The sequence below is a fragment of the Cellulosimicrobium sp. BMG9.23 genome, from assembly GCF_059159985.1.
Genome location: NZ_JBZGBZ010000001.1, coordinates 229,237 through 286,907, shown reverse-complemented (window position 1 = coordinate 286,907; position 57,671 = coordinate 229,237). Strand labels below are relative to the sequence as shown.

Below are 57,671 nucleotides of genomic sequence, written 5' to 3'. Positions count from 1 at the left end.
GGTGGGTGTGGCCGACGAAACCGGTCACGCCGGGCGTGTGACGCACCGCGCCCCACGACTCGTCGGTGAGGTCCATGCGGACGAGGACGTAGCCGGGGATGCGGACACGACGCACGATCTTCTTCTGCGCGTTCTTGATCTCGGCCACCTCCTCCATCGGGACCTCGATCTGGAAGATGTAGTCCTCCATGTTCAGGCTCTGGATGCGGTTCTCCAGGTTGGCCTTCACACGGTTCTCGTACCCGGCGTACGAGTGGATGACGTACCAGTCTCCGGGCTGCGTGCGCAGCGCGCGCTTGAACTCCGCGACCGGGTCCTCGATGACGTCGCCGTCCTCGTCGGACGGGCGCTCGTCCTCGTCGGTCGCACTGGGCTCGTCGGCGGCGGCGTCGTCACCTTCGGGCGCACCGGGCTCGTCGTCCTCGTCGATCGTCTCGAGCTCGTCGCTCTCCACGAGCTCGTCGGTCTCCTCGACCTCGGGCGCGTCCGTGGTCTGGTCGACCTCGTCCTGGGCACCCTCGGGCTGCGTCGGGTCGACGTTCTCCGTCTGGTCCAGCGACTCCTGGGACACGAACGAACCTGCTTTCTGCTGACCGGCTTCGATGACTTCTGGAAGGACTGCTGCTGGAAGCGCCGACGGCGCCCCGAGGGGCGCCGGGTGCCGGGAGAACCGGCACGTCGGGTGCGTCGTGGCCTGCTAGTCCCCGAAGACCCACAGGACGGCTTGGCCGATCCCGAGGTCGAGCACCGTCACGAAGGCCATGACGACGACCACGAAGACCAGGACCACCGTGGTGTACGTGATCAGCTCGGACCGCGTCGGCGTGACGACCTTGCGGAGCTCGGCGACCACCTGACGCACGAAGAGGGCGATACGGGCGAAGACGTTGGGCTTCTTGTCCTTGACGGGACGGCCCTTCGTCACCTCGTCGGCGCGTGCGCCGTCCGCACCCACGGCCTCTGACGGCGATTCGCTCACTGATCTACCCCATCGCTGACGTGCGGGACGTGCCCCGGACCTGCTGGTACCTCTCGTGCAGTCCCTTGTCGGACCACGCACGACCCCCGAGGGGGAGGTGCTGTGCAGGGTAGACAGGACTCGAACCTGCAACCTGCGGTTTTGGAGACCGCTGCGCTACCAATTGCGCCACTACCCTTCGCGACCGACACCCTTCTGCCGTCTGCCGAGGCTCGACATCGGACGTCGTGTGGACGTCGAGGCGCGGCTCAGCATGGTGGGCGTCAACCACCGAAGGAATACTGTACGCGACACCGGGCGCCTGGTCGAACCACCCGATCACGCCCGCGCCGCACCGTCCACCGACCGGTGGACGCCAGGTCCGGACGAACGGTCGTCGCGGCACCTCGCCCCTCCCGAGGAGGCTGAGGGCATGGACAGGACACCAGGAGGGACGGCCGCACCGGCGGTCGACGTGCGCGGCCTGCGCAAGCGGTACGGCAGCAAGCAGGCCGTCGACGGGGTCGACCTGCGCGTCGAGCGCGGCGAGATCTTCGCGGTCCTCGGCCCCAACGGCGCCGGGAAGACGACCACGGTCGAGATCCTCGAGGGCTTCCGCCGCCGCGACGCGGGCGAGGTCCGCGTGCTCGGCGAGGACCCGCAGTCGGCGGGCCGGGCGTGGCGGGCACGTCTCGGCGTCGTGCTCCAGGACTCGCGCGACCAGTCCGAGCTGACCGTCGCCGAGCTCGTGCAGCACTTCGCCACGTTCTACGCGAGGCCCCGCGATCCCGACGAGGTGATCGACGCCGTCGGGCTCCGGCCGAAGGCCCGCACCCGCACGCGGCAGCTCTCCGGCGGCCAGCGCCGCCGGCTCGACGTCGCGCTGGGGATCGTGGGGCGGCCCGAGCTGCTGTTCCTCGACGAGCCGACCACCGGGTTCGACCCGCAGGCTCGACGCTCGTTCTGGGACCTCGTCCTGTCGCTGCGCGACGACGGCACGACCATCGTGCTGACGACCCACTACCTCGACGAGGCGGCGCACCTGGCCGACCGGGCCGCCGTCGTGCGCGACGGCCGCGTCGTCGCCCTCGACGCGCCCGACCGCCTCGGCGGCCCGGAGGCCCGCCGGCCCGTGGTCCGCTGGTTCGACGGCGGATGGCGCACCGAGCGCACCGCGTCGCCCACGGCGCTCGTCACGGCGCTCGCGGCCCGTCTCGGCGACGACGAGGGCGAGGTCCCGGGCCTCTCGGTGACCCGCCCGAGCCTCGAGGACGTGTACCTCGAGCTCATCGGCGCACCGGCGGAGGGCGCCGCCCCGGCGACGCCGCACGACGGCCCCGCCACCCCGCACGCCCCGACCCACCGGGCGTCCGCGCCCGTCCCCGAGGAGGCACGACCGTGACCGCTCCGACCACGACCGCGACGCGCGCGGCGGTGCCCGCCCCCGCGCTCCCGGGCGCCGCCCGGCTCGGCCTCGCCCGCACCGGCGCGGAGCTCCGCGCGTTCTTCCGCGAGCGCGACGCGGTGATCTTCATCTTCACGTACCCGGTGATCATGCTGGCGATCTTCGCGTCGGTCTTCGACGGCCAGGACCAGGGCATGGACGGCTACGGCGTCCCGTTCGCGCAGTACTTCCTGCCGGGGATGGTCGCGACGGGCGTCATGCTCACGAGCTTCCAGTCGCTCGCGATCTCGATCGCGGTCGAGCGCGACGACGGCACGCTCAAGCGGCTCCGCTCGACGCCGCTGCCTGCGACGGCGTACTTCTACGGCAAGGTCGGGCTCGTGCTCGCGACGTCGGTCGTGCAGACGGCCCTGCTGCTGGCGCTCGCGGCGTTCGCGTTCGACGTCCCCATGCCGTGGACCATGCCCGACGGCGCGGAGCGGGTCGCGACGTTCCTCTGGGTCTTCGTCCTGGGCTGCGCCGCGGGCGCGGTGTGCGGCGTCGCGTTCTCGTCGCTCCCGCGCTCGGGGAAGTCCGCGACGGCGGTCGTCACGCCGGTCGTCCTCGTGCTGCAGTTCATCTCCGGCGTCTTCTTCGCGTTCTTCGCGCTGCCGTCGTGGATGCAGTCCGTGGCGTCGGTGTTCCCCCTCAAGTGGATGGCGCAGGGCATGCGCTCGGTGTTCCTGCCCGAGCAGGCGGCGTCGCTCGAGCCGTCGGGGTCGTGGCAGCACGGCGCCACGGCTGCTGTACTGGTCGCATGGCTGGTGGTGGGTCTCGTGGTGGGCGCGCGCACGTTCCGGTGGCGTCGTCGTGACGACGGCTGACCCGTCCGGAGCACAGGAGACCGCGACGGCACAGCTCGACGGCGCGTGGGAACGTGACGTGCGCTGGTGGGACGTGGCGTTCTACGTCATCGTCTCGCTCAGCGCCGTCGCGCTGTTCACGACGTCGCTCTCCCGGACGGCGCTCGTCGTCGCGCTCGCGGCGATCGGCGTGATGCTCGTCAGCTACACGGTCTGGGGTCGGCGCGCCGCTCGCACGCGCGACCAGGTCGTGGCCCACGCCTACCTGGTCGTCGCGGTCGCGGCGACGGTCGTCGTCGCGGCGCAGGACACCCTCGGCACGCTGCTGCTGTTCGCGACCTTCACCCAGATCTGGATGATGTCCGAGCGCCTGTGGGCGCAGGTCGTGCTGTGCGTGATCCTCGCCGCGGGCACCGCGATCGCCCTCGCGTGGGACCCGACGACCGGCCGTGTCGACCCCGCCGCGCTCGTGAGCACCGCGCCCCAGATGGGGGTCGCGCTCGCCTTCTCCCTCGGCCTCGGCCTGTGGACCGCGCACACGATGCGGCAGGCGGAGCGGCACGCGCGCCTCGTCGACGAGCTGCGCGCGACCCAGGCGGAGCTCGCGCGATCGCACCACCAGGAGGGCGTCGCGGCCGAGCGGGAGCGCTTCGCGCGCGAGATCCACGACACGCTCGCCCAGGGCTTCACGAGCGTCGTCATGCTGGCCCAGGCCGCGAGCGCCGACCTCGACCGGGACGCGACCGACGCCGCGCGCGACCGGCTCGCGCTCGTCGAGGACACGGCCCGCGAGAACCTCGCCGAGGCCCGCGCTCTCGTCGCGGCGACGGGTCCCGTGCCGCTGGAGGCGGGCGGCACGCTCGCGGACGCGATCGGTCGGCTCGCCGAGCGGTTCGGCGCCGAGTCCGGCGTCGCCGTCCGGACGCACCTCGACGGGGTCGTCGGCCTCTCCAGCGCCGACGAGGTCGTGCTGCTGCGCTCGGCCCAGGAGTCGCTCGCGAACGTCCGCCGCCACGCCGCCGCGCGCTCCGTCCGGGTCGAGCTCACGCAGGACGGCGCCGCCACGCGCCTCGCGGTGCACGACGACGGTCGCGGCCTGCCCGCCGACCTCACCGAGGGCTACGGGCTGCGCGGGATGCGCGAGCGCGTCGCCGCGGGTGGCGGGACCGTCCGGCTCGGGCCGGGCGACACCGGTGGGACCGTCGTCGTGGTCGAGCTCCCGCGCACCGTGCCGCCCCGCGCCGCACGGGCCGTGACCGACGTCCCGACCGCGCGGCACCGCGGTGCGACGGCAGGGCGCACCGGGGTGCCGCACGCGGCGGCCACGGACGCGACGCCGGCGACGGGCGGTGCCGCGTGAACGCCGAGACGCGGGTCGGCCCCGTGAGAGTCCTCGTCGTCGACGACCACCCCGTGGTCCGGTCGGGGCTCGTCGGGATGCTCGCCGCGGAGCCGGACCTCGAGGTCGTCGGCGAGGCGGGCGACGGCGAGCAGGCCGTGGCGCTCGCGGGAGAGCTCGCGCCCGACGTCGTGCTCATGGACCTGCGCATGCCCGTGCTCGACGGCGTCGGGGCGACGGCGGCGATCCTCGCGGCGTCGGGCGGGCCCGGGCGGCGGACCCCGGCGAACGGCGGGCCTGCGGGCGGGGCTGCGCCACGCGTCGTCGTGCTCACGACGTACGAGACGGACACGGACATCCTGCGGGCCGTCGAGGCGGGCGCGACGGGCTACCTCCTCAAGGACACGCCGCGCGACGAGCTCGTCGCGGGCGTGCGCGCCGCGGCGCGCGGCCAGACGGTGCTCGCGCCGAGCGTCGCGACCCGGCTCGTCACCTCCGTCCGCGGCGACCGGCTCACGGACCGCGAGACGGAGGTGCTGCGGCTCGTCGCGCGCGGGCTGTCGAACGCCGCGGTGGGCAAGGAGCTCTTCATCGCCGAGGCGACGGTCAAGACCCACCTGCTGCGCGCGTTCGCGAAGCTCGGCGTGGACGACCGGACGGCCGCGGTGACGGTCGCGATGGAGCGGGGCTACCTGGTGTCGTGACCAGGCGCGCATGACAGACTCCGGCGTGTGCGAGACCTGGCGACGCTCCCCAAGGCCCACCTGCACCTGCACTTCACGGGGTCGATGCGCCTCGAGACCCTGCGCGAGCTCGCCACGGGCTACGGCGTCCGGCTCCCCCACGCGCTCCTCGACGGCGACCCGCTGCGCCTGCCCGCGACCGAGCGCGGGTGGTTCCGCTTCCAGCGCCTCTACGACGCCGCGCGCGCGTGCGTGCGCTCGGAGGCCGACATGCGCCGCATCGTGCTCGAGGCGGCGCAGGACGACGCCGCCGAGGGCTCGGGACGGCTCGAGATCCAGGTCGACCCGACGTCGTACGCGCCGTTCGTCGGCGGGATCACCCCCGCGGTCGAGATCGTGCTCGACGCCGCCCGGTCCGCGAGCGCCGCGACCGGGACGGAGGTCGCGGTGGTCGTCGCGGCGTCGCGCATGCGGCACGCGCTCGACGCGCGCACGCTCGCGCGCCTCGCCGCGCAGTACGCGGGCGAGGGGCCGGGCGAGGTCGTGGGTTTCGGGCTGAGCAACGACGAGCGGCGGGGCGACACGGCGGAGTTCGGGCGAGCGTTCGCGATCGCCCGGCGGGCGGGGCTCGCGTCGGTGCCGCACGGCGGTGAGCTGCTCGGGCCCGCGCACGTGCACGAGGTCGTCGAGGCGCTCGTCCCCGACCGGCTCGGCCACGGGGTCCGGTCCGCGGAGGACCGTCGGGTCCTGGACGACGTCGTGGACCGCGGCATCGCGCTCGAGGTGTGCCCGGCGTCGAACGTCTCGCTGGGCGTGTACGACGACGCGGCCCAGGTACCGCTGGGCACTCTCGTCGACGCGGGCGCGCGCGTCGCGCTCGGGGCGGACGACCCGCTGCTCTTCGGGTCACGGCTCGTCGCCCAGTACGAGATCGCGCGGCACGAGCACGGGTTCTCCGACGGCGAGCTCGCCGATCTGGCGCGCTCGTCGATCCGGGCGAGCCGGGCGTCGCAGGCGACGCGTGCACGCCTTCTCGCGGGCGTGGACGACTGGCTGGCGCCCTCCTGACGGGCCTCGGTGGCGGGCCCGGCCCGGGCGGCGTTCTCATGTGCGTCTCATGAGCCTCTCGGATACTGGGCGCATGACCCGCCGGACCGTCGCCTGGATCGTCGGCGCACTCCTCCTCCTGCTCGCCGGGGGTGCCGCCGCGTCGGCGCTCTCCGCCCGGCCGGACAACAAGGAGGTGGGCCGGGCCGTCGTCGTGACGCCCTCCTCCGCCCCGACCGGCTCGCCCGGTCCCGGGCCGGGCGAGCCGGATCCCGCGCCCCGCGAGACCTCGCCGTCGGAGCCGGGTGGCGGTGTCGCCCCCGTGGCCCCCGCGCCGCCGTCGTCCGACGACGATGACGACGACGACAGTGACGACGACGGCCCGGGGGACGACGGGGACGACGACGCCGAGGGAGACGACTGATGGGGCGTCGCCCCCGACCCGTCGACGCCACCGGCGTCGAGGGCGAACGGCACCGCTTCGGGCTGACCGTCCGGACGCGCATGCTCGCGGCGTTCCTCGCGCTGTCCGCGCTCGCGCTGGTCGTCGCCGGCGGCGCCGCGTGGCTGCTGCAGCGAGGGCAGGTCGACACGCGCCTCGACGAGAGCCTGCGGCGGAGCGCGGTCGAGCTGACGACGCTCGGCGCCTCGGGCGTGAACCCGGTGACGGGCGAGCCGTTCACGTCGTCCGAGGACGTGGTCGTCGCCGCGATCCAGCTCGTGGTCCCCGGACGCAACGAGGGCATCATCGGCCTGCGGGCCGGCCGGGCGCCGCTCGTCTCGCAGCAGGACGTCCAGGTGCACCTCGAGGACGACGCCGAGCTGCTCGCCGCCGTCGCGCCGTTCGTCGACGGCGAGATGAACGTGCTGCGCTCGGTCACGACCGCCACGGCGGACTACCGCGTGCTCGTCGCCCCCGTCGCCGTGGCCGGCACGACCGGAGCTGCCGACGCCACCGGCACCGCCGCCGAGCCCGCCGCCCTCGTGCTCGCCTACGACCGCACGGCCGAGCACGCCGAGCTCACGCGCGTGTTCGGCACCTACGCCCTCGTCGCGCTCGGGGCGCTCGTGCTCACCGGGATCGTGGGCTGGGTCGTCGCCGGTCGGCTCCTGCAACCGATCCGGGTCCTGGCCCGCACCGCACAGGCCATCGGCGACACCGACCTCTCCGCCCGGATCCCCGTCACCGGCAACGACGACCTGTCGCACCTGTCCCGGACGGTCAACGGCATGCTCGACCGCCTCGAGAGGTCGTTCGAGTCCCAGCGCCGGCTGCTCGACGACGTCGGGCACGAGCTGCGCACCCCGCTCACCGTGGTCCGCGGCCACCTCGAGCTCATGGACCCGCACGACCCGCAGGACGCGCGGGAGACGCGCGACCTCACGCTCGACGAGCTCGACCGCATGAACCGTCTCGTCGACGACCTCGTGACCCTCGCGACCGTCGGCCGGCCCGACTTCGTGCGCCCCGCGGCGACGGACGTCGGGCGCCTCACCGACGACGTGCTCGACAAGGTCCGGACCCTCGGCGACCGGTGCTGGCTCGTCGACGCGCGCGCCGACGTCGTCGCCCCCGTCGACGCGCAGCGGATCACCCAGGCGCTCCTGCAGCTTGCTGCGAACGCCGTGAAGTTCTCCGCCCCCGGGTCGGTCGTCGCGATCGGGTCCGCGGTGTCCGACGACGGGACGCGCCTGCGCCTGTGGGTGCGGGACGAAGGGGTCGGCATACCGACGGACCAGGTCGGTCGTATCTTCGAACGGTTCGCCCAGGCGCCGGCGCCCGCCGGCCGCGAGCGCCCCGAGGGAGCCGGGCTCGGGCTCGCGATCGTCAGCGCGATCGCCGAGGGGCACGGCGGGCGCGCGGCCGTCGCGTCCACTCCGGGGGTCGGGTCCACGTTCTCGCTCGACCTCCCGGTGACGCCGCACGGCGGCGTGACGTCTGCTCCCGCGCCCACCCGTGCCACGGCGCCCGACCCGACGGCCGCCACGGCGCCCACCGCACCCACGGCCCCCACGCCGCTGCTGCCCGGCGACGACACCGGGGCACCCACGCACCCCGACGGAAGGACCATCCCGTGAGCCAGATCCTCGTGGCCGAGGACGAGACCCGCATCGCGTCGTTCGTCGCGAAGGGCCTGCGCTCCGCGGGCTACGCGAGCACAACCGTCGCGACCGGGCGCGAGGCGTTCGACCTCGCCAGCACTGGCGACTTCGCGCTCCTCGTGCTCGACCTCGGCCTCCCGGACCAGGACGGCTTCACGGTGCTGCGCCGGCTCCGCGAGACGGGCAACGCGATCCCGGTCATCATCCTCACCGCACGGACCTCGGTGACCGACACCGTCGCGGGGCTCGAGGGCGGCGCCGACGACTACATGGCCAAGCCGTTCCGGTTCGAGGAGCTCCTCGCACGGATCCGGCTGCGCCTGCGGACCGAGCCGGCGGGCGAGGTCACCGTCCTGAGCCACGGGTCGCTCAGCCTCGATCTGCGCACGCGGCGCGCACGGACCGCCGAGCGCGAGGTGGACCTCTCGGCGCGCGAGTTCGCGCTCGCCGAGGCGTTTCTGCGCAACCCCGGGCAGGTGCTCAGCCGCGAGCAGCTCCTGTCGCGCGTGTGGGGCTACGACTTCGACCCCGGCTCGAACGTCGTCGACGTGTACGTGCGCTACCTGCGCAACAAGCTCGGGGCCGAGCACTTCGTCACCGTCCGCGGCATGGGCTACCGGCTCGCCGACGCGTCCCGCTGACCTGCGCGTCCCACCGCCCCACCGTTCGCCGTCCCACCGAGCGTCGCGCCGCGCCGCGAGATAGCGACCACCGGCCGAGAGAGCGACGCCCGGCCGTCCCACGAGGGTGGGACGGCCGGGCGTCGCTCTCTCGGCGGTCGGTCAGTCGGCCGACTGCGGGGTCGGGGGCGTGACTGCCGTGTCCGCGGTCGGGGCGGTGGCCGGCGTGTTCGCCGTGTTCGCCGACGGGGCGGTGTTCGCGGTGTCGGCTGTCGCGGCGGTGCTCGCCGACGGGCCGGTGTTCGCGGTGTCGGCCGTCGGAGCCGTGTTCGCCGACTGAGCGGTGTTCGGGGTGACCGTCGTGACCGACGACCCGTTCTGGACCGCGCTCGGGCTCGGCGTGCTCGTCGTCGTGGTCGACGCGGGCGTCGAGGCAGGGGTCGACGCGTCGACCTCGACGGCGGGCGAGACGACGGCGTCGTCCGGGGCGTCGAACGCGCCCTGCGCGGTGGCGACGGTCGCGCCGAGGCCGACCGCACCGAGAGCGCCCGTCACGATCCATGCGCTGCGAGCCTTCATGATCCTTCTCCTTCGTGTCGTGGTGCGCGCAGCCTGCCGGCTGCGTCTGGACCCGAGTCTTCCGACGGGACGTGAGACGGCGAGGAGCCGTCGATGAGAGACCTCTCAGGGAACGAGAGGTCGGGACCAGAGACCGTGGGCGCCCGGCCGACGAGGTCTTCGGCGACCCCGAGCCAGGACTCGGCGAGCTCGGGCGTGCCCGCCCCCGAGGCGAGGGACAGCACGACGCCCGCGGCCCGGAGCCGCAGCACGGCCGGGTCGACCACGGCGTCGAACGCGGCGAGGCACCTGTCGACGAGGCCGTCGACGCCCGCGTAGTCGGCCGGTGACAGCGAGGGCAGCACGGCGAGGTGCGCGACGACGCACGCCAGGTCGTCCACGCGGTGCCCCGGCCCCAGCGTGTCGACGTCGAGGAGGACGCCGACGCGTCCACCGTCGGGCGCCGCGCCCGGCTCGGCGACACCTGCGGAGGGGGTCGCGCCGTCGAGCAGGATGTTCGCGGCGTGGAAGTCCCCGTGCGTCGCGACGACCGGGCCGAGCCCGCGGTCGTCGGCCCCCCGGACCGCAGCGACGACGCGGCCGGTGCGCGCGGCGTCGAGACCGTGCACGTCGACCGCCGTCCGCGCGTACCTCTGGACGCGTGCCGCCCAGGCCGGGCGGCGCGTGAGCGTGGTCGCGGCGGCGGGCAGCTCGTCGAGCGCCCGCAGCAGGGCGTGCGGGTCGATCGCGGTCGCGCGGCGGTCGGGAGCGGTCGCGGCCAGGTACTGGGCCAGCGACCGCCCGCGCTCCTCCCGGAGCACGACGACGCCGTCGGCCGACCACGACAGGCAGCGCGGCGCGGCGACGACGCCCGGCGGCCGGCCGGACCCGCCGAGCAGCACGTGCCGACGCACGAGGGACCGGACCCGGTCGGGGCGCACGACCTTGACGTAGACCGTGCCGCGCGTGGTGCGAGCCCGCAGGACCGCGCGGCGCAGCGGGCGGTAGGTGACGATCTCGACCGACTCGACATCCGCGGGATGACCGGCGGCGCGCAGGCGTCGGGTGAGCTCGGCCGGGTCGCACGCGGCGGCCAGCCCGGGCAGCGACGGGTCGACCGGGTGCCGCCACACGTGCACGACGCGCGGCCCGTCGGCGAGGCGCACCACACCCAGGCCGACGACGTCGTCCGGCAGCTCGGCCGTCGTCGCGAGCAGGTACTCCCGCGACTCGGCCACGGTCTCCGCGCTGCGCGACACCCCGGGCAGGTCGCGCTGCGCGACGACGTCGTACCCCACCGTGACCTCAGCACCCGGGCGGGCGTGCACCCGGTCGACGCTCCACGCGCCGAGACGCGCGCCGTCCGCGGCGAGGGCGGCGGCGAGGACGTCGGCCGCGCCGGGCGTGGTCAGGACGTCGAGCCACGCACGGTGTGCGAGGGCGGGGTCACAGGTCGCGGTCACGATGCCAGGGAACCCCCCGCGCGTAGGGTCGTGATGAGACCGGGATGAGAGTGCTCTCATCCGCCGGCCGCCCTGGTCCTTGACGCCGGTCGCCCGGGGTGGAACGGTCACCACCATGTCAGGACACGCCTCGGTCCACGGCCCGGGGGGCGGTCTGGTCCGGCTCCGGATCGACGCGGGCTCCGGCGTCGCGCCCTTCGAGCAGATCCGGGCGCAGGTCGTCGAGCACGTCGCCGCCGGCCGGCTCGTCCCGGGCGACCGTCTCCCCACGATCCGCGCGCTCGCGACGGAGCTCGGCGTCGCGCCCGGGACCGTCGCCCGTGCGTACCGCGAGCTCGAGGAGTCGGGCGTGGTGGTCACGCGCGGCTGCGCCGGGACCGTGGTGTCCGACGGCGTCTCCCCTGCCGACGTCGACGCCCGCCGTGCGGCGCGCGACCTCGTGGCGGTCGCCCGCGCGTCAGGGCTGAGCGACGAGACGGTCCTCTCCCTCGTCGTCGCCGCGCTGCAGCACGACCAGGGCCGCGCCGACGGCTGAGCACGCCCCTGCCGCGCTGCGGCGACGCGAGAGGGCGTGGTGCGTCACGAGAGCATCACGATCCGCGGTTCACCCGCGCCGCCGACGGTCCGAGCGGTGCGTCGCGGCGCATGATGGACCTCCGCAGCGTGTGTACGCGCTCGCACCCGCGCACGCGCACGGAGTCGGAAGACCGGAGGGGGACGTCGTGGACGACGGACGATCAGGGTACGAGTCGCCGCGAGCGGCCGCGGCTGCGGGTGCCCGCGCGAGCGGCAGCCCGACCGGGTCGCGACACCGGGCCGGGTGGCTCGGCACCCTGGTGCCGGTCGTCGTCGGGCTGCTCGTGGTGTCCGGCTGCCAGGCCGGGCTGCCCGACCTGGAGCCCGGACGCACGCCGTCGGCCACCGCGGAGAGCGAGCCCGCGCCGTCGGCCACCGCGGACGACGCCACGCCGGACGACGCCACCCCGACGACGACCCCGAGCGAGACGCCCTCGGCCGAGCCGGCCCCCACCGAGCCTCCGGAGCCCGCCCCCGCACCCCCCGAGGAGCCGGCGCCCACCCCGGAGGAGACGACTCCCCCGCCCGCCGCCGAGCCACCGCCGCCGGCGGAGCCTGCCGAGCTCGAGCGAGGCGCGAACGGCGACCGGGTCGTCGCGCTCCAGGCCCGGCTCGCGGAGCTCGGCTACTTCATCGGCGCGCCCGACGGCGACTTCGGACCCGGGACCCAGCAGGCCGTGTGGGCGCTGCAGAAGGCCGCGGGGATCTCGCGCGACGGGGTCGTCGGCCCCGCGACGCAGGCCGCGCTGGACCAGGGCGTGCGACCGCAGGCGCAGTCCGGGTCGGGCAAGGTCATCGAGATCGACCTCGACCGCCAGCTCCTCCTCGCCGTCGAGGACGGGCGGGTCGTGACGGTGATCAACGCGTCGTCGGGCAACGGGGAGCGGTTCGAGGCGAAGGGCCGGTCGTACCGGGCCGGCACCCCGACCGGGACGTTCCAGGTGGGCCGGCAGGTCGACGCGAACTACGAGTCGAGCCTCGAGCTCGGCAGCATGTGGCGGCCCAAGTTCTTCACCGGCGGCATCGCCGTGCACGGCTCGGCGTCGATCCCGCCGTGGCCCGCGTCGCACGGCTGCATCCGCGTCGCGAACAGCGCGATGAACTGGATCTGGGACACCTGGGGCGCCCCGCCCGGGACGACGGTCGTCGTCTACTGAGTCGCACCCACTCGCTGAGTGGACGGGGCGGTCAGAGGGACGCGCCCACCAGGACCGGCTCGGGGACGAGCTCGACCCCGAAGGCGTCGAGCACGCCGTCGCGCACGGCGCGCGCGAGCTCCAGGACGTCCGCGGTGCTCGCCCCACCCCGGTTCGTCAGGGCGAGCGTGTGCCGCGTCGAGAGGGTCACAGGGCTCGCCGCGCCGTGCACGCCGAAGCCCTTGCGGAAGCCCGCGTGCTCGATGAGCCACGCCGCGGAGGTCTTGACGAGCGTCGGGTCGACCTCGCCGAGGCTCGGCCCGGTCGTCCGGCTCGGGGTCGCGGACCGCACCGGGTAGCGCGGCGCCTCCGCCGGCAGCAGGTCCGCCTGGTCGGCCGGCACGACCGGGTTCGTGAAGAACGAGCCCGCGCTCCAGCGGTCGTGGTCGGGAGCGGCGGGGTCGGCGTCGAGCAGCATGCCCTTGCCCCCGCGCAGCGCGAGAACGGCCTCGCGCACGTCCGCCATCGGCGCCCGCTCCCCCACCTCGACGCCGAGGCGGCGCGCGAGCTCCGGGTACGCGACGGGCGCGGACAGCGAGCCGAGGCGCGTCTGGAAGCCCACCTCGAGGACGACCCAGCGGGGCGACGGGTACCAGGGACCGGACACCTCGCCGTCGGCAGCGGCATCGGCTGCCGACGCCACGTGCATCGACCGCTTGAGCACCGACGTGCGGTACCCGAAGCCCAGCTCCCCGAGCGCAAGCGTGCGCACGCGGCCGCGCTCGCGATCCCACACGCGCACGGTCGAGACGACGCCCGCGACCTCCTGGCCGTAGGCCCCGATGTTCTGGACCGGCGCCGCCCCGACGGTGCCGGGGATGCCCGACAGCGCCTCGACGCCGACCCACTCCTCCGCGACGGCTCGCGCCACGAGCGCGTCCCAGTCCTGGCCGGCGGGGGCCGTGAAGCTCGCCCCGCCGCACGAGTCCTGCGCGTCGACCGACACGCCCTGGCGCAGGTCGCGCACGACCACGCCCCCGAACCCCTCGTCCGCGACGAGCAGGTTCGACCCGCCACCGAGCACGAGCAGCGGCTCGCCCGCGTCGTCGGCGGCGCGGACCGTGGCGATCAGCTCGGCCTCGTCGTGCACCTCGACGTAGCGGTCCGCCGGTCCGCCGACGCGCAGCGTCGTCAGCTCGGCGAGCGTCGGGTCGCCGACGGAGTCGGGCCGCAGGCCCGGCTCGGTCGCGGTGGCGGTCGCCGGGTCGACGACGCGCGGTGCGGCAGGTTCGCAGGTCACCCGGACAGCCTAGTTCGGCCGCTCGGCGGTCGACGCGGTTCCCTCAGCGCCGGGGAGGTCGCCGTCCTCGACGGCTCGGCCGCCCGTCGCGCCCGCCGAGCCCGCCGCGCCCGCCGCCGTCGGGAGCGGCCGCGCCGCACCGACCACGAGGAGACCGACGACGACCGGGATCGCGATGACGAGCAGCGCCGACCGGTACCCGACCTCGTGGGCGAGGAACCCGATGAGCGGCGGGCCCATGAAGAACGCCGAGTAGCCGATGGTCGCGACGACGCTCACGCGCACCGCGGCGCGCTGCGGGTCGTCCGACGCCGCGCTCATCCCCACGGGGAACCCGAGTGCCGCGCCCATGCCCCACAGGACGACGCCGCCCAGCGCGAGCCACAAGTTCGGCGCGAGACCGAACAGGAGGAGCCCGACGAGCGCGAACCCGGCCGAGATGCGCAGGACCGCGACCCTGCCGTAGCGGTCGAGCAGACCGGTCCCGAGCAGCCGCATGCCCGTCATCGCGGTGAGGAACACGGCGAGCCCGACCGCGCCCGTCGCGTCGTCGGTACCGAAGCCGTCGACGACGGCGAGGCTCACCCAGTCGTTGGCCGCACCCTCGGTGAGCGCCGCGGCGAGGACGACGAGCCCGATGAGCAGCGTGCGCGGCTCGGTCCAGGCCGACAACGCCGACCGGGCGCCGCGCGACCGGTCGGCGCCGGACCCGTGGACCGAGATCGCGGTGGCAGGGTCCGCCCCGCTGGAGCCGTCCGCGTGCCGCGGACCGCCGTCGTCCACCTTCCCGGCCGGGAGGAAGAGCCGCACGCACCACAGGACGGCGAGCAGGCTCACGGCCACGGCGACGGCGAGGTGCCACTGCACCGGCACGTGCGTGGCCGCGGCCACGGCGCCCAGGCCGGCGCCCGCCATCGTGCCGAACGAGAACCCGGCGTGGAAGCGCGGCATGATCGCGCGGCCGAGGCGCTGCTCGACGGCGGCGCCCTCGAGGTTCATCGCGGCGTCCCACACGCCGGTCCCGACGCCGGTGACGAACAGCCCGACGCGCACGACCCAGTCCGCGCCCTCGGAGACGGCGAACGCGGTCGTCACGAGGCCGGCGGTGTTGATGGTCGCGAAGATCACGACGGCGCGCGCCGCGCCGAGGCGCTGGACCACCAGCCCGGAGAGCGGGAGCGCGAGCAACGAGCCGACGGCCATGAAGAGCAGCAGCAGACCCATCTGGGCCTCGGCGAACCCGAGCTCGTCGCGCACCGCGGGCAGTCGCGACGCCCAGGTCGCGAAGTTGAAGCCGTTGAGGAAGAACACCGCGAAGACGGCCCACGCGGCGAGCGCGACGGCGCGTACGGGCGCGGGGCGGGGCAGTGCGGTCATGCGGAGGTCTCCTCGCGGCGATGGGGGGAGGTGCGGTGGGGACGACGGCGCCCGTGCCGGACGTCGACGTGCCGGCGGCCACGCGTCGGGCGGACGTCGTGCGTCGGGGCCTCGGGCGACGGAGCAGGCAGGACGGGTGCCAGGTCCGGGGTGGGGGCGGCGTCGTCCACCGCACCATCCTCCCCCGTCCGGCGGGCGGCGAGCGCTGCGGGGGTCCGCAGCGGCGCCACCTGACGTGCGAGGAGGACGCTGAGGACCATCGCGCCGACGATGAGGACGAGCGCGTGGCGCGCCCCCATCGCCTCGGCCGCGAGGCCGAGGAGCGGCGGGGCAGCGAGCGACGCCATCGACGAGAACGCCGAGACCACGGAGACGCGCCCCGCGGCGCGGAACGGCTCGTCCGAGGCCGCCGCGATGCCGACCGGCACGGCGAGCGCCGCACCGAAGCCCCAGAGGACGACGCCGACGCCCGCGAGCGTGAGGGTCGGCGCGAACCCGAAGAGGACGAGCCCGACGATCGACGTGACGCCCGAGGCGCGCAGCACGGTGACGCGCCCGAACCGGTCGATGAGCCGCGTGCCGAGGAGGCGCATGACGGTCATCGCGGCGACGAACGTGCCGAAGACCACCGCGCCGACGGCCTCGGTCTGCGCGAAGCCGTCGACGACGGCGAGCGACAGCCAGTCGTTGGCCGACCCCTCGGAGAGCGCGGCGGACAGGATGACGAGGCCGATGAGGAGCGTGCGCGGCTCGCGCCACGCGCCGAGCGCGGCACCGGGTCGGGCACCGCGGCGCGCTGGTCCGCGGCCCGCGCCGCGACGTGCCAGACGAGCGCGCAGCCCGGCGGTCTCGACGTCCACGACGGCGTCGCCGAGCGACTCGAGCGGAGCCGGGGCGTGCTCCGGCTCGTGCAGGGAGGCTCCCCGTGCGCCGCGCGGCCGGCGAGCGACCGCCGTGTCGTGCACGGTCGCCGGGATCGCCACGAGGCGCCACACCAGGGCCACCGCGCCGGTGACCGTGAACTGCGCGAGGACGGGCACCCCGGCGTGCGCGCACGCCGCGCCGATCAGCGAGCCGATCACGGCGCCGACGGAGAACGCCGCGTGGAACTGCGGGAGGATCGTGCGCCCCATGCGCCGCTCGATCCCGGCGCTCTCGACGTTCATGGGCACGTTGCCGAGCGCGAACGCCATGCCGTTGAGGAAGATGCCCGCGGCGAGCAGCGCGACGGAGCCGGTGGCCGGACCCAGGCCGAGCAGCAGGAACGCGCCGCCGAACAGGAACGCGGAAACGGCGAACGCGATCCGGCCGCCGAACCGCGTGACGAACGGTCCGGCGGCGGTGACGGTCGCGAGCGCCCCGACGGCGCCGGCGAGCAGCACGACGCCGAGGTCGGCGGGGGTGAGCGAGAGCGCGTCGCGCACCGAGGGAATGCGCGCGAGCCAGCTCGACATCATGACGCCGTTGAGCGCGAAGATGCCGAGGAGGGCCCAGCGGGCGCGGGCCAGGGACGGAGTGCGCGCACCTCCTCGAATCGATTCGATCCGAGTGAGGACAGAGCGCTTCGAATCGATTCGAGGCATGGTCACCAGTGTGCGGGTACGCTGGCCGCGCGTCAATCGACATTCGGTCCGACCACGCACGTTCGCGCAGGTGCGGGCACGGCGTGGCACGGTGAGGCACGGCACGGGCAGGCAGGAGCGTGATGAGCGGCACCCGCGGTACGACCGGCGGCACGTCCGGCAACGAGCCCGCCGAGGGCACGGCACCGGCGCCCCGCTCGCGACCGACGCTCGCGAAGGTCGCCGAGCTCGCCGGCGTGTCCGTCTCGACGGCGTCCCTCGCGTTCTCCGGCGCGGGGCCCATCACGCCCGAGACCCGCGCGCGCGTCCTCACCGCCGCCGAGGAGCTCGGGTACACCGGGCCCAACCCGCTCGGGCGCCAGCTGCGCTCCGGCCGGTCGGGCGTCGTCGGGGTGGTCGTGGGCGACCAGCTGCGCCGCGCCTTCCGGGACCCCGTCGCGGTCCAGGTCCTCGACGGGCTCGTGTCCACGCTCGGCGAGAACGGTCTGGGCGTCCTCCTCATCCCCGGCATCCCGTCCGACGACCCGGCGCACGCCGTCGACCCGCTCGTCGAGAGCGCCGCGATGGACGTCGCGGTGCTCGTCTGGGGCGTCGGCGCCGAGGACGCGACGCTCACCGCGCTGCGCCGGCGCGGCGTCCCGGTCGTCATCGGCGAAGGCCGCGAGGTCGAGGGCGCGCCGCTCGTGGGGATCGCCGACCGCCGGGGGACGGCCGACGTCGTCCGCCACCTCGTCGACCTCGGCCACGCGCGCGTCGCCGAGGTCTCGCTCCCCCTCGACACCTCCGACCGGAGCGGGCCCATCGATGCGGCACGGCTCGCCGAGGTGGACCGGACCCCGACCGCGAACCGCCTCGCCGGGGTCCGCGACGTGATCGAGCCGGTCGCGAGCTGGGAGACGGAGGCGTCGCTCGTCGAGCACGGACGCTCCGCCGCGATCGCGCTGCTCGGCCGCCCGGACGGCACCGGCGGCGTCGTGCCGCAGGACGCCGCGGGCCGGCCCACCGCCGTCATCGCGCACTCGGACCTGCTCGCCGCGGGCGCGCTGCTGGGAGCCCGCGAGCTCGGTCTGCGCGTGCCCGACGAGGTGTCGATCGCCGGGTTCGACGGCCTCGACCTGCCGTGGCTGGACCCCGACGTGCTGACGAGCGTCGACCAGCCGCTCGCACGCAAGGGCGCGGAGCTCGGGCACGCCGTGATCCGGCTCATCGCGGGCGAGGAGCCCCGGACGGTCACTCTCGACGTCGAGCTCGTCGTCGGGACGACGACCGGGCCCGCGCCGACGGCCTGACGACCGCCGGCACGAGCCCGGTGCGCCGGGTCAGCGCAGCCCGCCCACCTGGAGCGGGTTGGCGCCCGCCGCGGCCATCAGGTACCACGACGTCGCACCGACGTGCTGGACCTGGAAGTACCCGAAGCCGAACCCGGAGTCGATGAGGCTCGACGCCGCGACGACGCCTGACCGCTCGGGCAACGGGGTGCCGCCGACCGTCTGGCCCGTCCCCACGGAGTCCTGCGCGACCCGCACCTCGCGCAGCAGGTCCGCCGCGCGGTCGCGGTCACTCCTCCCGCCTCTCCCCGCCCCGCGCCGGCCCTTGTCGTGGCCGCTGCGCCCGCCCTTGTCGTCGCGGTCCGCGAACGCTCCCGCGAGCTGGGCCGTCCCCTCGAGCCACACCCCCTGCGGGTGCACGGGGAGCCCGTTGTACGACGCCGTCGAGGTGAGGCTCGCGCTCGAGAACGTCACGCCCTCGACGGCCACGCCCGCCGGGAGCTGGGAGACGCCGTCGCCCGCGACGTCGCGCGCCGAGAGCGCCTCCCCCGCCCAGTCGAGCGCCCGCGCGTACCGGCGGTCGCGCAGCGCGAGCCAGCCCCAGGTCTGCGGGTCGAGCGGGAGCGGGTCGCGGTTGATCTCGACGCCGTCGTTCGTGCCGGTGTAGAGGTAGGCGCCGTCGGGCTCCCACATGCGGTCGACGAACGCGCGCGCGTGCTCGCTCGCGCGGTTCCAGCGCCGGTCGCGCGTGGCGGCGGCGAGCTGGCGGAAGAACGCGACGCAGTCGACGTTGTGCTCGGTCGAGCCGTTCGGGACCGGCGCGTTCGCCGCGTCCACGCCGAACGAGAAGCCGCCGAGCGGCCGCGTCGACCAGGTGTTCGCGACGATCCACTCGGCGATCCGCAGCGCGCCGCGCAGGTAGCGGCCGTCACGCGTCGCGGCGTGCAGGTGCAGCAGCGCGATCCCGGGCCACGCCATGTCCCCGACCGCCGTGCCGAGGAACCCGAACTGCCAGCCGATGTTCGCCGTCCCGTCGGGGAGTGCCAGCCCGTGCTCCTGCGGCGTGCCGTCGTAGAACACGTACGGGCCGACGTTGTACGCCTGGCGCAGGCGGCCGTCGTCGTACGCGGGGTCGTTCTCCTGCGCGAAGAGGAAGCCGTCGCCGAGCGCTCGTGCCCGGTCGAGGTGCGCCCGGCCGGCGGTGAGCGACGCGCAGATCGCGAGGGCGTTGTCGTAGACGAATGCCGTCGAGAACAGCCCGAGCTGGTCGGCGTACGACTGCGCGAGGCGTGGGCCGGGGTTCTGCTGCGGGTAGGCGTCCGTCATGACGTCGAGGAAGGCCTGCGCGCGCCGGACGGACTCGCGCTGGTCGCCGCCGTGCGAGCCACCGTGCGGGCCACCGTGCCCGCCGCCCGCCGGCAGGAGCGGTGCGCCGACGGTCGTCGCGGTCGCCGGGGCGGCCAGCAGGGTCGTCAGCGCGGCGGCACCTGCGCCCGAGAGGGCGAGGAAGGCGCGACGGTCGAGCGCGCGACCGGTGCTCGTCCGCCGGGCGGGTGCGGGGCCACGGGTTCCGGGGTCGTGGGGTCCGGGCAGGGTCATGAGCGTCTCCTTCGACGTCGGCGAACCGTGCGCACCACGATAGTGGGAGCGTTCCCACGAGGGGAAGGGCGCGCGTCGTCCTGCGTCGCCGAGCTCGATGACGCAAGACGGCCCCGCGGGACTCAACCTTTCCCCGTTCCCGGGCGTGTCACAGTCATGACCGTGAACGCACTCGCCCTCGCGGAGGACGACCACGCGCCCGACGACGGGCCACCCGACCAGATCACCCTCGTCCGGGTGGCCACCGACCGCGACCAGGAGTTCGCCGACTTCATGGCCGGCGCCGCGCCCCGGCTCGCGCGCACCGCCTGGCTCCTGTGCGGGGACGCGCACCTCGCCGACGAGCTCGTCCAGCAGGCGCTGACCAAGACCTACCTGCGCTGGTCTACGGCGCGCGAGCGCGACCCGTACGCCTACGCCCGGCAGGCGCTCGCGACCTCGCGCGTCGACCAGTGGAGGCGGCGACGGCGCGAGGTCCTCGTCGCTCCTCCCGACGTGCCCGAGCATCCGGCCGGACCGGCGTCCGCGGAGACGCACGCCGAGCGCGACCGGCTCGTCCGCGCGCTCGCGACGCTCACGCTCCGGCAGCGCCGGATCGTCGTGCTGCGCCACCTCGTCGGGATGACGGAGCGGGAGGTCGCGGACGACCTCGGCGTCTCCGTCGGCACCGTGAAGTCGACGGCGTCGCGCGGGCTCGCGCAGCTTCGCTCGGTCCTCGGCGCGGCGGACGCCGTCCGCTCGCGGGCCGACGCACCGACAGCCGTACGAACCCCCTACCGCCCCACGCACGACCGGACCGACAGGAGGCAGTCATGAACGACACCCTTCCGACCGACGACGAGACGTTCGTCCGCGTGCTGCGCGCACAGGTCGAGGCCGTCGCACCCCGCATCGACGTCGACACCGATCGCGTGCTCCCGGCGGCCCGCCGCGGCCGACGACGGCGGCGCGTCCTCGTCACGGGCGCGTGCGCTCTGGTCCTCGTCACCGGTGGGGCGGGGGCGGCCTCCCACTGGACGGAGCCCACCCCCACGCAACCGTCCGAGGTCGTCCCGGCGAACGGCATCACCGCGACCCCGGAACCCGTCGCGACCGCGGCAGGCGGCGTCCCGGCCGCCGGGCAGTACTGGCGAGTTCGAACCGTGACGCACACGACGGAGACGGGCGCGAACGGCCAGACGCGGGAGCACTCGCAGGGCGTCACCTACTGGACCGCGCGCGACCCCGAGGGCGATTCATACCGGGCCTTCGAGGGCACCGAGGGCCTCGAGCCGTCGCCCGGCTCGACCTTCGGCTCGCTCGTCGTCGCCGGGCAGCTCGTGCCTCTGAGCTGGGACGAGCTCTCTGCGCTCCCGATCGACCCCGCAGAGCTGGACGGGCTCCTGCGCGAGAGCGTCGAGGCGAAGGTGGGGTCGGTGATCGAGGACGCGCTCGCCCAGACGACGTGGAACCTTCTGCAGAACGGCCCCACCACTCCCGCCGTGCGCGACGGGCTCTGGGCGACGCTGACCGGCCTGCCGGGCAGCACTCCGCTGGGCGCCGTCCAGGACGCGCAGGGGCGCACCGGCGAGGGCGTCCAGTGGACCGGCGAGGAGCAGCCCGGCAGGACCGTGCGCCTCGTCTACGACACCGCCGCGCACCGGCTGCTCGAGCTCACCATGGAGATCGACCTCGGCACGCCCGTGTCCGACGCCGAGCCTCCGGCCACCGACGCCTCGCAGGAGTCCGGTACCGGAGAGTTCGGCACGCCCACCAACGTCGTGGAACGCAGGACGTTCCTCGACGAGGGGCCCGTCGATGCGCCGCCCGACCACGACGGGGGCGTCGACTGCTGGGAGACCTGCTGAGGCCCTGGTACGACGACGAGGGCGCCGCACCCGCCGGGTGCGGCGCCCTCGCGGCGTCACGAGCGCGTTGCGTGCAGAGCGACCGCGGCGATCAGAGCCGGACGACCGCCTGGCTCTTGCCGAGCACGCGCGCGCCCTCGAACATCACCGTGAGGTCGACGCGCACGGTCCCGGCCTCGGCGTCGATCGCGCCGACGGTGCCGGTGACCTCGAGCGTCGCGACGCCGGGGTTCGGCACGGGTACGGGGCGCGTGAAGCGCGCCTGGTAGTCGACGACGGCGCCCGGGTCGCCCGCCCAGTCCTCGACGAGCGCGACGGCCGCGCCCATGGTGAACATGCCGTGCGCGATGACACCCGGCAGACCGACCTGGGCCGCGAACGCGTCGTTCCAGTGGATCGGGTTGAAGTCGCCGCTCGCGCCCGCGTAGCGGACGAGACGGGCACGGTCGACGTCGACCGTGCGGGTCCCGACGACGTCGCCGACCGAGAGGTCCGCGAGGACGGGGCGGCCGGGCACGCCGGACTCGGTGCTCATGCGTCCTCCCCGCGGACGGCGAGGGTGGAGCGGACCGTCGCGACCGGCGTCCGGACGGGCTCGCCGTCCTCGCCGGGCGACTCCGCGAGGATCTCGCAGCGCGTGGTGACCATCGCGAGGCCGGCCCGCTCGACGATCGAGTCCACGTGCAGCACGGTCACGAGCTCGTCGCCCGCGACGATCGGCCGGTGATGCGTGAAGCGCTCGTCGGCGTGGACGACGCGCGAGAAGTCGATGCCCGCCTCGGGGTCCTCGATGAGCTGCGCCTCGGCGCGCTGCGCGACGACGACCGCGAACGTGGGCGGTGCGACAAGGTCCGGATAGCCAGCACCCCGCGCCGCCACGAGGTCGTGGTGCACGGGGTGCGTGGAACCGACCGCCGCGGCGAACTCGCGCAGCTTCTCCCTGCCGACGGAGTACGGGGCGTTCGCCGGGTACTCGCGACCGGCGAAGTCTGCGTTGATCGCCACGGGTCGGGTGCCGGACCGCTGGGTCAGCGGGTCTCGCGGTGCGCGGTGTGCTTGCCGCAGCGCGGGCAGAACTTCGCGAGCTCCAGACGGTCCGGGTCGTTGCGACGATTCTTCTTGGTGATGTAGTTGCGCTCCTTGCAGTCCACGCACGCCAGCGTGATCTTGGGGCGAACGTCAGCGCTCTTGCTTGCCACGGTAGTGAGCCACCTCTCGCGCCTCAGGCGCTTGTGCTGTGCAGGCCGCACGACGCCGGCCGCCGTACGGAGATTGTCGAAAGTGGTAGCGGAGGCGGGGATCGAACCCGCGACCTCACGATTATGAGTCGTGCGCTCTAACCATCTGAGCTACCCCGCCGCATGAGGCGAACGCGAGGTCGTCTCGCAGTATTCCAGCAAGACGACCCCGCGTCACCACAGAGCCCCGAAAGGGAATCGAACCCTTGACCTTCTCCTTACCATGGAGACGCTCTGCCGACTGAGCTATCGGGGCAGCGCGGAAAACTCTACACGCAACCGGGCGCGGTACGAAATCGGCGGGATTCCGCCGGTCCGGGCCCGTCGCGGCTCGGACCGGCGCCCTCCGGTGACGAACCACGACGGGGCGTCACCGTGAGGTGACGCCCCGTCGCTCCGGTGGCAGGTGAGGGATTCGAACCCCCGAAGGCTGAGCCGTCTGATTTACAGTCAGATCCCTTTGGCCGCTCGGGCAACCTGCCGTGTGGAGCTGTCGCGCACGACCGACCCGTGAAACGTCGTGCGGGGTGGCCATGGCGGCGAGCCAACGATACAGCCCGTCCGGCCGCAGTGCGAAATCCGCTCCGCGGCGGGCTCCTAGAGTGGTCCAGTGACCGACCCTGCTCCCTCGCCGGAGCGCACCCCCTCCACGCCGGAGCGCACACCGGACCTCGACGACACGGCTGCACGACCCGACCAGCGCCCCGCACCCACCCCCGGCGCCCTCGACCGCCGGGGCGTCATCTTCGGCGCGAGCGCCTACGTCCTGTGGGGCGCCATGCCGCTCTACTTCCCGCTCCTCGAGCCCGCCGGGCCGCTCGAGATCATCGCGCACCGCGTCGTCTGGAGCCTCGTCGTCTGCGTGCTGCTGCTCGTCGTCGCGCGACAGCTCGGCCGGTTCGTGCGCGTCCTGCGCACCCCGCGCACGCTCGCGCTGCTGGGCGTGGCCGGCGTGCTCGTCGCCACCAACTGGACGATCTACGTCTACGGCGTGCTGTCGGGCCACGTGCTCGACGCCGCCCTGGGGTACTTCGTCAACCCGCTCGTCACGGTACTCCTCGCCGTCGTCGTGCTGCGCGAGCGGTTGCGACCCGCGCAGTGGGTCGCCCTCGCGATCGGCACGGCAGCGGTCGTCGTCATCGCGGTCGGGGTCGGGCGGGTGCCCTGGATCGCGCTCGGCGTCGCCTTCAGCTTCGGGCTCTACGGGCTCGTGAAGAACCGCGTCGGCAGGAATGTCGAGGCCCTGCCCGGCCTCGCCGCCGAGACGACCACGATCGCGCCGCTGGCGATCGCCTACCTCGCGTGGCTCGGCGCGACGGGGAACGGCACGTTCTCGCCCGCCGACCCCGGCCACGCCCTGCTGCTCGCGTCGTCGGGGCTCGTCACCGCCGTCCCGCTCCTGCTGTTCTCGTCCGCGGCGCGGCGCATCCCGCTGTCGCTCGTCGGCATGCTCCAGTACCTCGCGCCCGTCCTGCAGTTCCTCTGCGGGGTCCTCGTGTTCCACGAGCACATGCCGCCCGCGCGGTGGGCCGGGTTCGTCCTGGTGTGGCTCGCGCTCGTCGTGCTCACGGCCGACGGCCTGCACGCGTCGCGCGCCGCGCGGATGGCACGCGCGACGACGCGCTGACAAGCCGCGTCGACATCGGGCGCCGACGTTCACGTCCCCGACGACCCCCGTTCACGGCGCGCCCGTAGCGTCGCAGCGCCGGTCGACGCGTCGTCTCCCGGGCCGACCTTCGTCTGTTCTGACAGCGCTGGCGGCAGCCCGTGCGACGGCCGCACCCGGCTCGTCCCCCACGGCTATCGAAAGGTCCTCCCGTGCCACGAGGCTCCCGACGGCTGCTTGCCGCAGCCGCGCCCGCCACCGCGCTCGCCGTCCTCGCGACGAGCGTCGGCCTCACCGCCGCGCCCGCCACCGCCCGGCCCGCCACCGCCGCCCCCACCGCCACGGCCACGGCCACCGACGACGTCGGCTCCCGGTTCACGCTCGCGGTGCTGCCGGACACGCAGTTCTACTCCCGCTACGCGCAGTCGAACTTCGAGCCCGACTACGGGACGAACCCGTTCGCCGCGCAGACGGCGTGGCTGGCCGAGCACGCCGACGAGCTGAACATCCCGTTCGTCACCCACCTCGGAGACGTCGTCGACCGGGTCGGTGTGGAGAACGAGTGGACGACGGCGGACGCGGCGATGCGCACGCTCGAGGACGTCGCGCTCCCCTACTCGATCCTTGCCGGCAACCACGACGTGCTGAACTCGCGCGACGACCTCTACGACACCGGGTACGACCTCGCCGCCGAGCCCTTCCTGCGGTGGTTCGGCCCTGAGCGCGCCGCGGACCAGGCGACCGACGGCGGGGTCGACCCGACCGGCATGAACCAGTACCAGGTGTTCGAGGCCGAGGGGCAGCAGTTCCTCGTGCTCGGTCTCTCGTGGCGCGCGTCCGACGCGACGCTCGCGTGGGCGGACGACGTCATCGCCGCGCACCCGACGACGCCCGTGATCCTGACGTCGCACGACGTCATCAACGCCGACCTCGGCGCCGACGGCCGCACCGGCGGCACGAGCGCCAACGGCGAGCGCCTGTGGGACGAGCTGATCGCGCAGAACGACCAGATCTTCCTCACCCTCAACGGGCACTACCACGGCGCCGCCGTGACCGAGCGCACCAACGACGCCGGCAACACCGTCACGCAGATCCTCATGGACTACCAGATGGCCTACGAGGGCGGGAACGGGTACCTCGGGCTGTTCGAGTTCGACCTGTCGAACGACATGATCGACGTCGAGACCGTCTCGCCGTGGGTCGTCAGCAAGCCCGCGGAGTCGCTCACGTCGTACGACGACCCTGTGCTCGAGGGCGACGCGCAGCGGTTCTCGATCCCCGTCGACTTCTCCGAGCGCTTCGGCGGGTTCGACCCGGCTTTCGGCCCGGGCGAGGGACAGTGGCCGTCGCTGAGCGACCGTGCGGTCGAGCTGATCACCGACGGCTTCGAGGGCGTGCCCGGCACGACGGACGTCGCGCCCGGGAACCGCGAGGACTACGTCGCGGTCGACGGCACGCTCGCACACTGGCGCACGACCGGGGAGACCGGGATCCTCGCCGAGGGCGGGATCGTCGAGGACGTCGCGGGCGACAGCGACCTGCACCGCGTCACGATCGCCGAGTCGGGCTCCCCGACCGCGCAGGTCGAGGACGTCACCGTCGTCGACGAGACCTACCCGTACTCCTCCTCGGGCCAGGCCGTGTGCTTCGCGGGCTCGACCAAGGTCACGGACCGGTACAGCTACCTGTCGACCGCCGCCGACGCCGCGGTCAACGACGCCGACCTCTCCGGCGGCTACACGATCGAGACGTTCGTCCGGATGGACGCGTCCTGGACCGCGGACGACAACGCGTGGAGCAAGGCCCTCACGCGCACCGGCAACCGCTCGAAGATCCCCGGCATGCCGTGGAGCCGGTGGGACTACACGGCGTCTCCCGCGGCGCTCGGCATCTCCAACCTCCGCGAGCTCCAGTGGACCGAGGTCGGCCAGGACGCGACGAAGGGCGACCGCACCAGCTGGTCCGGCGAGATCATGGTCGACACGTGGAGCCACGTCGCGATCGTCAACGACCCCGCGACGGCCGAGACCACGACGTACGTCAACGGCGCACCGGTCCTGCGCACGGCCCTGGACACCGTCGGGGCGTCCTTCAACCCGGGCATGCCGTGGATCGTCGGTGCCGACTGGGTCGACGACGCCGCCACGAACGGTTGGCACGGCTGCGTGGGCGAGACGCGCGTCGTCGACCGCCCGCTCGACCGCGGCGAGTGGCTCACGGCCCGCCCGGACCTCGCCGGCCTCGAGGTGACGGACGTCCCCGAGCAGCCCGTCCCCGCGGACGCGACCGAGGTGGAGCTCGCCGGTGTCGGCACGCCGCGCGCGACGGTCACGGCGGCTCCCGGCGCCGCCCCGGCGCTCACGACGACCGTCGCCGAGGACGGCACCTGGTCGCTCGCGATCCCCGCGACCGCGGTCGGGACGACGGGCACCGTGGTCTCCGTCGTGCAGGGCTTCGGCGACCGGGTCTCCGACGCGGTCGAGGTGCCGCTCACGCGCGCCGGCGACCCGGACGACGAGCTCGACCACACGGTCGACGTGCAGGTGCGCCAGCTCGGGACGCGGCCGTACCTCACGGTGCGCGTGCGCAACGACGCGGACGTCGCCGTGGACGTCACCGTGGAGACGCAGTACGGCAGCCGCACGTTCGAGGACGTCGACCCGGGCCGGAACGCCTACCACGCGTTCCCGATGCGCAGCGGCGACGGCTCGGCGGGGACGGTCACCGTCACGGTGAGCGCCACGCAGGGTGGTGTGACGGTCACCGACGGCTCCGTCCTCGGGGCCGACGCGACCCGCTGACCGCTCGCGGGACCACGCACCCGGGTCCCCGGGCGGGCGCTGCGCTCGCCCGGGGACCCGGGTGCGACCGCCGGCAGGGACCGTCCCCGACGGTCGGCGTGCGCCCGACTCGGCTACCGTGGGCTGCGCACGCGGCAGCACGCAGCGCCGCGCCGGACACGTCACGAGGGAGAACCCATGGCCGACTCGTCGTTCGACATCGTGAGCAAGGTCGACCGCCAGGAGGTCGACAACGCGCTCAACCAGGCCGCGAAGGAGGTCGCGCAGCGGTACGACTTCCGCAACATCGGAGCCTCGATCGCCTGGAGCGGCGAGAGCATCGTCATGGTCGCCAACTCGGCCGAGCGCGTCCTCGCCATCCTGGACGTCTTCGAGACCAAGCTCATCAAGCGCGGCATCTCGCTCAAGTCGCTCGACACGGGCGACAAGGAGCCCAAGCCTTCCGGCAAGGAGTACCGGCTCGCGGCGACCCTCAAGGAGGGTCTGTCGAGCGAGAACGCGAAGAAGATCACGAAGATCATCCGCGACGAGGCCCCCAAGGCCGTCAAGACGCAGATCACGGGCGACGAGGTCCGGGTGACCTCGAAGTCCCGCGACGACCTGCAGACCGTCATCGCGCTGCTCAAGGGCGCGGACCTCGACGTCGCGCTGCAGTTCACGAACTACCGGTAGTCCGCGGTGGCCCTGCCCGGCGGCGGTCCGCACCTCGCGCCGTCCGCCCACCCGGGCGCAACGCGCCCAGCCGGACTACCGCTCCTCGTCGCGACCGACCTCGACGGGACGCTCCTGCGCTCCGACGGGAGCGTGTCCGCGCGCACGCGCGCCGCGCTCCTCGCCGCCGAGGACGCCGGCGTGGAGATCGTCTTCGTCACGGCGCGCCCGCCGCGCTGGCTCGCGCCGCTGCGCGACGTCGTCGGCGGGCACGGTCGCGTGATCTGCCTCGGTGGCGCGGCCGTGTGGGACCTCGCGACCGGGCGCGCGCTCGACGTGTGCGGCTTCGCCGACGCCGACGCGCGGCGGCTCGTCGCCGACCTGCGTGCCGAGGTCCCGGACGTCGTGCTCGCGCTCGAGCGTGTCGAGGGGCCGACGTTCGACCCGGGCTTCCGCTCGCGGGCCGACGACACGACGGACCCGGCCGAGGCCGACGTCGTGCGCCCCGTGGAGGAGACGCTCGGGTCCGCCGCCGACCGGTCGACCCCGGGCGCCGTCGGGAAGATCCTCGCGCGGCGCGCAGGCGCCCCGCCGCCGCCCGACGCGCCCGCGACGCAACCCGTCGTCGTCGCGCACGGCGGTACCGACGACGACGCGGCACAGGAGCGGTTCTTCGCCGAGGTGCGCGAGGTCGTGGGCGACCGCGCGCACCTCGCCTACTCCGGTGCGGCGGGCCTCGCCGAGCTCCTCGCACCGGACATCACGAAGGACGCCGCGCTCGCGCGCTGGTGCGACCGTCTCGGTGTTCGCGCACAGGACGTGTGGGCGTTCGGCGACATGCCCAACGACATACCGATGCTCCGCTGGGCGGGCCGCTCCTTCGCCGTCGCCAACGCTCACCCCGACGTCCTCGCGGCCGCGACCGACCGGGCCGGCTCGAACGACGACGACGGGGTGGCGCTCGCGCTACTCGACGAGCTTGCCCGCCACGGAGTCGTCGTCACGCCGGAGTGAGGCGATCTCGTCCGGCACCGGGGGGACCTGCTCGGCCTCGACGCCGCCGTCGGGCGACCAGACGAGGTTGACGCGCAGCGCCGGGTCTGTGGCCGGGAAGTCGGACCTGTTGTGGCACCCGCGCGTCTCGCGGCGCGCGAGCGCGGATTCCAGCGTCGCGCGCGCCGCCAGGAGGGAACCTCGGAGGTCGAACGCGTGGGCGAGGTCGTCGTACCCGGCGATGTCGGGGTGCGCGACGACGGCCGCGGCGCGGTCCTCCACCTCGCCCAGCCGCCGCAGCCCCTCGGTCAGCCCGTCCTCCGAGCGGACGACGCCCGCGTGCGCGGACATGAGGTCGCGCACCTCGCGCTGGAGGCGGCGTGCGTTCTCCTGGCGGGCCGCGTCCGCACCGAGGGGCGTCCCGAGGCCCAGGAAGCGGTCGACCTCGTGCGCGGCCTCCGCGAGCGCGTCGCGGTCCCGTCGAGGGGCGTCCGCCCCGATCGCGAACTCCGCCGCGGCCTCGCCCGTGATCCGCCCGTACACGAGGAGCTCGATCAAGGAGTTGCCGCCGAGCCGGTTCGCCCCGTGCAGCCCGCTCGCCGCCTCGCCGATGACGTACAGGCCGGCGACGTCGGTCGCGTGGTCGGCGGCCGCGACCCGCACCCCGCCCATGGAGTAGTGCGCCGTGGGGGCGACCTCCATGGGCGTCGTCGTGATGTCGAGCATCTGGAGGTCCAACATCATGCGGTAGACCCGCGGCAGCCGGTCGAGCACCTGCTCGCGCGGCAGGTGCGACACGTCGAGGTAGACGCCGCCCTTCGCGGTGCCACGCCCCTCCGCGATCTCGGTGAAGCCCGCGAGCGCGACCCGGTCGCGCGTGGACAGCTCCATGCGCTGCGGGTCGTACCGCTCCATGTACCGTTCCCCCGCGGCGTTGCGCAGGATCCCGCCCTCGCCGCGAGCGGCCTCCGACACGAGCGTGCCCGCGGCGTCCTCGGGCTCGAGGATCCCCGACGGGTGGAACTGCACGAGCTCGGCGTCGCGCAGTCGCGCACCGGCCAGCACCGCGAGGCGCCACGAGTCCCCGGTGTTCTCGTCCCGGCGCGACGACGTGCGCCGCCAGATCCGCGTGTGGCCGCCCGCGGCCAGGATCACAGCGTCCGCGTGGATCGTCACGCGCGCACCGTCGGTCACGTCGAAGCCGTACGCCCCGAAGACGCGCCCGCCCGAGGTGAGGATCCGGGTCACGTAGACCGTGTCGAGGACCGGCACGCGCAGCTCGCCGGCGCGTCGCACGAGCGTGCGCTGGATCTCGAGCCCCGTGTAGTCGCCCGCGAAGGCGGTGCGCCGGTAGGAGTGCGCGCCGAAGAACCGCTGGCTGATCCGCCCGTCGTCCTCGCGGGCGAACGGCATGCCCCACCTCTCGAGGTCCTCGATGCCACGCTCTGCGCCGCGCGTCACGATCTCGACGACGTCGGGGTCCGCGAGCCCGTACGACTCGGTGATCGTGTCCGCCGCGTGCTGCTGCCACGAGTCCTCGGGGTCCATGGTCCCGAGCGCGGCGTTGATGCCACCGGCCGCGAGACTGGTGTGCGCGTCGTGGCGGCGGCGCTTGCCCACCGCGAGGACGTCGACCCCCCGTTCCGCGAGCTCGATCGAGGCGCGCAGGCCGGCGCCTCCCGTGCCGATCACGAGGACGTTCGTCGCGAGACGTCGATGACTCCACTGCATGGCGGGACCTCCGTCGGTGCACCAGGGTCGCCCGGCCCGGGGGTCCGGGCGACGGTCCCGGGGAACCGGGGCCTCCGTCCACGGTAGGCACGGCGACACCCGCGCGGACCGGGTCGTGAGACGGGTCACGCAGCCGGTGCGTCACGCTCGTCGGTCACGCTCCTGCGTCACGCTCGGGCGTCACGCTCCTGCGTCACGCAGGAAGATCACACCGGATGGCCGCGCGCGGTCAGTGGTACGTGATCCCGCCGTAGCCCGGCCCGTGCCCGGCCATCGCCTCGAGGCGCTTGATGCGGTCGGCCATGGGCGGGTGCGTGGCGAACATCTTCGCGACACCGGCGCCCCGGAACGGGTTCGCGATCATGAGGTGCGAGACGTCGACGAGGTCCCGGTTCTGCGGCAGCGGGGCACGCTGCGTCCCCGCGTCGAGCTTGCGCAGCGCGGACGCGAGCGCGAGCGGGTCGCCGGTGAGCCGCGCGCCGTCCTCGTCCGCGTCGTACTCGCGGGTGCGCGAGATCGCCAGCTGGATGAGCATGGCCGCGATCGGGGCGAGGATCATCATGGCGAGCGCGGCGAGCGGGTTGCCGCCCCGCTCACGGTCCCCTCCGAAGAACAGGAGGAACTGGGCCAGCGACGTGATGACGCCCGCGAGCGCCCCCGCGACCGAGGACGTCAGGATGTCGCGGTTGTACACGTGCATGAGCTCGTGCCCGAGCACCCCGCGCAGCTCGCGCTCGTCGAGGATCCGCAGGATGCCCTCCGTGCAGCAGACCGCGGCGTTCTTGGGGTTGCGACCGGTGGCGAACGCGTTCGGCGCCTGCGTGGGCGAGACGTACAGGCGCGGCATCGGCTGGCGCGCCTCGGTCGAGAGCTCGCGGACGATGCGGTACATGGCCGGCTGCTCGAGCTCGCTCACCGGTCGGGCGTGCATGGCCCGGATCGCGATCTTGTCGGAGTTCCAGTAGCCGTAGAACGTCGTCACGAGGCCGATGCCCACGAACACCCAGAGCAGGCTGGCCTTGGCCCCGAACAGGGCCCACAGGCCGAGCACGACCGCCCACATGCCCCCGAACAGCGCGGCGGTCTTCAGACCGTTGAAGTGCTGGCGTCGTCCCACGGGCGCTCCTTCCATGCTCGGGGCGGCCCACCGTGGTGCCGGGCCGCCCGCTGGGCGGCGTTCCTGCCGCCGCCCACCAGGTGAACGCGCCACGGTCCCGACACGTTCCCAGGGCACCCGTCGCACCGCCCGGCCTGTCGCCCGGTCCTGTCGCCCCGCACCGGCACGACGACGGCGCCCCACCCGGGAGGGCGGGGCGCCGTCGTGACGTGGAGCCGGAGGTCAGCCGACCTGCGACTCGCCGCGCGCGACGCGGATCATGTCCTCGCGCGGGACGACCTTGATGCGCTCGCGCCCGTGCGGCTCGCCGAGACCGCGCTCGTACGCGTCGAGCAGCTCCCAGCCGGACCACTCGACGTAGTCGACGCCGCGCTCCGCGAGGAACTCGACGACGGCGTCCGGCGTGCCGAGCGGGGCGACGCGCCCCGCCTCGAGGTCGGCCGACGCGACGTCGCCGCCGTCGCCGGCACCGGTGACGTCCTCGACGAGGTGGCGGATCGTCTCGGACGCGTCGGACTTCGTGTGGCCGATGAGCCCGACCGGACCGCGCTTGATCCAGCCGGTCGCGTACACGCCCGGCAGGTGCTCGCCGTCGATGTCGAGGACGCGGCCCTCGCGGTTCGGGATGACGCCCTTGAGCTCGTCGAAGGGGATCTCGGGGAGCGGGGAGCCGAAGTAGCCGACCGCGCGGTACACGGCCTGGACGGGCCACTCGTGGAACTCCCCGGTGCCGGACACGGTGCCGTCGCCGTTGAGCTGCGTGCGCTCGGTGCGCAGCGCCTCGACCTTGCCGTCGCCGAGGATCGCGGCGGGCGCGTGGAGGAAGTGCAGGTGCAGGCGGCGCGACGCCGTGTGCTCGCTCGGATCCTTGAGCGTCCAGTCCGTGAGGGTCTTGACGACCTGCTTCGTCTGGTTCGACGAGCTGATCGCGGCCATCGAGCCCTCGTCGAACTCGAAGTCCTCCGGGTACACGATGACGTCGACGTCGGGCACGTGGCCGAGCTCGCGCAGCTCGAGCGGCGAGAACTTCGCCTGCGCCGGGCCACGACGGGCGAACACGTGCACGTCGGTCACCGGCGACGTCTTGAGGGTCTCGTACACGTTCTGCGGGATCTCGGTCGGCAGGAGGTCGTCGGCGTGCTTGGCGAGGATGCGTGCGACGTCGAGCGCGACGTTGCCCGCGCCGAGCACCGCGACCTGCGGCGCCTCGAGCGGCCACGTGCGCGGGACGTCCGGGTGCCCGTCGTACCAGGACACGAAGTCTGCGGCGCCGTAGGACTCGGGCAGGTCGATGCCCTCGATCTGCAGCGCCGTGTCGCGGATCGACCCGGTCGAGAAGATCACGGCGTCGTAGTACTGGCGCAGGTCGTCGAGCTTGAGGTCGACGCCGTAGTCCACGTTCGCGAGGAGGCGGATGTCGCCCCGGCTCAGCACCTTGTGGAGCGCGACGATGATCTGCTTGATGCGCGGGTGGTCCGGCGCGACGCCGTAGCGCACGAGCCCGAACGGTGCGGGCAGGCGCTCGAAGAGGTCGATGCTCACGTCGAGATCGGTCTTGGACAGGATGTCCGCGGCATAGATCCCGGCGGGACCCGCGCCGACGATCGCGACGCGCAGGGGACGGATGCTGCTCACAGGACAAGGTGCCTTCCGGTCGAGGACGGGAGTCTGGTGCTCGGTGTGGTGCTCGGTCTGGTTCGCCGAGGCACGAGCAGGGCTCGTGCCCGGCCGCAGCACGGCGGGCCGATGCTGACCGACCGCAGGAGACCACCTCGATTGTACGGCCGGGTGAGGGTAACCTCACTCAGCCCTCTCCCGATCCTCCTACTGTGCCAGCGGTCTCGCCAGGTGGATAGGGCGTCTTGTGATCCGGGCGAATGTAAACGGTGACGGTCTTGCGGTCTCACCACGGGCAGCCACCGACGAGTACCGGCAGCTACCGGTCGAGGCGCAGGCTCCCCTGCACCGCCCGGATCTCCTCGCCGGCCCACGGGTGCTGCGCGAACGTGCACGTGCCCGTCGTCTGCACGACGTCCGCGACCGGCCCGCGCGGCACGACGACCGTGCGCACCGACTGCACGAGCACGACGCCGCCCCCGCCCTTGAACGACGCCTCGACCCAGCGGCCGGCCAGCCCGTCGACGTCGATCTCACCGCTGCCCAGCTCACGCAGCCTGGGCAGCGGGCGGAGCTTGCGGACCACCTCGGCGTGCGCGTCGTCGAGCGTCGCGTCGGCCCGCACGCGCGAGACCACGACGATGACGTTCGGGTTGAACTCCCCTTCCGGCACCTCCCGCCCGAGCGCGAGCGGGAGCGCGACGTGCGGCAGCGGGAGCCAGCCCTCCGGGGCCGTCACGCGGACACCCACGGGTGCGGGGAAGTCGTCGCTCGGGTAGCGCAGCTCGGTCATGCGGCGGGGCCTCTCGTCGGGGGTGGTGCCTCAGCAGTCTCGCAGACCGCCCCGCTCCCGGACGCGCCGAGGGCGCAGGACCCCTTGCGGGATCCTGCGCCCTCGGTGGACCGCAGTGGTGCTCGCGGATCAGGAGTTCGAAGCCTGCTCCTGCTGCTGCGCGTTCTGCGTGGCCTTCTGGCCGGCCTCGGTGAGCATCTGCGAGACGTTGTTCAGCTGCGTCTGCGCAGCCGGCCAGTCGCTGCCCTTGAACTGCTGGGCGTCGGGGCCCTCCCAGGTGACACCCTGGACCTGGGTGTTCAGCGTGTTCATCGTGGTCCGGATCTCGTCCGCCTTCTGCTGCAGCGTCTGACCGAGCCCGCGGAGGTCCTCGACGTTAGCGCCCCAGTATCCAGCCATGGTTCATCTCCTTCTGTCCTCGGCCCCCACCGTGCGTGAGCGCCGTCCCGTTGTCGATGGCCCTACTCAACCATCGGCCCCCGCACGCGTCGATGGGGAGGCCTCCCCATCGCCCGTGCCGGAAGTGCTTCCGAGCGTCCTGCGCCCTCAGCGGGGCAGCGCCACGTGCATCTTGCGCGCCCGCCCCGAGACCACGAGGAAGCCGCGGCCAGGCGGGAAGTCGGCGCGGCGCAGCCGCCCGAGACCCGTCCCGAGCAGCGTGTCCCCGTCGAGGTCGCCCGGCGTCAGCAGCAGACCCGACCGGCCGGCCTTGAACGGCTGGGCGATGGCCCACGCCTGCCCCCACGTCGACGACTCCGCCTCGCCCACCACGAGCTGCTCCGCGCGCACGGCCGTCCGCACGAACGCCGCGAGCGGCTGCTCCGCGGGGGTCCCCGTGAACTCCGTGACCGACTCGACGAGCACCGTCAACGACCCCGGGCGCAGCGAGCCGCCCTCGAGCGCGGCGGTGAGGCTCTCGAGCAGCGTCACGACGTCCTCGGGGGACGTCGCGGTCGTGTCCCACGCGTCGAGCGAGGAGATGCTCGTGCGGCGCGGCGCGAGGTAGACCACCCGGCCCGCGCGCGCCCGGCGCACGGCCTGCGCGATGGTGACGAGCGCCGTCGTCCGCCCGCCTCCCGGGGGACCCGACAGCATGAACGTGCCGCGGGCGGGCAGCGCCACGGGCGCGATGTCGAGGTCGTCCAGGCCGATCGTGGGGCGGTCCCCCGTGAGCTCGGGCAGCACGTCCAGCGTGAAGCTGTCCGGCAGCCGCTCGACACCGGGCGCCTGCGGGATGCCGAGCCGCGACATCGCGTCGCGCAGCCGGCCCAGCTCGCGGGCCTGCAGCGCGACGTTCGCGTCGCCGCCGAGCACCGCGACCTGGACCTCGTTCTCCTCGAGGATGCCGCGCCCGGGGGGCGACGTCAGCGTGAGGACGTCCTTCGGGACGCCGAGCGTCATGTAGTCGTCCTCGTTCGCGAGGCGCAGCACGAGACGCTTCTGGATGGTCGACCCGAGCGACGTCGGGACCGAGGCCGCGCGGTCGCCCGTGACGACGACGTGCACGCCCACCTGGCGGCCGTCCGTCGCGATCTGCGTGAAGGCACCCCAGACGGGGAACGCGTGCGACGGACGGAACTCGTACGTGTCGCGGAACGCACCGATCCCGTCGACGAGGAGCAGGATGCGCGGCTCGTCAGGGACGTTCGCGATCCGGCGGTACTCGTTGAGATCACCCGCACGCACCGCGGCGTAGCGCGCGGACCGCTCGTCCACGACGTCGCGCAGCGTGCGCAGCACGCGCTGGACCCGTTCCTCGTCGTCCCCCTGGACCACCGCCCCCACGTGGGGCAGGTCCTCGAGCATGCGCAGGCCGCTCGCGCCGGCGTCGATCGCGTACACCTGGACGGGACCGCCGCGCGCGGTGATCGCCGCCGACACCGCGATGGTGCGCAGCGTCGCGCTCTTGCCGGAACCACCCGTGCCGTAGATCGCCATGTTGCCGTCGCGGTCCGGCTCGTAGAACACGGTGGGCTGCGTCTGCGTGGTCGGGTCGTCCTCGACGCCGAGCAGGAGCATCGCGTCGGTGCGGGGGTTCGGCAGGCGGGCGAGGTCGTAGGTGCGCGCGAGCTCGGGGAGCCACGGCTTGCGGGGCGCCGGGACCGCCGCCTCGACGGCCGCTCGCGAGATCGTCGCGACCACGCGCGAGATGTCGTTGGGGCCCGGGTCCTGCGTGTCGTCCTCGACGTCGGGCTCCGGGAGCTCCCAGCGCAGACCTGTGCCGAACGACATCTCCTGCACGTCGATCCGGGACGGCTCGGGGCGCGAGGACGTCCAGCCGCCCGCGTACCCCGTCTGGAACGGGGTGATGCGGCCGGGACCGGTCTTCACGGCGCCACGGCCCGGGATCGACGGGTCGAAGTGGGCCGCCATGGGGATGCCGAGGATGTCGGTCGAGTCGTCCTCGTCCGCCATGCGCAGCGCGACGCGCAGGTTCGTGTTGGCGCGCAGGTTGTCCTTGATGACGCCCGCGGGCCGCTGCGTCGCGAGGATGAGGTGCAGGCCGAGCGAACGACCGCGCTGCGCGACGTCGACGACGCCGTCGACGAACTCCGGGACCTCGTTGACCAGGGCCGCGAACTCGTCGACGACGATGAGCAGGCTCGGCGGGGCGTCGGGGTCGCCGGTGCGCTCGAGCGACGCGAGGTCCTTGGCCTTCTTGCGGTTCAGCAGATGCTCGCGGTACCGCAGCTCCGCGCGCAGCGACGTCAGCGCACGCCGCACGAGGTGCGGGGACAGGTCGGTGACGAGACCGACGGTGTGCGGCAGGTTCACGCAGTCCGCGAAGGCCGCGCCGCCCTTGTAGTCGACGAACAGGAACGTCACGCGGTCCGGGCTGTGCGCGGCCGCCATGCCGAGCACCCACGACTGGAGGAACTCCGACTTGCCCGCACCCGTCGTCCCGCCGACGAGCGCGTGCGGCCCCTGGGTGCGCAGGTCCAGGTAGAGCGGCTCCGTCCCGGAGTGCCCGACGAGGCCGCGCAGGTTCGTCGGGGTGCGGCGCCGCACGGGCGGCGAGCCGTCGCGCGGGGTCAGGGAACCGTTCTCGCGCCACGCGTCGACGAGGATCGACGGGTCCTCCGCGAGCGACGTGCCCGCGAGCGCCAGGTAGGAGACGGAGCGCGGCAGGTCGGAGTCGTCGTCGACGGGCGCACCGACGTCGACGACGGGCGCGAGGATGCGCGCGACGTCGTGCGCGGTCGCGAGGTCCACGGTCTCGCACGTCACGGGGAACGACAGGCGCCCGACGCGCACCTCCCCCGTCGTCGCGCCCTGGGCCGCGCCGGGACGACCCGCGCCCTGCGCGTCGGCCGCGGCGCCGGTCTCCTCGACGAGGACGAACGTGCGGCACGCGGCAGGCAGCTGCTCCACGGACGGCGCGACCCACACGAGGTGCACCCCCGCGTCCGCGCCGCGCTCGGCGAGCCGGGTGAGGCGCGAGCGGTCCACCGGCGCGTCGTCCTCGACGAGCACGACGACGCTCGGCAGGACGGGCTTCGGGGTGTCCTGCGGCTCCTCCGGGTCGATCGGGCCGCGCAGCTCGGCGTGGGCGCCGAGGTCGGCCCCGCGGAGCTCGACGATGTCCTCGAGCCGGGACAGCAGGGACAGCGCGGCGCCCGGGTTGTCGGCGAGGTGCGCGCCACCGCCGAGCGGGCTGTGCGGCGAGCCGGTGTGCGGGAGCCACTCGAGCCACTCCCAGTCCGCGCGCGAGCGCTGCGACGTGATGGCGGCGAGGACCAGCTCGGACGGCGAGTGCAGCCCGGCGAGCTGCACGAGGATCCCGCGGCCGACGGCGTCCGCCGTGGCCCCGGCGCCGGCGATGCCCAGCGCGCCGTCGGTGCGCAGTCGCGCCACGACGGGCACGCCGTCGATCGTCGCGCACTGCGCGTGGAGCTTCTCGAGCTCGTTCCAGAACTCAGGGAGCGAGTTGTTCTCGTTCTGCTGCTCGACCTGGGCGCGCGACGGCGCGGTCCCCAGCCCGACGCGCACGGTGAGGAACGCGTCGTGCTCGGGCCGGTGGGTCCACAGGAGACCACCCAGGCGACGGACCGCGTCGACCGTGTCCGTGACGGACGGTGCCTCCGTGAGGCGCACGGCCCGTTCGACGGCGTGCGTGCGGTCGATGGTGTCGCGCATCGCGGCGACCGACGCCCGGAACTGCTCGACCTGGGCCTTGAACTTGCGCTTGGCCTGCGACCGCTGGTCGACGTAGTTGCCGAGCATCATGATCGGGCTGAGCGCGATGAACACGATCGACAGGATGTTGCGTGTCACGGAGTAGAGGATCACGCCCATGATGAGCGGCGCGACCATCGCGAGGTACGGGAAGCGCGCCGGGTCCTGGGGCTGCGGCGGCTTCGGGGCCCGGAGCTTGCGCTCGCCGAACCGTGCGACCACGCGCGGCGACCGGTTGAACTCGACGACGGGGCTGGTCGGGGCGAGGCTCGTCGACCGGTGCAGCGACACCACGGAGACCACGGTGCTGCCGATCGCGACGGTGTCCGCCGACGTCAGCGTCGAGCGCGTCATGCGCTGACCGCCCATGACCAGACCGTTCGCCGAGTTCGTGTCGGTGATCTCGATCGACTCGCCGACGGTGATGCGCGCGTGCCGCTTCGACACCTGCGGGTCGGACAGACGGATGTCCATGTTGCGGTCACGGCCGACGTAGCTCGTCCCGACCGGCAGCGGGAACTCGCGCCCGGCGTCCGGCCCCTCGAGCACCCGCAGGACGGCGACCGCGGCGCCGCGGTCCTGCCCCGGGGAGTCGAACTGCTCGGAGACCCGCACGATCGAGACGGCCGAGCCCGAGCGCAGTCCCGCCTCGACGAGGTCGCTCGTCGGCGACAGCACGCGGCCCTGGCCCGACGTCCCGACCGCCGTCGGGGTCCCGGTCACCTGGAGCGTGAGCCGCTCCGGCACGGACGAGCCGGCGCGCGTCGGGTCGCCCGCGAACAGCGCCTCCGCGACGTCGCGCACGGTCGCTGTCGCGTCGGCCGTGACGGCGACGTTCGTCGTCGTCGAGTCGGGGCGGTGCAGGGTGAGCTTGATGCGCACAGGGGCGTCCTCGGGGGGTCCTCGGGGGTGGTCCTGGGTCGTGGCCGCGCCGTGGCCGGCGCGAGCGGGTCAGCCGTCGTCGGCCGCGTCGAGCAGGGGCAGGTCGGCGGACGTCACGAGGCGCGACGCGACCGCGTACTCGACGAGCCGCGCCCGCCGGTTCGTCGCGAGCGCCCCGGGGCCGCCGCGCAGCCCCTTCACGCCGATCCGGTCGAGCTTGTCGCACACGTTGTCGAGCTTGCGGTTGAACCGCGTCGTCGCCCACCCGAGCCGCGCGGCCGCCGCAGCCGACGACGGGATCTCGGACAGCCCGGTGCCGTCGCGGCGGAGCATCGGCTCGGCGAGCGAGACGATGAGCTGCTTCTGGCTCGTCGTGAACGTGATCATCCCGATGGTCGTCGCCCCGGAGTCCGCGTCCTCCGACCGGATCTCCTGGTACGGCGCGCCGTGCAGCTGCGCGAGGATCTCGTACGTCGTCGGGCCGGCGGTGAACACGATCGAGGTCGTGGGGAAGACGATCGGGAGCCGGTTCCCGGGCGAGAGCCAGGACTGCACGCCGCCGCCGGCGTCGCACACCGTCGCGGAGATGAGGGAACCCACGTTCGCGAGCCACCAGATCCCGCTCTCGAACGAGACCCGCAGGAAGCGGCGGTGCAGGTACGGGTTGTCCTCGATCGAGAGGTCGCCGTCGCGGCCGATCTCGAACACGTCGCCGTCGTCCGCGGACGGGCGGAACCACTCGCCGCAGAACTCGATCGCGAGCTCGCTCATCCGGCGTCCCCCTCGACGCACGCGGTCTGCGGGCTGGCGGACGGCCTGCCGTCACGCATCACGATGACCTCGATGCACACGCGCTCGTCCGGTGCCGCGCTGAGCTCGACGGTGTCCTGGTCCCAGATCTCCTTGTACTGCGTCGTCTCCACGAGGTCGAGCTTGCGCCACGCGAAGCTGTCGCCCTCCTGGGCGTCCTGGCTGTCGTACGTCCAGGTGAAGGTCGCGACCTGACGATCCGGGTCGTACGTCCCCGCGAGGTCGTTGACGGGCGGGACGAGCGCGCCGAGGTTGTCGGACGGCACGGCGGACGCCTCGCCCGTCGGCGTGGGTGTCGGGTCGTCGTCGGCCTCGGAGGAGCCCCCGCCCTGCGTGAGGGCGAAGATCCCGACGCCTGCGAGCACGAGGATCCCCGCGCCGACGAGGACGGGAACCAGGGCACCACGGCGCGCCTCCTGCTCCGGTGCTCCCGGGGCCCCTCCCTCCGCCGGGCCGACGGTGCGCTGCACTGTGTCCTCGACGGGCGCCGTGCCCCAGGGCGCGTAGGGCGCGGGCGCACTCGGGTGCCGCCGCGACGGGTCCGTCGCCTCGACGACGGGCGCGTACGGGCCCGCGGTCGGGTAGGTGCCCGCCGTGCTCGACGAGGGGACGCCGGGCGACGTGACGCCCGGACGGTCCGTCCGGGCCGCAGGTGAGACAGGAGCCTGATGCGGGACGTGAGTTCCCGGACCGGGCTGAGCGGGCCACTGCGGGGCGGGCTGTCGCGGCGGGTGGAGCGGGGTGGTCGACAGCGTGGGGTTGCGCGTCGGGGTCGGCTGCGCCTGACCACCGGGGTCGATCGACACGACCTGACGCAGGCGGGTCCCGCCGTCGTCGTCCGGCTCCTCCTCGTGGACGTGGCCGGAGTCGTCCAGGAGGTCGACGGGCGTGACCGCGTAGGAGAGCTCGTTCTGGACCTGCTGCAGCGCGCGGGCGAACGCGAGCATCGTCGGGTAGCGCGACGCGGAGTTCTTCGCCATCGCCGTGTCGAGCACGCGCTCGAGCGACGCGGGGACGTCCGTGCGCCCCGTGCGCGGCAGCGGCGACGACTCGATGCGGGAGATGAGGTTCGCGCTGGAGTTGGAGCCACCCGGCACCTCGAACGGCGAGCGACCCGCGAGGAGCGTGTAGGTCGTCGCGGCGAGCGCCCACACGTCGGTCGCGATGCCGCTGCGGGGCGGCTCCGCGAACGACTCCGGCGGGGACCACGGGATCGACATGCCCTCGGCGCGCGCGGCGTCGTCGACCGTGGACGAGATGCCGAAGTCCGTGAGCGCCGGGTGGCCGTACTCCGTGACGAGGATGTTCGCCGGCTTGATGTCGCGGTGGAGGATGCCGGCGCGGTGCGCGGTCTCGACGGCTCCCGCGATCTGCACCGCGGTTCGCAGGGCCTCCGCGACGGACAGCCGCTCCGTGCGGTAGCGGGCGCCCAGGTTCGGCCGCGAGCAGTACTCCATCGCGAGGTACGGGCGGCCGTCGTCCGCGACGTCCGCTTCGTACATCGTGACGATCGACGGGTGCGTCGACAGCGTCGCCATCAGGTCGGCCTCGGCGTCGAAGGCGGCTCGCTGCGACGGGCTCGACCACTCCTGGAGCAGGACCTTCACGGCCACGCGGCGCCGTGGCCGCTGCTGCTGGTAGAGGAAGACGTCGGAGAACCCGCCCGAGCCGATGAGCGAGACGTACTCGAAGCCCTGGATCTCCGGGGGTGGGGACGGTGCTCGCTTGGTGCTCACCAGATTCCTTCGAACGTCAGGGTCACGCCGTCCCCGAGGTCGACGACGTCGCCGTCGACGACGAGCACGGGCTCCGACGGGTGCAGGCGGCGCGGCGGCTGACCGGCGCGCAGCAGCGTGGTGCCGTTCGTCGTCGCCATGTCGCTCACGAGCACGTGCCAGCCCTCGAGGGTGACCTCGAGGTGCGAGCGCGAGATGTCCTGCTGCGGGCTCGGCACGGTCACGAGGCGCGGGAGGTCGGCCGCCTGCGTCCTGGGCGTCCTGGGGCGCCGCCCGACGACGACCCCCCGGTCGAGCTCGACCGTCTGGCCGGTGGAGACGAGCAGCCGACCGAGCGGCGGGCGCACCGCGAGGGCGGCGTCGCCGTCGAGCGTGCCGGCGCAGACCGCGCAGGTGTCGCGCGACGGCGGGTTGGAGTGCCCCTGCTCGCACGTCCGCGCGAGGATCCGCTGCAGTCCCGAGGCCGGCGGCGTCGTGAACGAGGGGGTCGGGGGCGGCGGCGGGGCGTCGGTCTCCTGCGCGGCCGCGCGCAGATCGGCGATCGCGGAGGACAGCACGGTGTGCCCGTCGTGGTCGAGACCGCCGTCGCCGGGCCCCTCGGCCGTCGCCGCCTCGTCCGGGGTGACGGTCGCGGCACGATGGGCCGCTGCCGGGGTCGCCCCCGTCCACTCGCGCGGGACACCGGCGATGAGGCCGCCCGCGTGCGGTGGCTCGTCCGGACCGGGGACCGGCGGAGCCCCGGCGCCCGGGGGCGGCGGCACGGTCGCGTCGACCCGCTCGGCGGAGCCGGACGGCGCGGCGGCCGGCGCAGGGGCGGGCGCAGGGGCCTGCACCTGGGGGGCAGGAGGCTCGCCCTCGTCGTCGGCCTCCTCCTGCGCCCGGACCGCCGCGTCCTCGACGGTGCGCAGCACGGTCGAGCCCCACAGGTGCGAGTAGTCGTCGGCCGCGGGGAACGGGTCCTCCGGCGCCATCTGGGCGTCGCCCTCGGGCTCGCGCGCGAGTCCGGGCAGGTCGAGGAGGCCGACGCCGTCCGGCTCGGGCGCCATCGTCTCCTCGGGCAGCGCGATGGTCGCGCCGAACGCCCCGGGATGCTCGGACGGTCCCGACTGCTGCGCCACCGTGGAGGAGGGCTCGGCGCGCGGCGCGTCGTCAGCGCCGCCGGACGTGCCGTCGGACGGGACGACCTGGGTCGGCGCGGAGGTCTCGGCGACGGAGGACTGGTCCTCCTCGTCGGCCTCGACGGATCGCGCGGGGCGCTCCGCGAGCTGCCACGCCACGGCGTCGGCGAGCACGACCGCGGACCCGAGGGGCCAGGTCGCACGGTCGCCGAGCAACGGCTCGCCGACCGAGGCGTCGGCGGGGGCGACGCCCGTGCGCACGAGCAGCTCGACGACGTCGTCCACGACGCGCTCCGACCAGGTGGTGACGTCGTCGCCGTCGACGTGGACGCGGTCGCCACCCTCGATCTCGAGGGTCACCGCGAGGGCGCCCCGCACGGCGACGTGGACGCGGCGGTCGGCCACGACGGCGACCGCGAACGGCGGGATGGTGCGCAGGCTCGAGCCGAACGCGCCGGTGAGCACCTGGAGGACCTCCACGACCCCCGGCGCGGCACCGAGCTGGTCCCACACCTGGTCGACGAGCGCCGTCTCGACCGGCGCGGGGAGCACCACGACGGCACCGCCCCGCACGAGCGCGCGTGCTTCTCCCGTCACGTAGCGCAGCGTCACGCCATGCCCCCCATCTGGAGTCGAGCCTCTCTCGGCAAGGTGTCCTCGTCGACCGTCGAACCCGGCTCGGACGACCGATCCCGCGGTGCCGTGCTCCCGCCGCTCGTGTCGTCGGACACGCCCGTCGCGTCGACGACGACGACTGTGATGTTATCCCGGCCGCCGGCCACGATGGCCTCGTGCACGAGACGCTCGGCGGCGCCCTGCGGGTCCGGGTTCTCGAGGAGCACCTCGGTGATCCGTTCGTCCGACAGCTCGCCCGTGAGGCCGTCGGAGCAGACCAGGATCCGGTCGTGCCGGTGGATCGGGACGTACCAGAAGTCGGCCTGCGGCTCCCCGCGGGAACCCAGCGCGCGCGTCACGACGTGCCGGCGCGGGTGCGTGAGCGCCTCGCTCGGGGTGAGCAGACCGGCGTCCACCATCTCCTGGACCTCCGAGTGGTCCACGCTCACCTGCTCCAGGCGCCCGCCGGACAAGTGGTAGGTGCGCGAGTCGCCGACGTTGACCACGAGCCAGTACGGGTTGCCGTCCTGCTCGGCCACCGCGACGCCCGTCACCGTGGTCCCGGCGCCGCGCCCGGGCTCGGTCGTGATCGCGCGGACGTTCTCCTGCGCGACCGCGAGGTGCGTGCGGACGTCGTCGGGCGTCACGGTCTCGAGGTCGGCGAGCGGCCGCAGGGCGTCGACGGCGGTCGCGCTCGCCACCTCGCCCGCGTCGTGCCCGCCCATGCCGTCGGCGACGACGAACACGGAGCGCGAGACGAGGAAGCGGTCCTCGTTGAGGAGTCGACGGGCGCCGCGGTGGGAGGCGGCGCCCCAGGTGAGATGCACCTCGGTCGCGGGTGCCGTCATGCCGGGCCCGGGTGCACGACGAGGCGTCGGTCACCCACGTGGATCGTCGCGCCGACCGGGACGCGGACACGTGCGCCCGGCGCCGCGACGCGCGGAGCCGCGCCGGGGACGGACACGACGGTCCCGTTGGTCGAGCCGCGGTCGCTCACCCACAGGCCGTCCGGGTCGACGCCGAGCTCGACGTGCGTCTTCGAGACCGACCGCGTCGGGTCCTCGACGGCGACGAGGATCCAGTCCTCCCCGTCGGCGGGCTGGGGGTTGCGTCCGACGAGCGCGGGGCCGTCGACGACGCGTCGCTCGCCGGACTCGAGCTCGAGCACGACGGTCACGACCGGCGCGGGCTCCATGGCCCGGACCTCGCGCGCGCCCATGCGCGTGCTGTCCCACTCCGGGTCCTCGGGCTCCGCGACCGGGCCCGGGGCCTGGACCGCTTGGGCCAGGACGGGCGAGACCGGTGGGGCCGCCGCGACGGGCGCCGGCTGCGGGGGCGCCTCGGGTGAGCGGGGCGGCTGACCTGCGCCGGGCTGCTGCCCCGTGTGTGCGGGGGCCGCGGGTCCGGAAGCTCCCGGGACGCCGGTGATCAGGCCCCCACCGCTGCTCGCGGGCGAGGGTGCCGACGACGGGAAGGCCCACGGGTCCGGCAGCGGCGCCGGGGGCTGCCCCGGGTGCCCGGCCGGCGTCGCGGCGGGCGCTCCCGACGGTGCCCCGCTCGTCGGCGCACCCGTGGGGCGGGGCGGGGCGGGGGGCGCGTACCCGGTCGGCGAGGCCACGGTCGGGTACCCCGGGGTGGGGGCCGGCGCGTAACCGCCGGGAGCGGCGGGCGCGTAGCCGCCGGGCGTCGCGGCGGGCGCGTACCCGGTCGACGGACCGTACGCGCCGTGCGCGGGGTAGCCCGCACCGGCCGCGTTGCCGGGGGCCGGCGGGACGAGCGACGCGACGCCGTCGTACCCGTCGCGCGCGGTGGCGACGCCGCGGGCGTCGACGACCACGGCCTTCGCGACCTTGTCCTGCCAGCCCTGCCGGCGGCCGGACGAGTCGAAGGCCGGGCTGAGGACGACGACGAGCTGCCCGATGCCGAACGCGATCGACCCCGCGCCGACGACGAGCCAGCGCAGGAACGCCCGGCCGAAGCCGACCGGCGCGCGGGTGGCCGCGTCGAGCGTGCGGATCCCGGTCGCGAGGTTGCCCAGGGTCTTGCCCGTGGTGCCCTCCCAGAACCAGACGCCGACCCACCACGCGATCGCGATCACCCCGGCGAGGACGTAGACCCCGAGCAGCTTGCCGACGATCGCCGACGCTTCCTCGGCGCTCACGGTCTGCACGCCGCCCAGGAGCGGGACACCGGCGACCGCCGTCCCGACGAGGAGCACGACGCCCAGGACGACCCCGATCGCGGCGCCGTCGACCAGGTAGGCGAGGAAGCGCCGGCCGACGCCCGCGTACGGCGCCGTGAGCAGCGTCGGCCCGCCGGACGACGGCGCGCCCAGCACGGCCTTCTGCGTCGCCGTGTAGACCTCGGGCTCCGTCGTGGTGTCGGGCGAGGCGCCGCCGGAGGCGAACGGCGGCAGGCCGGGTCCTCCGGCGGCGGCCTGGACACCGCCCTGCGGCCCGGCCACGGCCGAGGCGACCGGGCGACCGGTCCGCGGGAACGGCTGGCCGCACACGGCGCAGAACGCCGAGCCCGACGACTGCGCGGACCCGCACGCGGCGCACGTCACGTCCGTCATCACTTCTCTCCCTGCTCCGTCGCGGAGCCCGTCGTCGGGTTCCGCGACGACGTGGTCGTCGGTGTCGAGCCGCGCCGGAACCACGACGTCAGTCGTCGCGTCCCGGCCCGACCGGCGGACCGGGCCGAGCGCAGCGACCGGGTCGACAGCGCGGCGCGGATCCGGGCACGCCGGTTCACGGAGGAGCGTAGCCCTCCGACGACGCCGTCGACGTCCGCCCAGAACGCCTCGATCTCCTGCTCGGTCGGCTCCTCCGCCCCGAACACCGTCGCGTCGGCGCGGTGCGCGAGCGGGATGGTCGTCGTCGCGCCGAAGGTCTGCGCGATCACGCCCGCCCCCTCGCGCCGGGTGGAGCCGGACGGGACCGGCGTCCCGAGGTCGGTCGCCGCGTCGAGCACCTCCCGCCAGCCGCCGCTCACCCGGTCGACCGGGCGCTCGGCCGCGCGTCGGCGGGCCCGACGACGCGACTTGTAGGCCAGGATCAGCACGATCGGCAGGGCGAGGAGCGCGAGCGGGACGGCCACGGCGACACCGATGACCAGGACCGTGCCCCAGTCGAACCCGTCGCTGTCGGCCTTCTCCTTGTCCTCGTCGTCGACCTTGCCGGCCTCGGCCTCCGCGGGCTCCTCCGGGGGCTCCGGGTCCTCGAGCACCGGCGGCTTCGGGACCTGCAGGCTCTTCGGCTCCGGCTGGATCTTGTTGTCCTCGTCCGGGATCGCCGTGATCGGCACCCAGCCGTGGCCGACGAACGGCACCTCGGCCCACGCGTGGACGTCGGCCCCCGTCGCGGTAAACGGCTCCCCCGGCTCGAGCGGGTTCTTCTCGTCGGGGTAGAAGCCCATGACGACGCGCGCCGGGATCCCCGCCTGGTTCGCCATGAGGGCGAGCGCGACGGCGAACTGCTCGTCGTCGCCGACCATCTCGTCGTCCGCGAGCAGCGTGTCGATGCGCTCCGCCGAGTGGCCGGGGCGTGAGGGCGGCTGGTTGTCCAGCCCGCTCGAGAAGATGCCGCTCGCGACGAGCCCGTCGCGCAGCGCGAAGAGCTGCTCGACCGGGTCGGTCTCCTCACCCATGAACTGCGCGCCCTTGCCCGCGAGCGAGGCGGGCAGCAGGCCCTTGGGCGTCTGCGGCACCGGGACCTGGTCGATCGCACCGGCCCGCAGGTCCTCCTCGGTGGGCTCCGGCATCACGCGCGTGGCGACGGTGTAGCTGTCCCCCGGCTGCAGGCCGGCGGTCGTCAGCGCCGTGCCCGTCGTCGCGTTGTAGTACGTGCCGTCGGCGAGCTCCCGCGCGCGGTCGCCGGTGTACGAGATGCCCGCGAGCGTGCCCGTCTCCGGGACCCACACGCCCGAGTAGTCGCCGACGACGACGTCGAGGGTCGCCTCGGTGCCCGGCGCGACGGTCGCGATCTCCTCGCCGGCCCGGGTGTACACGCCCGACCCCGGCAGGCCGCTCGACGCGTCGTAGACGACGCCGTTGTAGGCGTCGAGCGTCGCGAGCCGGACCTTCGTGCCCGCGGGGAGACCGCGGACCGTGAAGAGCTCGGCCTCCTTCATGTCCTTGGCGTACTTGCGGAACGCCGTGAGCGGGCTGACGTACTCGTGGAGGTCGAGGGGGGGCACGACGGTCTCGCGCAGCACGGTGCGCGGTTCGTCGGGCAGCAGGACCGGGCCGCCGAACGCGGCGGCCACACCGCCGACGGCGAGCATCGCCGCGCCGGCGCGCACGCGGTGCCACCACAGGCGTCGCGTGGCGGCCCTGCTCGCCTCGGTCGTGACCTGGTGCGCGCCGAGCCGTGCCGCCGTGACGCGCCAGCTCGCCCACAGCAGACCGACGATCCCGACCACGAGACCCTGCGCCACGGGGTAGGCCGCGATGACCGTCCCGAGGAGGATCACGCCGACGAACGTCACGACCAGCGGGACGAGCGCCCAGGCGGCGTGCTTCGCGCGCCACGCGATCGAGCCGGCGACGAGCGCCGTGACCATCATCAGCACGTATGGCACCACGGCGAGCTCCGGGAAGGAGTGCAGCGGCGGGACCGTCGTCACGAACTCCTTCCACCCGATGACGGCGCCGAGGAGCAGGTCCCGGACCGTGTCGAGCGACGGCAGCACGCCGCCGATCGCGTCGGCGGGCAGCGCGAGCGCGCCGCCGAGCAGGACGTAGGCCACGACCGCGACCGCGAGGACGGTCACGGCGGGCCAGCGCCGCCAGGCCCCGAGCCACGCGACGCCGAGGCCGACGACGACGCCCCCGACCGCAGGCAGGAGGTAGCCGGTGGAGCCCCAGACGGGCGCGAACCCGACGACCGTCGCGCCGAGCACGACGACGAGGGCGACGGCGTCGATCGCGCCCAGCGCCGTGAGTGCACGAGGACGTCCCTCGCGCAGGCGGGTCGTGCCCCGACGGGACGTGCCGGAGGACGTCCCGGACGGAGCGCCGGACGCAGCGCCCGACGGGTTGCCGGGCTGCCCCGACGGCGCGCGGCGCGAACCGCGGGTGGTGGTACCGGTGGCGCTCATCAGTCGTTCAGCCTCCGCAGGGCGAGCGGGAGCTCGCCGAGCTCCCCGATCGTCAGGACCACGAGCTCGGCGATCGCGTGCCGGCTCAGCGACGCCCCCGGGACGCACTGGATCGCCATGACCCGCACGTCCTGGGGCAGCCGCGCCGACGCCGCGCGGAGCTCGGTCGGCGTCACGCGCGACCCGACGATGAACGCCACGACGGACGCGTCGGTGATCGTCAGGCCCGCGACGCGAGCGACGTCGACGAGCGACGCCCGCTGCGACCGGGTCTCCACGCGCGCGAGGTCGTCGAGCAGCCGCGTGCGGTGGTCGCCGCGCAGGTTGCCGTCGTTGACGAGCACGGTGACCCCGCGGTCCTCCTTGATGGCCTGGAGCCCGAGCGAACCGCACGCGCTCACGGCGAGCTCGAACTCGTCGTCGGTCGCGTAGTCCTCGGAACGCGTGGACAGGAGCACCGCGAGGTGCGAGCGCCGCGTCTCCTCGAACTGGCGGACCATGAGCTGGCCCGTGCGCGCCGTCGTCTTCCAGTGGATGTGGCGCCGGTCGTCCCCGGGGACGTAGTCCCGCAGCGCGTGGAACGAGACGTCCGAGTTCGAGATGTCGGTCGTGACGCGACCCTCGAGGTCCTTGAGGTAGCCCGTCGACGACCCGGAGAGGTTCTTCACGCGCGGGTGCACGAACAGCTCCTCCGGCTCCGTCCACACGACCTCGCGGCGCAGGAGCGCCAGCGGGTCGGCCCGGACCGAGCGGACCGGCCCGACGGAGATCACGGACCGCCGGTGGGTCGGCACGGTGAAGATCTCCTCGTGGTTCGCCCCCGGACGCAGGCGCGGGACGGGGAACGTCGCCATGCCCTGACCGACGGGCAGCTCCATGACCGACGGGAGCAGCGGGCGCGACGAGTCGTTCTTCACGTCGAGCCGGCCCACCGCCCGGTCGCCGACGGTCACCCGGCGCTGAGCCAGGTCGAGCACGACGGCGTAGCGGAAACGCCCGAGCACGAAGACGACCGCCGCGAGCAGCGCGACCGTGAGGAGGATCGCCACGACGACCAGCTCGAGCCACGAGTAGCGCAGCCCCGCCCACCACGCGGCGACCGCCGCGACGATCGTGGCCCAGCCGAGCGGGCTCACCGCGGACGTCACCGGCTCGAGCGGTGCGAGCGCCCGGCCGACCCCGGACAGGGCGCGGGCCAGCGCCTCCCGGAGGGGACGCAGGAGCCCGGCGAGCGCCGTCGACGGCGGGGTGCCGGCGGTCGCGCCGCGGGATCGGGGTCGTGAGGCGTTCATCGTCCTGCTCTCGGAACGGGTCCTGCGAGGTGGGTGGTGGCGGGCGGTCCGCACCGCCGGCGAAGGCGGCGCGGCCCGGTCAGGCGCTGCGGCGTTCCTGCGGCGCGGCGACGTCGGCGAGGAGTCGGCCGAGCACCGCCTCGGCGGTCGCGCCCGCGAACTCGGCCTCGGGGTCGAGGACGAAGCGGTGCGCCCAGACGGGCTGCGCGAGCTCCTTGACGTCGTCGGGCAGCACGTAGTTGCGGCCGTGCGCCGCCGCCCAGACCTTGGTGGCCCGCACCAGCGCGAGCGCACCACGGACGGAGACACCGACACGGCTCTCCGGGGCGTTGCGCGTCTCCTCGGCGAGCCGGGAGATGTACTCGAGGACGGCGCCGTCGACGTGCACGCGCGCGCCCAGCTCTGCCATCTCGGTGACCGCCTGCGTCGTGATGAGCGGCTGCAGCGTCTTGCTGCGATCGCGCACCGACGCGCCCATGAGGATCTCGACCGTCGACGCGTGGTCGGGGTAGCCGATCGACGTCTTCATGAGGAAGCGGTCGAGCTGCGCCTCGGGCAGCCGGTAGGTGCCGGCCTGCTCGATGGGGTTCTGCGTCGCGATGACCATGAACGGGCGGCCGACCTCGTGCCCGACGCCGTCGACCGTGACCCGCCCCTCCTCCATGACCTCGAGGAGCGCCGACTGCGTCTTCGGCGAGGCGCGGTTGATCTCGTCCGCGAGGACGATCGACGCGAAGATCGGGCCGGGGTGGAAGTCGAACTTGCCCGACTTCTGGTCGTAGATCGTCACGCCCGTGACGTCGGAGGGCAGCAGGTCCGGCGTGAACTGGATGCGCTGCTGCGTGCCCTGGACGCTCGCCGCGATCGCTCGCGCGAGCGACGTCTTGCCGGTGCCCGGCGCGTCCTCGAGGAGGACGTGGCCCTCCGACAGCATGCACGTCAGCACGAGGCGCACGACGTGCGGCTTGCCCAGCACGGCCTGGCCGACGTTGCCGACGAGGCGGTCGAAGGTCTGAGCGAACCAGGAGGCCTGCTCGGGGGTCATCGTGGTCATGTCGCTGCTCTCTCGTGATGCGGTCGTGCGCTCGTCGCGCCGTGGTCTGAGGGGTAGAGGGTCACCAGGGGACCGGGGTCACCCAGCTCTGCTGGCCGGCGCCCTCCATGCGGACGCGGACCTGGTTCCCGGAGAAGCCGTACCAGCACCCGAGGTCGCTCGTGGTCCCGCTGCCCTCGAGCGTGAAGGGCTCACGGTAGCCACCGCCGACGAGCGTCCAGGACCCGCCCTCGAAGTCCTCGCAGACGAAGACGTAGTTGCCCCGGGGCAGGTCGGTGTACTTCACGCGGAAGTAGTTCATGCCACCTCCGGCGCTCGAGCCATGGACCACCCGAAGGTCCGGGTTGGGCGGCGGCGGGCACGCGTCGGTCCTCCCCGTGTCGCTGTGCCACGGACCCCAGCCCGCCGCGTTGTGGGCGCGCGCCTGGAGGGTGTAGGTCTTCCCGCACGCGTTCGGCACCCCGACGTTCGAGGTCCCGTTGCCCGAGTTGTTCGCGTCTCCCGAGAGCTGCCACTGGACCTGGTCGATGGCGTCGCCGCCGTTGCCGTTCGTCGCGATCGTGAAGTGGCCGTCGTTGCCGTTGCGCACCCAGCGGACCGTCGGGGCGTCCGGGGTGGTGTACGGCTTCACGGAGCCGGACTTCGCGGTCCAGGCGGAGCACCCGGCCGCGTTGCACGCGCGGACGTCGAACGAGTAGCCCGTCCCGTTCGACAGCCCGGTGAACGTGTACGTGGTGTCCGTCGTCTTCCGCGTGGTGGAGCTGTTCGCGCGCACGTCGTACGTCACGGCGTTGCCGTTCGCGTCGGCGGCACCGAACGTGACCCGCGCCTTGCCGCTCGTGTCCCCGGAGATCAGGGACGCCGACGGCCGGCCCGGGGTGCCCGGCTTGCCGTACGGGATGACGTCGTTCGACCGGCCGCTGGCTCCGCTCTTCCCGGCCTTGTTCTCCGCGACGACGCTGAACGCGTACGTGGACTCGACGTCGAGGTTCGTCGCCGAGTACGACGTGGAGCTGCCGGCGACCGCGACCGGGCTGCCGTCGGGCGAGCCGTTGCGGTAGCGCTGCAGATGGTAGGTCTTCACCGCGTCGCCGTTCTCGAACGGCGCGGACCACGTGACCGCGATGACACCACCGTTGACGGCGCTCTCCGTGCGCGCGGCGTTCGGCGCCGCCGGCGCGTCCGGGACGCCTGCCGGGATCATCGCCGTGGAGAGGTCGCCCCACTCCGACGGTTCGGGGGCGTCGTTCACGGCCTGGACCTGAACCTGGTACGAGGTGCCGTTCTTCAGGCCGGTCCACTCGTAGGTGGTGCCCTCGACGCACGTCCTGTCGGTGCCGCCGCCCGCGGTGATGCGGAGGTTGACGCACGTGATCGCGGACCGGTCGGTGTAGGTCGCGTTCTCCCACGTGACGGTGAGGGACTCGTCGCCGAACTCGAGGGTGGGCGCGGCGGGCGGGTCGGGCTTCTCGTCCGGGCGCGCGACGGCCGAGGGCGGGGAGGCGGGTCCGTCGTCGACGGCGTTGGTCGCGAACACGGTGAACGTGTACTCGACGTCGTTCGTCAGCCCGTCCAGGGTGCAGGTCGTGGTCCCGCACGCCTTCTCGTACCCGTTCTGGGAGCGCACGGTGTAGCCCGTGATCTCGGCGCCGTTGTTGTTCGGCGGGTCCCAGGACAGCACGACCGTCTCGGAGCGCACCTCCTCGACCTGCGGCGTCGTGGGGGCGTCCGGCTTGCCGAGCACCGTGAGCTGGACGCGGCCCTCGACCTCGCGGTCAGGATCCTTCGTCGCGTCCTGCACGCGGTAGCGCACGACCATGACCCCGACGAAGTCCGGCTGAGGGGTCACGGTGACGTCGGAGCCGTCGAACGACACGGACTGGCTCGCGCCCGTCTCGACGATCGCGTCCAGGATCGTGAGCGGGGTGTCGGGGAACGGGTTGGAGTCGTTGGCCAGGACGTCGACCGTGGTCGGCTTGCCCTGGTGGGCGTCGTCCACCGTGTCGTCGTTCGCCCGCACGAGCGGCTTGGTGGACGCCACCACGGTCAGCGCCGCGGCGCCGTCGACAGGTGGGTGGTTGGTGTCGGTCACGGTGAGCGGGACCTGCACGACGGTGCCCTTGGGGGTGTCCGGTGCGGCCTGGGCGTGCAGGGTCGCGCCCTCGAGCGTGAGCGTGATGCCGGGCGCCTCACCGGTCACCTGGAAGGTGAGCGGGTCGCCGTCGGCGTCGGTGGCGAACCGGGTGAGGTCCACCGACGCCTCCTCCCCCGCCGCGACGTCGAGCGTCGGCGTGCCGATCATCTCCGGCGCCAGGTTCTCGGGCGGCAGCACCGTGATCGGGAGCGTGAGCAGCGCGGTGTTGCCCTCCGGGTCGTCCGGCCCGGAACCGTCGGTCACCTCGAACGTCACCGCGGCCGGACCGACGTACCCCTCGCTCGGGGTGTACGTGATCTGGGTCGCGGACGGCACCTCGCGCGACCCCTCGAGCGCGGTCACGGTGTCCTCCGTCGTGAGGCGCGGCGTCCGGCCCTCGACCACGAGGACGTAGTCGGTGATGTCGATCTCCAGCGACTGCCCGGCGCTGACCTCCAGCGGGGTGATGCCCGGCCGCAGCGTCGGGACCTGGTCCAGCATGCCCGGGACCTTGACGAACGCCTTGGCGGTGAGCCCGTCGGCGTCGGTCACCGTGTAGGTGACGATCTGCCGCCTCTCCGTGAGGGTGACCTCGAGCCCGCCGTCCTCGGTCACCGTCACGCCCGTGGCGTCGGTGGTGACCTCCAGCTCGGTCGCGACCCCGTCCGGGTCGTCGTCGTTGTCCAGCACCGGGACCGGGACGCTCGTCCGGCCGAGGATGCTCTCGACGGGCACGGCGTCGTCGCGCGCGACGGGGGGCAGCAGCGGCGCGTCGGCGGCCACGTTCACGGTGATCGCGCCGGTGGCGCGCGCGCCGTAGGTGTCCTGGATGCCGTAGTAGAACGTGTAGGCACCCTCGTCCGCCGGGGACGTGATGACGACGCGGTCCCCCACGACCTCGGGGTCCATGCCCTGGGAGTCCTCCAGCTCGGACGGCACCAGACCGACCTGGTCCCCGTCCGGGTCGGTGTCGTTGACCAGTGCGGCGACGGCGACCGGGCGGTCCGGCCGGACGGTGATCTCGTCGTCCACCGCGACGGGTGGCTGGTTGGTCTCGGCCGGGCGGGAGATGCCGACGCGCACGGTCCCCGTCGCCGTCGCGCCGCGCGCGTCGAGCACCGAGTACGTGAACGTGTCCAGGCCGGTGGAGCTCTTCGACGCGCTGTACTCGAGGCTCCCGTCGACCACGCGCGCGGTGCCCTTGCCCGCCGGAGAGGCGACCCCCGTGAGCTGCACCGAGTCGCCGTCGGGGTCGACGCCGTCGAGGGGCACGGCCACGCGGACCGAGGAACCGGCCAGCACGCGAGCCTCCACGTCGCGGGGCACCGGGGCGGCGTTGTCCTCGCCGTCGCGGATGCGGATCGTGACCTGGGCGGAGTCCTCCTGCCCGTTCGCGTCGCGCACGCGGTAGATCGCATACGCCGTACCGGCCGCCGACCCCGCCTTGAACCGCAGCGTGTCCTCGGAGACGAACGCCTCGCCCAGCGTCGGGTCGACGTCCTGCTCGAGCTCGGGCTGCAGGAACAGCTCGAGACCGTCCGGGTGCGTGTCGTTCTTCAGCACGGGGATCGTCACCACGTCGCCGGCGTGCACGGTCACCTCGTCGGCCACCGCCCGGGGGGGCCGCAGCTCCGACGGAGCCGGCACCGGCACGACCCGCACCTGTCCCACCGACGTCTCGGTCCCGTTGGAGACCGTGTACTCGATCGTCACGGGGCCGGCCAGCGCCCGCAGCTCCGTGATCCGGAGCATCTGGTGGGCCAGCACGGCGACCGACACGCCCGCGTCGTCGGGCACCGTGACCGACTGGACCACGAGGACCCCGCCCGCCGGGTCGGTGTCGTTCGCCAGCACGTCGACCAGCGTCTTCCCGCCCGTCGGCAGCAGCGCCGTGTCGGCCACGACGACCGGGGCACCGCCGCCCTCGGGGGGCATCACGACGTCGACCCGCACCAGCCCCGCCGTGACGTTCGGCCCGTCCGTCACCTCGTACGTCAGGTCGTACGACCGTGGCTCGTTCGACAGGAACGTGAACGTCCCCGCGTCGTAGTTCGCCGTGATCTGGGCGGGCGCAGACTCCGACACCGTCGCGAGCCGGAGTGCGTCCGCGTTCGGGTCGGTGTCGTTGCGCAGCGGCTCGACGGTCACCGGCTGGCCGGCGAGCACGACGACGTGGTCGCTCACGGCGATCGGTGGTTCGTCGCCCGCGACCACGTCGACGAGCAGCTTGCCCTCCGCGATGCCGCCCAGGCCGTCGGCCACCGCGAGCGTCACGACCTTGCGACCGGTCGACCCGCCGCCGTCGCGGAACTCCACCGACCCGTCCGGCCGGAAGCGCACGTCGTCTCCCGCCACCGTCGCGTCCGCCGAGGCGAGGTAGAGGTCGTCGCCGTCCGGATCCTTGAAGAACGGCAGCACCTTGATCGTGGCCGCACCGCCCTGCCCGACCTTGAGCACCGGGTCGCCGGTCTGCTGCGGCGGCTCGTTCTCCGTGGTCGGCGAGACCTTCAGCGACACGGACGCCTCCGCGACGCCACCGCGACCGTCGGACACCGCATACCGGAAGCCGTACGTCCCGGCGGCGTCCGGCGGGACCACGACCTGCAGCGCCGCGCCGCCGATCACCTGCTGGACCTCGACGCCCTCGGGTCCCTCACCCACCACCGAGGCCGTCATGACGTCGCCGTCCGGGTCGACGTCGTTCGCGAGCACCGGCACGATCGTCGAACGCCCCGGGCGCGCCCCGAGCACGTCGTCCTTCGGCTGCGGCGGCTTGTTCGGCTGCGACCGGTCCGCGATGAACTGGTCCACCTGCTCCGGGTTGGTCAGCTCGGCGTCGGACTCCTCGCCCTCGGCCTCCTCCGGGATGACCACGTCCCAGTCGTCGACCTTCTCGTACTCGTCCGCCGCCATCCACAGCGTCCCCGACGACAGGTCGTTGAGCACGATCACGTGCCGGTTCACGCGGTACTCCAGGCGCGCCTGCGGGTCCACGCCCTCGAGCCGCTTGTCGAGGTCGCGGTCGGTGCCGGGACAGTCCCGGATCACCTGTCCCGTCGTCGACCACGCCGCGTACGTGCAGCCGTCGAGCTGCGCGGGCGCGTTCGCCACACCCTCCGCACGGCGGACCTGCGCGTCCCCGCCACCGAGGGGCTGCGTCACGAGACCGGTGGACGTCGCCACGACGACGTTCTCCGACGCCTCCGACGGCTGCTGCAGCACGGCGCCGTCCGCGCCGTCGAGCGTCAGCGACTCCCCGCCGGGGAGAATCAGCCGGCCACCGGACCGGTCCAGGACGACCGGCTCGTCGCCCACCGTCGTCACGGCGACCTCGGCGCCCGCGGCGACGGGCAGCGACGACGTCGTCGGGTCGCCCTCGGGCTCGCCCCCGGCCGTCCGGACGGTGACCAGCTCACCGCTCGCCGGGTCCGCGACGTAGACCGTGCCGTCACGCGAGACCGCCAGCGCACCGTCACCCTCGAGATCGGCGACCGGCTCCGTCTCCCCCGCGTCGAATGACGTCGCACCCCCGAAGGGCAGAACCCACAGCAGGCCCTCCTCGCCGTCGAAGATCGCCGTCGCCCCGCCGCCCGACGCCACGTCCGCCCCGGCAGGGAGTCGGATCTGCCCGTCGAGCGTCAGGTGCGCCACGTCGATCGGCGCCGCGGCCGATGCGCCGTCGTCGTCGAGCAGCACCTGCTCCGCGTCCTGCTGGACGTCGAACGACGCCGAGCCGGCCACCAACGACCCGTCCATGGCCTGCGACTCGTAGTTGAACCGCCCGAGCAGACCGGCCGACGTCTTCGTCACCCACACGCCCGAGTCGTTCAGCTCGACGTCGGCCGTGGCCTCGCCCTCGGAGAACCACGCGAGCCCGACCAGCGCCGTCGAGAACACCGACACCGCCGTCACCGATGCCACGGTGCGTCGGTTGTCGTTCAGGCGCGCCAGAAAGCCCACTGGTCCTCCGAGATCGGGTCGGTGGCGACCGGCTTCCGTCGTGTCCCCCGTCGCTCCGTGTCGCCGGGCCCCGCACCGATCGCGCACACGAGGATAGCGTCCTCGTGTGTCGGTTTCGTCACTGCCTCATGGGGAGTTGTCCCCCGTCCGGTGATCGGACGCCGGCGGCGTCGGGCGGTTGCGGGAACGCCGACGGGCCCCACGGGAGGCATGTTCGCAGGTCATCGATGCCTATGGCAACGATCGAGGTGGACCGCCCGACCCGTTCCGCGGCCGAGGACGAGGCGCCCGGATCTCACCCGCCGACGGACGGCGTCGAGGCGCGCGAGGCCCTCCGACCCGTCAGGCGGCGCGGTCCGCGAGCGCCTCCGCGAAGGACCGGAGCGCGTCGACGACGGGGCCGTCGGGCAGACCGTCGAGCTCGCCTGCCGCGTCACGGGCCCAGCGCACGGCCAGCGCACGCGTCTGGCCCACGACCTCGTGGCGGCGCAGGGCGGCCACGGCGTCGGCGAGCGCGGCGTCGTCGGACAGGTCCGAGTCGAG

Annotated in this window: 44 protein-coding genes and 4 tRNA genes (2 of these 48 only partly in view); 17 read left to right on the top strand and 31 right to left on the bottom strand. The window is 74.1% G+C overall.

The genetic code is table 11. From position 1 onward, the window contains the following. From nusG to AC4H2G_RS01110, 3 genes are all read right to left on the bottom strand, one after another. Nucleotides 1-571 carry the 5' portion of a transcription termination/antitermination protein NusG gene (nusG, locus tag AC4H2G_RS01120; protein ID WP_494363930.1) on the bottom strand. Its footprint begins 281 nt before the window's first position, so the window shows 571 of its 852 coding nt (coding positions 1-571); its start codon is at nucleotides 569-571; its stop codon lies off the left edge, out of view. 126 nt (nucleotides 572-697) lie between these two features. After that, nucleotides 698-979 (bottom strand): preprotein translocase subunit SecE, encoded by a 282-nt coding sequence (secE, locus tag AC4H2G_RS01115; protein ID WP_494363929.1) that lies wholly within the window; start codon nucleotides 977-979, stop codon nucleotides 698-700. A 105-nt stretch (nucleotides 980-1,084) separates the two neighbouring features. Continuing rightward, nucleotides 1,085-1,157: transfer RNA gene (locus tag AC4H2G_RS01110), tRNA-Trp, on the bottom strand. A 234-nt stretch (nucleotides 1,158-1,391) separates the two neighbouring features. On the opposite strand from AC4H2G_RS01110, the gene AC4H2G_RS01105 reads away from it, so the two are divergent. The 8 genes from AC4H2G_RS01105 to AC4H2G_RS01070 all read left to right on the top strand — a co-directional run bounded on the left by AC4H2G_RS01105 (nucleotide 1,392) and on the right by AC4H2G_RS01070 (nucleotide 9,018). Further along, nucleotides 1,392-2,360, top strand: a complete 969-nt coding sequence (locus AC4H2G_RS01105; protein ID WP_494363928.1) for an ABC transporter ATP-binding protein — start codon at nucleotides 1,392-1,394, stop codon at nucleotides 2,358-2,360. Further along, nucleotides 2,357-3,226, top strand: a complete 870-nt coding sequence (locus tag AC4H2G_RS01100) for an ABC transporter permease (RefSeq protein ID WP_494363927.1) — start codon at nucleotides 2,357-2,359, stop codon at nucleotides 3,224-3,226. Before AC4H2G_RS01105 ends, AC4H2G_RS01100 begins: the two co-directional genes overlap by 4 nt. After that, nucleotides 3,213-4,565, top strand: coding sequence for a sensor histidine kinase (locus AC4H2G_RS01095; protein WP_494363926.1), 1,353 nt, complete (start codon nucleotides 3,213-3,215; stop codon nucleotides 4,563-4,565). Before AC4H2G_RS01100 ends, AC4H2G_RS01095 begins: the two co-directional genes overlap by 14 nt. A gap of 77 nt (nucleotides 4,566-4,642) precedes the next feature. Next, nucleotides 4,643-5,248 (top strand): LuxR C-terminal-related transcriptional regulator, encoded by a 606-nt coding sequence (locus tag AC4H2G_RS01090; RefSeq protein WP_494364108.1) that lies wholly within the window; start codon nucleotides 4,643-4,645, stop codon nucleotides 5,246-5,248. 27 nt (nucleotides 5,249-5,275) lie between these two features. Then, nucleotides 5,276-6,295 carry an adenosine deaminase gene (locus AC4H2G_RS01085; RefSeq protein ID WP_494363925.1) on the top strand — a complete coding sequence of 340 codons (1,020 nt, stop codon included), beginning with the start codon at nucleotides 5,276-5,278 and terminating at the stop codon, nucleotides 6,293-6,295. 73 nt (nucleotides 6,296-6,368) lie between these two features. After that, on the top strand, nucleotides 6,369-6,698 hold the full coding sequence (locus AC4H2G_RS01080) for a hypothetical protein (RefSeq protein ID WP_494363924.1): 330 nt from the start codon (nucleotides 6,369-6,371) through the stop codon (nucleotides 6,696-6,698). Further along, a complete protein-coding gene (locus AC4H2G_RS01075) occupies nucleotides 6,698-8,353 on the top strand; it encodes a sensor histidine kinase (RefSeq protein WP_494363923.1) in 1,656 nt (551 codons plus the stop codon). Before AC4H2G_RS01080 ends, AC4H2G_RS01075 begins: the two co-directional genes overlap by 1 nt. Beyond that, nucleotides 8,350-9,018, top strand: a complete 669-nt coding sequence (locus AC4H2G_RS01070; protein ID WP_494363922.1) for a response regulator transcription factor — start codon at nucleotides 8,350-8,352, stop codon at nucleotides 9,016-9,018. The genes AC4H2G_RS01075 and AC4H2G_RS01070 overlap by 4 nt, the downstream gene beginning before the upstream one ends. A 141-nt stretch (nucleotides 9,019-9,159) precedes the next feature. On the opposite strand, the gene AC4H2G_RS01065 is transcribed toward AC4H2G_RS01070, so the two are convergent. Further along, nucleotides 9,160-9,576: a hypothetical protein gene (locus tag AC4H2G_RS01065; RefSeq protein WP_494363921.1), complete on the bottom strand. Its 417-nt coding sequence runs from the start codon at nucleotides 9,574-9,576 to the stop codon at nucleotides 9,160-9,162. Then, the gene (locus AC4H2G_RS01060) at nucleotides 9,573-11,018 is read right to left on the bottom strand and encodes an aminoglycoside phosphotransferase family protein (RefSeq protein ID WP_494363920.1); all 1,446 of its coding nucleotides are present in this window, start codon (nucleotides 11,016-11,018) and stop codon (nucleotides 9,573-9,575) included. The genes AC4H2G_RS01065 and AC4H2G_RS01060 overlap by 4 nt, the downstream gene beginning before the upstream one ends. A gap of 115 nt (nucleotides 11,019-11,133) precedes the next feature. On the opposite strand from AC4H2G_RS01060, the gene AC4H2G_RS01055 reads away from it, so the two are divergent. After that, nucleotides 11,134-11,553 carry a GntR family transcriptional regulator gene (locus AC4H2G_RS01055; RefSeq protein WP_494363919.1) on the top strand — a complete coding sequence of 140 codons (420 nt, stop codon included), beginning with the start codon at nucleotides 11,134-11,136 and terminating at the stop codon, nucleotides 11,551-11,553. Between the two features lie 187 nt (nucleotides 11,554-11,740). Further along, entirely contained in the window at nucleotides 11,741-12,751 is a 1,011-nt protein-coding gene (locus AC4H2G_RS01050; RefSeq protein WP_494363918.1) for a L,D-transpeptidase family protein, read from the top strand. 31 nt (nucleotides 12,752-12,782) lie between these two features. On the opposite strand, the gene AC4H2G_RS01045 is transcribed toward AC4H2G_RS01050, so the two are convergent. From AC4H2G_RS01045 to AC4H2G_RS01035, 3 genes are read right to left on the bottom strand one after another with little or no spacing between them, the layout of a single operon-like run. Then, nucleotides 12,783-14,030, bottom strand: a complete 1,248-nt coding sequence (locus AC4H2G_RS01045; RefSeq protein ID WP_494363917.1) for a UDP-N-acetylmuramate dehydrogenase — start codon at nucleotides 14,028-14,030, stop codon at nucleotides 12,783-12,785. Between the two features lie 9 nt (nucleotides 14,031-14,039). Next, nucleotides 14,040-15,407, bottom strand: a complete 1,368-nt coding sequence (locus AC4H2G_RS01040) for an MFS transporter (RefSeq protein WP_494363916.1) — start codon at nucleotides 15,405-15,407, stop codon at nucleotides 14,040-14,042. Further along, nucleotides 15,404-16,990, bottom strand: a complete 1,587-nt coding sequence (locus tag AC4H2G_RS01035) for an MFS transporter (protein ID WP_494363915.1) — start codon at nucleotides 16,988-16,990, stop codon at nucleotides 15,404-15,406. The genes AC4H2G_RS01040 and AC4H2G_RS01035 overlap by 4 nt, the downstream gene beginning before the upstream one ends. Nucleotides 16,991-17,112: 122 nt before the next feature. Here AC4H2G_RS01035 and AC4H2G_RS01030 point away from each other — a divergent pair, with 122 nt between their 5' ends. Then, nucleotides 17,113-18,279 carry a LacI family DNA-binding transcriptional regulator gene (locus AC4H2G_RS01030; RefSeq protein ID WP_494363914.1) on the top strand — a complete coding sequence of 389 codons (1,167 nt, stop codon included), beginning with the start codon at nucleotides 17,113-17,115 and terminating at the stop codon, nucleotides 18,277-18,279. Between the two features lie 30 nt (nucleotides 18,280-18,309). On the opposite strand, the gene AC4H2G_RS01025 is transcribed toward AC4H2G_RS01030, so the two are convergent. Then, on the bottom strand, nucleotides 18,310-19,857 hold the full coding sequence (locus AC4H2G_RS01025; protein WP_494363913.1) for a Tat pathway signal sequence domain protein: 1,548 nt from the start codon (nucleotides 19,855-19,857) through the stop codon (nucleotides 18,310-18,312). A 162-nt stretch (nucleotides 19,858-20,019) separates the two neighbouring features. On the opposite strand from AC4H2G_RS01025, the gene AC4H2G_RS01020 reads away from it, so the two are divergent. Together AC4H2G_RS01020 and AC4H2G_RS01015 are read left to right on the top strand one after the other, a co-directional pair. Then, nucleotides 20,020-20,673: a SigE family RNA polymerase sigma factor gene (locus tag AC4H2G_RS01020; protein ID WP_494363912.1), complete on the top strand. Its 654-nt coding sequence runs from the start codon at nucleotides 20,020-20,022 to the stop codon at nucleotides 20,671-20,673. Further along, nucleotides 20,670-21,704, top strand: coding sequence for a hypothetical protein (locus tag AC4H2G_RS01015; protein WP_494363911.1), 1,035 nt, complete (start codon nucleotides 20,670-20,672; stop codon nucleotides 21,702-21,704). Before AC4H2G_RS01020 ends, AC4H2G_RS01015 begins: the two co-directional genes overlap by 4 nt. 91 nt (nucleotides 21,705-21,795) lie before the next feature. Here AC4H2G_RS01015 and AC4H2G_RS01010 read toward each other — a convergent pair whose 3' ends face one another. The 6 genes from AC4H2G_RS01010 to AC4H2G_RS00985 form a co-directional block, all read right to left on the bottom strand. Next, nucleotides 21,796-22,239 carry a MaoC family dehydratase gene (locus tag AC4H2G_RS01010; protein WP_494363910.1) on the bottom strand — a complete coding sequence of 148 codons (444 nt, stop codon included), beginning with the start codon at nucleotides 22,237-22,239 and terminating at the stop codon, nucleotides 21,796-21,798. Then, nucleotides 22,236-22,709 (bottom strand): FAS1-like dehydratase domain-containing protein, encoded by a 474-nt coding sequence (locus AC4H2G_RS01005; protein WP_494363909.1) that lies wholly within the window; start codon nucleotides 22,707-22,709, stop codon nucleotides 22,236-22,238. Before AC4H2G_RS01005 ends, AC4H2G_RS01010 begins: the two co-directional genes overlap by 4 nt. A 23-nt stretch (nucleotides 22,710-22,732) precedes the next feature. After that, the gene (rpmG, locus tag AC4H2G_RS01000) at nucleotides 22,733-22,903 is read right to left on the bottom strand and encodes a 50S ribosomal protein L33 (RefSeq protein WP_021482899.1); all 171 of its coding nucleotides are present in this window, start codon (nucleotides 22,901-22,903) and stop codon (nucleotides 22,733-22,735) included. An 83-nt stretch (nucleotides 22,904-22,986) separates the two neighbouring features. Then, nucleotides 22,987-23,063 (bottom strand) — tRNA-Met (locus tag AC4H2G_RS00995). 62 nt (nucleotides 23,064-23,125) lie between these two features. Further along, nucleotides 23,126-23,198, bottom strand: a tRNA-Thr gene (locus AC4H2G_RS00990). A 144-nt stretch (nucleotides 23,199-23,342) separates the two neighbouring features. After that, a tRNA-Tyr gene (locus AC4H2G_RS00985) sits at nucleotides 23,343-23,424 on the bottom strand. A gap of 260 nt (nucleotides 23,425-23,684) precedes the next feature. On the opposite strand from AC4H2G_RS00985, the gene rarD reads away from it, so the two are divergent. The 4 genes from rarD (at nucleotide 23,685) to AC4H2G_RS00965 (ending at nucleotide 29,014) form a co-directional block, all read left to right on the top strand. After that, the gene (gene rarD, locus AC4H2G_RS00980; protein ID WP_494364107.1) at nucleotides 23,685-24,569 is read left to right on the top strand and encodes an EamA family transporter RarD; all 885 of its coding nucleotides are present in this window, start codon (nucleotides 23,685-23,687) and stop codon (nucleotides 24,567-24,569) included. A gap of 191 nt (nucleotides 24,570-24,760) precedes the next feature. After that, nucleotides 24,761-27,349 carry a metallophosphoesterase gene (locus AC4H2G_RS00975; RefSeq protein WP_494363908.1) on the top strand — a complete coding sequence of 863 codons (2,589 nt, stop codon included), beginning with the start codon at nucleotides 24,761-24,763 and terminating at the stop codon, nucleotides 27,347-27,349. 177 nt (nucleotides 27,350-27,526) lie between these two features. Then, nucleotides 27,527-28,021, top strand: a complete 495-nt coding sequence (locus tag AC4H2G_RS00970) for a YajQ family cyclic di-GMP-binding protein (protein ID WP_494363907.1) — start codon at nucleotides 27,527-27,529, stop codon at nucleotides 28,019-28,021. Nucleotides 28,022-28,033: 12 nt separating this feature from the next. Further along, nucleotides 28,034-29,014, top strand: coding sequence for an HAD family hydrolase (locus AC4H2G_RS00965; protein WP_494364106.1), 981 nt, complete (start codon nucleotides 28,034-28,036; stop codon nucleotides 29,012-29,014). Here AC4H2G_RS00965 and AC4H2G_RS00960 read toward each other — a convergent pair. The 16 genes from AC4H2G_RS00960 to AC4H2G_RS00885 form a co-directional block, all read right to left on the bottom strand. Beyond that, nucleotides 28,967-30,724 (bottom strand): L-aspartate oxidase, encoded by a 1,758-nt coding sequence (locus AC4H2G_RS00960; RefSeq protein ID WP_494363906.1) that lies wholly within the window; start codon nucleotides 30,722-30,724, stop codon nucleotides 28,967-28,969. The genes AC4H2G_RS00965 and AC4H2G_RS00960 overlap by 48 nt on opposite strands. A gap of 229 nt (nucleotides 30,725-30,953) precedes the next feature. After that, the gene (htpX, locus tag AC4H2G_RS00955) at nucleotides 30,954-31,841 is read right to left on the bottom strand and encodes a zinc metalloprotease HtpX (RefSeq protein ID WP_494363905.1); all 888 of its coding nucleotides are present in this window, start codon (nucleotides 31,839-31,841) and stop codon (nucleotides 30,954-30,956) included. Between the two features lie 222 nt (nucleotides 31,842-32,063). Continuing rightward, complete coding sequence (locus tag AC4H2G_RS00950) at nucleotides 32,064-33,476, bottom strand: FAD-dependent oxidoreductase (protein WP_494363904.1); 1,413 nt, start codon at nucleotides 33,474-33,476, stop codon at nucleotides 32,064-32,066. Nucleotides 33,477-33,777: 301 nt separating this feature from the next. Next, nucleotides 33,778-34,251, bottom strand: coding sequence for a hypothetical protein (locus tag AC4H2G_RS00945; RefSeq protein WP_494363903.1), 474 nt, complete (start codon nucleotides 34,249-34,251; stop codon nucleotides 33,778-33,780). 129 nt (nucleotides 34,252-34,380) lie between these two features. Beyond that, complete coding sequence (locus AC4H2G_RS00940) at nucleotides 34,381-34,650, bottom strand: hypothetical protein (protein ID WP_494363902.1); 270 nt, start codon at nucleotides 34,648-34,650, stop codon at nucleotides 34,381-34,383. Between the two features lie 147 nt (nucleotides 34,651-34,797). Next, nucleotides 34,798-39,309: a type VII secretion EssC family protein gene (locus tag AC4H2G_RS00935; protein WP_494363901.1), complete on the bottom strand. Its 4,512-nt coding sequence runs from the start codon at nucleotides 39,307-39,309 to the stop codon at nucleotides 34,798-34,800. A 69-nt stretch (nucleotides 39,310-39,378) separates the two neighbouring features. Next, nucleotides 39,379-40,080: a hypothetical protein gene (locus AC4H2G_RS00930; RefSeq protein WP_494363900.1), complete on the bottom strand. Its 702-nt coding sequence runs from the start codon at nucleotides 40,078-40,080 to the stop codon at nucleotides 39,379-39,381. Beyond that, nucleotides 40,077-41,855, bottom strand: coding sequence for a serine/threonine-protein kinase (locus AC4H2G_RS00925; RefSeq protein WP_494363899.1), 1,779 nt, complete (start codon nucleotides 41,853-41,855; stop codon nucleotides 40,077-40,079). The genes AC4H2G_RS00930 and AC4H2G_RS00925 overlap by 4 nt, the downstream gene beginning before the upstream one ends. Then, on the bottom strand, nucleotides 41,852-43,570 hold the full coding sequence (locus AC4H2G_RS00920) for an FHA domain-containing protein (protein ID WP_494363898.1): 1,719 nt from the start codon (nucleotides 43,568-43,570) through the stop codon (nucleotides 41,852-41,854). Before AC4H2G_RS00920 ends, AC4H2G_RS00925 begins: the two co-directional genes overlap by 4 nt. 11 nt (nucleotides 43,571-43,581) lie before the next feature. Beyond that, nucleotides 43,582-44,436, bottom strand: a complete 855-nt coding sequence (locus AC4H2G_RS00915; protein WP_494363897.1) for a PP2C family protein-serine/threonine phosphatase — start codon at nucleotides 44,434-44,436, stop codon at nucleotides 43,582-43,584. Next, nucleotides 44,433-46,163 carry an RDD family protein gene (locus AC4H2G_RS00910; protein ID WP_494363896.1) on the bottom strand — a complete coding sequence of 577 codons (1,731 nt, stop codon included), beginning with the start codon at nucleotides 46,161-46,163 and terminating at the stop codon, nucleotides 44,433-44,435. Before AC4H2G_RS00910 ends, AC4H2G_RS00915 begins: the two co-directional genes overlap by 4 nt. After that, entirely contained in the window at nucleotides 46,163-48,688 is a 2,526-nt protein-coding gene (locus AC4H2G_RS00905; protein ID WP_494363895.1) for a transglutaminaseTgpA domain-containing protein, read from the bottom strand. The genes AC4H2G_RS00910 and AC4H2G_RS00905 overlap by 1 nt, the downstream gene beginning before the upstream one ends. Next, nucleotides 48,688-49,980 (bottom strand): DUF58 domain-containing protein, encoded by a 1,293-nt coding sequence (locus AC4H2G_RS00900; protein WP_494363894.1) that lies wholly within the window; start codon nucleotides 49,978-49,980, stop codon nucleotides 48,688-48,690. The genes AC4H2G_RS00905 and AC4H2G_RS00900 overlap by 1 nt, the downstream gene beginning before the upstream one ends. A gap of 79 nt (nucleotides 49,981-50,059) precedes the next feature. Then, nucleotides 50,060-51,034 (bottom strand): AAA family ATPase, encoded by a 975-nt coding sequence (locus tag AC4H2G_RS00895; RefSeq protein ID WP_494363893.1) that lies wholly within the window; start codon nucleotides 51,032-51,034, stop codon nucleotides 50,060-50,062. A gap of 61 nt (nucleotides 51,035-51,095) precedes the next feature. Continuing rightward, nucleotides 51,096-57,080 carry an Ig-like domain-containing protein gene (locus tag AC4H2G_RS00890; protein ID WP_494363892.1) on the bottom strand — a complete coding sequence of 1,995 codons (5,985 nt, stop codon included), beginning with the start codon at nucleotides 57,078-57,080 and terminating at the stop codon, nucleotides 51,096-51,098. Nucleotides 57,081-57,470: 390 nt separating this feature from the next. Then, nucleotides 57,471-57,671, bottom strand: the final stretch of a protein-coding gene (locus AC4H2G_RS00885) for a polyprenyl synthetase family protein (RefSeq protein WP_494363891.1). The gene runs 804 nt beyond the window's last position; only the last 201 of its 1,005 coding nucleotides appear in the window; its start codon lies beyond the right edge, outside the window — the gene reads right to left on this strand; it ends in the stop codon at nucleotides 57,471-57,473.

What these genes read in the sequence shown, in the direction of transcription:
- AC4H2G_RS01090 (WP_494364108.1), top strand. Translation starts at nt 4,643, where the DNA reads ATGCTCGCCGCGGAGCCGGACCTCGAGGTCGTCGGCGAGGCGGGCGAC.
- AC4H2G_RS01035 (WP_494363915.1), bottom strand. Translation starts at nt 16,990, where the DNA reads ATGCCTCGAATCGATTCGAAGCGCTCTGTCCTCACTCGGATCGAATCG.
- AC4H2G_RS01065 (WP_494363921.1), bottom strand. Translation starts at nt 9,576, where the DNA reads ATGAAGGCTCGCAGCGCATGGATCGTGACGGGCGCTCTCGGTGCGGTC.
- AC4H2G_RS00940 (WP_494363902.1), bottom strand. Translation starts at nt 34,650, where the DNA reads ATGGCTGGATACTGGGGCGCTAACGTCGAGGACCTCCGCGGGCTCGGT.
- AC4H2G_RS01105 (WP_494363928.1), top strand. Translation starts at nt 1,392, where the DNA reads ATGGACAGGACACCAGGAGGGACGGCCGCACCGGCGGTCGACGTGCGC.
- AC4H2G_RS01055 (WP_494363919.1), top strand. Translation starts at nt 11,134, where the DNA reads ATGTCAGGACACGCCTCGGTCCACGGCCCGGGGGGCGGTCTGGTCCGG.
- AC4H2G_RS01080 (WP_494363924.1), top strand. Translation starts at nt 6,369, where the DNA reads ATGACCCGCCGGACCGTCGCCTGGATCGTCGGCGCACTCCTCCTCCTG.
- AC4H2G_RS01030 (WP_494363914.1), top strand. Translation starts at nt 17,113, where the DNA reads ATGAGCGGCACCCGCGGTACGACCGGCGGCACGTCCGGCAACGAGCCC.
- AC4H2G_RS01075 (WP_494363923.1), top strand. Translation starts at nt 6,698, where the DNA reads ATGGGGCGTCGCCCCCGACCCGTCGACGCCACCGGCGTCGAGGGCGAA.
- AC4H2G_RS00915 (WP_494363897.1), bottom strand. Translation starts at nt 44,436, where the DNA reads ATGACGGCACCCGCGACCGAGGTGCATCTCACCTGGGGCGCCGCCTCC.
- AC4H2G_RS01025 (WP_494363913.1), bottom strand. Translation starts at nt 19,857, where the DNA reads ATGACCCTGCCCGGACCCCACGACCCCGGAACCCGTGGCCCCGCACCC.
- AC4H2G_RS00930 (WP_494363900.1), bottom strand. Translation starts at nt 40,080, where the DNA reads ATGAGCGAGCTCGCGATCGAGTTCTGCGGCGAGTGGTTCCGCCCGTCC.
- AC4H2G_RS01040 (WP_494363916.1), bottom strand. Translation starts at nt 15,407, where the DNA reads ATGACCGCACTGCCCCGCCCCGCGCCCGTACGCGCCGTCGCGCTCGCC.
- AC4H2G_RS00900 (WP_494363894.1), bottom strand. Translation starts at nt 49,980, where the DNA reads ATGAACGCCTCACGACCCCGATCCCGCGGCGCGACCGCCGGCACCCCG.
- AC4H2G_RS00945 (WP_494363903.1), bottom strand. Translation starts at nt 34,251, where the DNA reads ATGACCGAGCTGCGCTACCCGAGCGACGACTTCCCCGCACCCGTGGGT.
- AC4H2G_RS00910 (WP_494363896.1), bottom strand. Translation starts at nt 46,163, where the DNA reads ATGACGGACGTGACGTGCGCCGCGTGCGGGTCCGCGCAGTCGTCGGGC.
- AC4H2G_RS00905 (WP_494363895.1), bottom strand. Translation starts at nt 48,688, where the DNA reads ATGAGCGCCACCGGTACCACCACCCGCGGTTCGCGCCGCGCGCCGTCG.
- AC4H2G_RS00970 (WP_494363907.1), top strand. Translation starts at nt 27,527, where the DNA reads ATGGCCGACTCGTCGTTCGACATCGTGAGCAAGGTCGACCGCCAGGAG.
- AC4H2G_RS01015 (WP_494363911.1), top strand. Translation starts at nt 20,670, where the DNA reads ATGAACGACACCCTTCCGACCGACGACGAGACGTTCGTCCGCGTGCTG.
- AC4H2G_RS01010 (WP_494363910.1), bottom strand. Translation starts at nt 22,239, where the DNA reads ATGAGCACCGAGTCCGGCGTGCCCGGCCGCCCCGTCCTCGCGGACCTC.
- AC4H2G_RS00895 (WP_494363893.1), bottom strand. Translation starts at nt 51,034, where the DNA reads ATGACCACGATGACCCCCGAGCAGGCCTCCTGGTTCGCTCAGACCTTC.
- AC4H2G_RS00960 (WP_494363906.1), bottom strand. Translation starts at nt 30,724, where the DNA reads ATGCAGTGGAGTCATCGACGTCTCGCGACGAACGTCCTCGTGATCGGC.